At 35.0% G+C, this 57,671-nt stretch carries 49 protein-coding genes and 1 tRNA gene (1 of these 50 running past the window's edge); 10 read left to right on the top strand and 40 right to left on the bottom strand.

Going from position 1 to position 57,671, the window contains the following annotated elements; all coding sequences use genetic code 11:
* The 3 genes from Q5O86_RS04680 to Q5O86_RS04670 form a co-directional block, all read right to left on the bottom strand.
* Positions 1-4,340, bottom strand: partial view of a glycosyl hydrolase gene (locus Q5O86_RS04680; protein ID WP_302625989.1) — the 5' portion only. It extends 106 nt beyond the left edge of the window; only the first 4,340 of its 4,446 coding nucleotides appear in the window; the start codon lies at positions 4,338-4,340; its stop codon lies off the left edge, out of view.
* A gap of 279 nt (positions 4,341-4,619) precedes the next feature.
* Entirely contained in the window at positions 4,620-8,954 is a 4,335-nt protein-coding gene (locus Q5O86_RS04675; RefSeq protein WP_302625988.1) for a C1 family peptidase, read from the bottom strand.
* A gap of 117 nt (positions 8,955-9,071) precedes the next feature.
* Positions 9,072-11,036 carry a thioredoxin domain-containing protein gene (locus Q5O86_RS04670; RefSeq protein WP_302625987.1) on the bottom strand — a complete coding sequence of 655 codons (1,965 nt, stop codon included), beginning with the start codon at positions 11,034-11,036 and terminating at the stop codon, positions 9,072-9,074.
* A gap of 237 nt (positions 11,037-11,273) precedes the next feature.
* On the opposite strand from Q5O86_RS04670, the gene Q5O86_RS04665 reads away from it, so the two are divergent.
* Positions 11,274-12,581, top strand: a complete 1,308-nt coding sequence (locus Q5O86_RS04665) for an MATE family efflux transporter (RefSeq protein WP_302625986.1) — start codon at positions 11,274-11,276, stop codon at positions 12,579-12,581.
* A gap of 83 nt (positions 12,582-12,664) precedes the next feature.
* Here the strand turns inward: Q5O86_RS04665 and Q5O86_RS04660 are convergent, their stop codons facing one another.
* A complete protein-coding gene (locus Q5O86_RS04660; RefSeq protein ID WP_302625985.1) occupies positions 12,665-13,252 on the bottom strand; it encodes a sugar O-acetyltransferase in 588 nt (195 codons plus the stop codon).
* A gap of 16 nt (positions 13,253-13,268) precedes the next feature.
* Positions 13,269-17,171 (bottom strand): glycosyl hydrolase, encoded by a 3,903-nt coding sequence (locus Q5O86_RS04655; protein ID WP_302625984.1) that lies wholly within the window; start codon positions 17,169-17,171, stop codon positions 13,269-13,271.
* A gap of 325 nt (positions 17,172-17,496) precedes the next feature.
* Here Q5O86_RS04655 and Q5O86_RS04650 point away from each other — a divergent pair.
* Positions 17,497-17,567, top strand: a tRNA-Gly gene (locus Q5O86_RS04650).
* Positions 17,568-17,600: 33 nt separating this feature from the next.
* Here Q5O86_RS04650 and Q5O86_RS04645 read toward each other — a convergent pair.
* The 5 genes from Q5O86_RS04645 to Q5O86_RS04625 form a co-directional block, all read right to left on the bottom strand.
* Complete coding sequence (locus Q5O86_RS04645; protein WP_302625983.1) at positions 17,601-18,722, bottom strand: hypothetical protein; 1,122 nt, start codon at positions 18,720-18,722, stop codon at positions 17,601-17,603.
* 273 nt (positions 18,723-18,995) lie between these two features.
* On the bottom strand, positions 18,996-21,281 hold the full coding sequence (locus tag Q5O86_RS04640) for a leucine-rich repeat protein (protein WP_302625982.1): 2,286 nt from the start codon (positions 21,279-21,281) through the stop codon (positions 18,996-18,998).
* A gap of 298 nt (positions 21,282-21,579) precedes the next feature.
* Positions 21,580-21,702 carry a hypothetical protein gene (locus Q5O86_RS04635; RefSeq protein ID WP_302625981.1) on the bottom strand — a complete coding sequence of 41 codons (123 nt, stop codon included), beginning with the start codon at positions 21,700-21,702 and terminating at the stop codon, positions 21,580-21,582.
* Between the two features lie 172 nt (positions 21,703-21,874).
* Positions 21,875-22,078 carry a hypothetical protein gene (locus Q5O86_RS04630; RefSeq protein ID WP_302625980.1) on the bottom strand — a complete coding sequence of 68 codons (204 nt, stop codon included), beginning with the start codon at positions 22,076-22,078 and terminating at the stop codon, positions 21,875-21,877.
* Between the two features lie 623 nt (positions 22,079-22,701).
* A complete protein-coding gene (locus Q5O86_RS04625; RefSeq protein WP_302625979.1) occupies positions 22,702-22,884 on the bottom strand; it encodes a hypothetical protein in 183 nt (60 codons plus the stop codon).
* Positions 22,885-23,079: 195 nt separating this feature from the next.
* Here Q5O86_RS04625 and Q5O86_RS04620 point away from each other — a divergent pair, with 195 nt between their 5' ends.
* Positions 23,080-23,439 carry a DUF1413 domain-containing protein gene (locus tag Q5O86_RS04620; RefSeq protein WP_302625978.1) on the top strand — a complete coding sequence of 120 codons (360 nt, stop codon included), beginning with the start codon at positions 23,080-23,082 and terminating at the stop codon, positions 23,437-23,439.
* A gap of 588 nt (positions 23,440-24,027) precedes the next feature.
* On the opposite strand, the gene Q5O86_RS04615 is transcribed toward Q5O86_RS04620, so the two are convergent.
* From Q5O86_RS04615 to Q5O86_RS04540, 16 genes are all read right to left on the bottom strand, one after another.
* Complete coding sequence (locus tag Q5O86_RS04615; protein ID WP_302626011.1) at positions 24,028-24,165, bottom strand: winged helix-turn-helix domain-containing protein; 138 nt, start codon at positions 24,163-24,165, stop codon at positions 24,028-24,030.
* Positions 24,166-24,177: 12 nt separating this feature from the next.
* Positions 24,178-24,396: a hypothetical protein gene (locus tag Q5O86_RS04610; protein ID WP_302625977.1), complete on the bottom strand. Its 219-nt coding sequence runs from the start codon at positions 24,394-24,396 to the stop codon at positions 24,178-24,180.
* Between the two features lie 101 nt (positions 24,397-24,497).
* Positions 24,498-25,244 (bottom strand): ABC transporter permease, encoded by a 747-nt coding sequence (locus Q5O86_RS04605; RefSeq protein ID WP_302625976.1) that lies wholly within the window; start codon positions 25,242-25,244, stop codon positions 24,498-24,500.
* Positions 25,241-25,966 carry an ABC transporter ATP-binding protein gene (locus Q5O86_RS04600; protein ID WP_302625975.1) on the bottom strand — a complete coding sequence of 242 codons (726 nt, stop codon included), beginning with the start codon at positions 25,964-25,966 and terminating at the stop codon, positions 25,241-25,243. Before Q5O86_RS04600 ends, Q5O86_RS04605 begins: the two co-directional genes overlap by 4 nt.
* 152 nt (positions 25,967-26,118) lie before the next feature.
* A complete protein-coding gene (locus Q5O86_RS04595; RefSeq protein WP_302625974.1) occupies positions 26,119-26,862 on the bottom strand; it encodes a MerR family transcriptional regulator in 744 nt (247 codons plus the stop codon).
* A gap of 237 nt (positions 26,863-27,099) precedes the next feature.
* Entirely contained in the window at positions 27,100-27,498 is a 399-nt protein-coding gene (locus tag Q5O86_RS04590; protein ID WP_302625973.1) for an SRPBCC family protein, read from the bottom strand.
* 140 nt (positions 27,499-27,638) lie between these two features.
* The gene (locus tag Q5O86_RS04585) at positions 27,639-28,061 is read right to left on the bottom strand and encodes a VOC family protein (protein ID WP_302625972.1); all 423 of its coding nucleotides are present in this window, start codon (positions 28,059-28,061) and stop codon (positions 27,639-27,641) included.
* Positions 28,062-28,097: 36 nt separating this feature from the next.
* On the bottom strand, positions 28,098-28,547 hold the full coding sequence (locus Q5O86_RS04580) for a DUF3795 domain-containing protein (protein WP_302625971.1): 450 nt from the start codon (positions 28,545-28,547) through the stop codon (positions 28,098-28,100).
* Between the two features lie 13 nt (positions 28,548-28,560).
* Entirely contained in the window at positions 28,561-29,022 is a 462-nt protein-coding gene (locus Q5O86_RS04575; protein ID WP_302625970.1) for a GyrI-like domain-containing protein, read from the bottom strand.
* Positions 29,023-29,479: 457 nt separating this feature from the next.
* Positions 29,480-30,016 carry a TetR/AcrR family transcriptional regulator gene (locus Q5O86_RS04570; RefSeq protein ID WP_302625969.1) on the bottom strand — a complete coding sequence of 179 codons (537 nt, stop codon included), beginning with the start codon at positions 30,014-30,016 and terminating at the stop codon, positions 29,480-29,482.
* Between the two features lie 510 nt (positions 30,017-30,526).
* Positions 30,527-31,306 (bottom strand): macro domain-containing protein, encoded by a 780-nt coding sequence (locus Q5O86_RS04565; protein ID WP_302625968.1) that lies wholly within the window; start codon positions 31,304-31,306, stop codon positions 30,527-30,529.
* Position 31,307: 1 nt separating this feature from the next.
* A complete protein-coding gene (locus tag Q5O86_RS04560; RefSeq protein WP_302625967.1) occupies positions 31,308-31,826 on the bottom strand; it encodes a molecular chaperone Tir in 519 nt (172 codons plus the stop codon).
* A 222-nt stretch (positions 31,827-32,048) separates the two neighbouring features.
* Complete coding sequence (locus Q5O86_RS04555) at positions 32,049-32,645, bottom strand: hypothetical protein (protein WP_302625966.1); 597 nt, start codon at positions 32,643-32,645, stop codon at positions 32,049-32,051.
* Positions 32,646-32,744: 99 nt separating this feature from the next.
* On the bottom strand, positions 32,745-33,674 hold the full coding sequence (locus Q5O86_RS04550) for a recombinase family protein (RefSeq protein ID WP_302625965.1): 930 nt from the start codon (positions 33,672-33,674) through the stop codon (positions 32,745-32,747).
* A 523-nt stretch (positions 33,675-34,197) separates the two neighbouring features.
* Positions 34,198-34,401, bottom strand: coding sequence for a hypothetical protein (locus Q5O86_RS04545; RefSeq protein ID WP_302625964.1), 204 nt, complete (start codon positions 34,399-34,401; stop codon positions 34,198-34,200).
* 232 nt (positions 34,402-34,633) lie between these two features.
* Positions 34,634-34,822, bottom strand: a complete 189-nt coding sequence (locus tag Q5O86_RS04540) for a helix-turn-helix domain-containing protein (protein ID WP_302625963.1) — start codon at positions 34,820-34,822, stop codon at positions 34,634-34,636.
* A 154-nt stretch (positions 34,823-34,976) separates the two neighbouring features.
* Between Q5O86_RS04540 and Q5O86_RS04535 the strand changes: the two genes are divergently transcribed.
* Complete coding sequence (locus Q5O86_RS04535) at positions 34,977-35,735, top strand: hypothetical protein (protein WP_302625962.1); 759 nt, start codon at positions 34,977-34,979, stop codon at positions 35,733-35,735.
* A 627-nt stretch (positions 35,736-36,362) separates the two neighbouring features.
* Entirely contained in the window at positions 36,363-37,589 is a 1,227-nt protein-coding gene (locus tag Q5O86_RS04530) for a site-specific integrase (RefSeq protein WP_302625961.1), read from the top strand.
* Positions 37,590-37,673: 84 nt separating this feature from the next.
* Here Q5O86_RS04530 and rlmD read toward each other — a convergent pair whose 3' ends face one another.
* The 3 genes from rlmD to Q5O86_RS04515 all read right to left on the bottom strand — a co-directional run bounded on the left by rlmD (position 37,674) and on the right by Q5O86_RS04515 (position 41,895).
* On the bottom strand, positions 37,674-39,044 hold the full coding sequence (gene rlmD / locus Q5O86_RS04525) for a 23S rRNA (uracil(1939)-C(5))-methyltransferase RlmD (RefSeq protein WP_302625960.1): 1,371 nt from the start codon (positions 39,042-39,044) through the stop codon (positions 37,674-37,676).
* A 201-nt stretch (positions 39,045-39,245) separates the two neighbouring features.
* Entirely contained in the window at positions 39,246-39,476 is a 231-nt protein-coding gene (locus Q5O86_RS04520) for a hypothetical protein (protein WP_302625959.1), read from the bottom strand.
* Positions 39,477-39,573: 97 nt separating this feature from the next.
* Entirely contained in the window at positions 39,574-41,895 is a 2,322-nt protein-coding gene (locus tag Q5O86_RS04515) for an ATP-dependent helicase (RefSeq protein ID WP_302625958.1), read from the bottom strand.
* Between the two features lie 299 nt (positions 41,896-42,194).
* On the opposite strand from Q5O86_RS04515, the gene Q5O86_RS04510 reads away from it, so the two are divergent.
* Positions 42,195-42,782 (top strand): DUF1836 domain-containing protein, encoded by a 588-nt coding sequence (locus tag Q5O86_RS04510; RefSeq protein ID WP_302625957.1) that lies wholly within the window; start codon positions 42,195-42,197, stop codon positions 42,780-42,782.
* 86 nt (positions 42,783-42,868) lie between these two features.
* On the opposite strand, the gene Q5O86_RS04505 is transcribed toward Q5O86_RS04510, so the two are convergent.
* The 5 genes from Q5O86_RS04505 to Q5O86_RS04485 all read right to left on the bottom strand — a co-directional run bounded on the left by Q5O86_RS04505 (position 42,869) and on the right by Q5O86_RS04485 (position 47,127).
* Positions 42,869-43,159 (bottom strand): YerC/YecD family TrpR-related protein, encoded by a 291-nt coding sequence (locus tag Q5O86_RS04505; protein WP_302625956.1) that lies wholly within the window; start codon positions 43,157-43,159, stop codon positions 42,869-42,871.
* Positions 43,160-43,237: 78 nt separating this feature from the next.
* On the bottom strand, positions 43,238-44,059 hold the full coding sequence (locus tag Q5O86_RS04500; protein ID WP_302625955.1) for a hypothetical protein: 822 nt from the start codon (positions 44,057-44,059) through the stop codon (positions 43,238-43,240).
* Between the two features lie 10 nt (positions 44,060-44,069).
* Entirely contained in the window at positions 44,070-45,395 is a 1,326-nt protein-coding gene (locus Q5O86_RS04495) for a class D sortase (protein WP_302625954.1), read from the bottom strand.
* Positions 45,396-45,425: 30 nt separating this feature from the next.
* A complete protein-coding gene (hslO, locus tag Q5O86_RS04490; protein WP_302625953.1) occupies positions 45,426-46,301 on the bottom strand; it encodes an Hsp33 family molecular chaperone HslO in 876 nt (291 codons plus the stop codon).
* Between the two features lie 19 nt (positions 46,302-46,320).
* Positions 46,321-47,127: a class I SAM-dependent methyltransferase gene (locus tag Q5O86_RS04485; protein WP_368074740.1), complete on the bottom strand. Its 807-nt coding sequence runs from the start codon at positions 47,125-47,127 to the stop codon at positions 46,321-46,323.
* 223 nt (positions 47,128-47,350) lie between these two features.
* On the opposite strand from Q5O86_RS04485, the gene Q5O86_RS04480 reads away from it, so the two are divergent.
* On the top strand, positions 47,351-48,187 hold the full coding sequence (locus Q5O86_RS04480; protein WP_302625952.1) for a hypothetical protein: 837 nt from the start codon (positions 47,351-47,353) through the stop codon (positions 48,185-48,187).
* Positions 48,188-48,215: 28 nt separating this feature from the next.
* On the opposite strand, the gene Q5O86_RS04475 is transcribed toward Q5O86_RS04480, so the two are convergent.
* Positions 48,216-48,431: a hypothetical protein gene (locus Q5O86_RS04475; RefSeq protein ID WP_302625951.1), complete on the bottom strand. Its 216-nt coding sequence runs from the start codon at positions 48,429-48,431 to the stop codon at positions 48,216-48,218.
* Between the two features lie 164 nt (positions 48,432-48,595).
* Between Q5O86_RS04475 and Q5O86_RS04470 the strand changes: the two genes are divergently transcribed.
* The gene (locus tag Q5O86_RS04470) at positions 48,596-49,108 is read left to right on the top strand and encodes an SEC-C metal-binding domain-containing protein (RefSeq protein ID WP_302625950.1); all 513 of its coding nucleotides are present in this window, start codon (positions 48,596-48,598) and stop codon (positions 49,106-49,108) included.
* Between the two features lie 170 nt (positions 49,109-49,278).
* Here Q5O86_RS04470 and Q5O86_RS04465 read toward each other — a convergent pair whose 3' ends face one another.
* Positions 49,279-50,553: an adenylosuccinate synthase gene (locus Q5O86_RS04465; protein ID WP_302625949.1), complete on the bottom strand. Its 1,275-nt coding sequence runs from the start codon at positions 50,551-50,553 to the stop codon at positions 49,279-49,281.
* A 198-nt stretch (positions 50,554-50,751) separates the two neighbouring features.
* Between Q5O86_RS04465 and Q5O86_RS04460 the strand changes: the two genes are divergently transcribed.
* The gene (locus Q5O86_RS04460) at positions 50,752-51,147 is read left to right on the top strand and encodes a hypothetical protein (RefSeq protein ID WP_302625948.1); all 396 of its coding nucleotides are present in this window, start codon (positions 50,752-50,754) and stop codon (positions 51,145-51,147) included.
* A 452-nt stretch (positions 51,148-51,599) separates the two neighbouring features.
* Here the strand turns inward: Q5O86_RS04460 and Q5O86_RS04455 are convergent, their stop codons facing one another.
* From Q5O86_RS04455 to Q5O86_RS04445, 3 genes are all read right to left on the bottom strand, one after another.
* The gene (locus tag Q5O86_RS04455) at positions 51,600-51,731 is read right to left on the bottom strand and encodes a cysteine-rich KTR domain-containing protein (RefSeq protein WP_302626009.1); all 132 of its coding nucleotides are present in this window, start codon (positions 51,729-51,731) and stop codon (positions 51,600-51,602) included.
* Positions 51,732-51,793: 62 nt separating this feature from the next.
* On the bottom strand, positions 51,794-52,639 hold the full coding sequence (locus Q5O86_RS04450; protein WP_302625947.1) for an AraC family transcriptional regulator: 846 nt from the start codon (positions 52,637-52,639) through the stop codon (positions 51,794-51,796).
* A gap of 55 nt (positions 52,640-52,694) precedes the next feature.
* Positions 52,695-52,853 (bottom strand): hypothetical protein, encoded by a 159-nt coding sequence (locus Q5O86_RS04445; RefSeq protein WP_302625946.1) that lies wholly within the window; start codon positions 52,851-52,853, stop codon positions 52,695-52,697.
* Positions 52,854-53,250: 397 nt separating this feature from the next.
* Between Q5O86_RS04445 and Q5O86_RS04440 the strand changes: the two genes are divergently transcribed.
* The gene (locus Q5O86_RS04440; RefSeq protein ID WP_302625945.1) at positions 53,251-53,406 is read left to right on the top strand and encodes a rubredoxin; all 156 of its coding nucleotides are present in this window, start codon (positions 53,251-53,253) and stop codon (positions 53,404-53,406) included.
* A gap of 80 nt (positions 53,407-53,486) precedes the next feature.
* On the opposite strand, the gene Q5O86_RS04435 is transcribed toward Q5O86_RS04440, so the two are convergent.
* Positions 53,487-57,671, bottom strand: a 4,185-nt coding sequence (locus Q5O86_RS04435; RefSeq protein WP_302625944.1) for a GH92 family glycosyl hydrolase, incomplete at its 5' end; no start/stop codon positions are given.

Here is a 57,671-nt window from a genome sequence, read left to right as displayed (position 1 = left end):
ATTTTTCCACTATTATAAACATATTCCGCCACTTTATAAATGGAGCAGCACTTAACATCACTATAAGCATATGTACCGTCACTTAATTTTGCATATGCGCGCACCATCCATTCTGCGTTAAACTCTAATTTCGTTCCTGCAACAAATTTCATTGTCATTACATAAGTTGAAGCCGTGTCTGATTCTGAAACCTTTTCATTAAACTTTCCAATTTCAGCACGAAATGCTTTTACAAAAGCTGAATCTGATAAAATACTCATATCGTCTTTATCCGCATATTCTGACAGACCATATAATAGTCCCACTTCTGTGACTTCCTTATCATTTATGGTCGGCTCTATGGAATACACGGTTCTGAGTCCACCACATGTTGCACTTACCTGAAATCCGTTTATTTCAATATCCGGCGTTGTTTTTATAGTCGTTTCTTCTTCCGTGGTTTCCTCCTGTGTCTCTTTTTCTGTTGTTTCTTCCGGTGTCTCTTTTTCTGTTGTCTCCTCCGGTGTTTCTTTTTCTGTTGTCTCTTCCGGTGTTTCTTCTTCTGTTGTCTCTTCCGGTGTTTCTTCTTCTGTTGTCTCAATTTCTCCACCGGTAACTACGACATCCGCACTCACACCTTTTGACTCAATACCATTCAACACTGCAGTTATTCTAACATTATGTGTCCCTGCACTGGCCGGAATATTGCGTCCAATGCATCCAACAGATTCCAATCTCTTACCATGAGTATCAACTGCAATTTCACCATCAATATATATATTATATCTCTGACCTAAATTAATCTGTTCATTACTCTGTCCCCATACAACCCAGATAAGTCCCGGTTCTTTAGATGTAATTACCTGACCAAATACTTCCAAAGGAATATCTTCTGCGTTTGTTTGCTCCTCCGTAGATATTTCCGGTGTCTGCGATTCATCTGATGTATTCTTTTCGTCCGTTGGATTCTCCGCTGTTGTTATCGGTTCTGTACTTGTCGGCTCGTCACCGGCATAACCTGCACCAATTTTTCCATATCCGTAACTTGTTTTATATCCACCTTTACTATCATATCTGATAAAGTAAAATACAATATATTTCCCACTATTTGACTTAAATTTCTCTGTCCTTGTCCAACCGCTGGAATTTCTGTCAAGTCCCCATGAAACAAATCCATTTTCTGCTTTTTTCTCTGCCAGTTCTGCTGCTTCACTTTCTGTCTGTACTATTTTATAAAGAACATTCACAGCACTATATCCCGAATCTCCAATAATAGTAAATGTTCCTTTGGTGTCAGCATCAAATGTAAGATATACATCTTCGTTAATAAGAATTGTTCCCTTTGGAATCCACTTTGCATACAATGTCAGATTTCCATTTGTTTTTTCAGTAATCGATGGAATTTTTGTATCATAAACCTCATCAGCATACCAACCATAAAAATCGTATCCATTGCGGGTAGGCGAATCTAATGTATAAGTCTCACCGTAGATATAAGATTCCGGATATAGTGTAGCATTCGTTTTTTGTCCGCCATTTAATTCATAAGAAATATTATATGTATTTCTAGTATAATAAACTTTTAATACCAGAGAATTATCACTATTTACATTTCCTGACAATTGATTATTCACATTTGCTGTGTCAAAAGAATATCCTACAAACTCTTTTTTCTTTGCTGTCAACAAAGCTCCGGCATCAGCATATTGAATCGCCGAATCTATCATATGATAATCGTCTGAATTTAAATCTTTTACATAATACTCTATGGTATAAGAAGGTTTTCCAATATTCTTAGAGTTGAATAATGTCATTCCATTTGGTGTTGCTTTAACCTGAATAGCTTTTCCTGTACTGTCTCTAAACGTTACATTTTTTGTTGTATTATCCGGATTATATACTGCATAAGTATACTCACCATTCTTTTTAAATACACTTGAAAACGTACTATCACTCGTAAAGGATATATCCGGTGTTCCATAATCTATAAGAGATTGAATATAATGATATGTATGCGCTTTGGATTCGCCATCATTTACAACCTTTTTCGTCCAGACATCATTCATCGCTGCTTCCGGGTCTGCAAGCGCATAATAAGACGCCCACATATCATTCCACCCTCCGGTACTTCCTATTTCACCACTCTGTGGATTCTTTGCCAGTTCTGATGTCTTGTCATAATTATAAAATTTCTTAACATAATCTGCTCCACCATCTAATAAGTAGAACGACCACGACTGCATCGGACAAATCTGTATTCCCTGAGTACAATTTTGTCCAAACCATGTAGAATAATCAACCTTTCCACCCCACACCATAGATGCCATAAGTGGCTGATATTTTGACTGTTCTATTTTATATATATCCTGGTCAATGTCAAACCAGTAATTGTCTGCTGCTGCCACTTCTGTGGTATACAGATAAATTCCCATGTCTCTGATTCTGGTATCCCCAGTCAATTCACCATAAAGAATTATTCCTGCCCATGCATTAATTGCTTCAGAAGTAGATTCCTGATTATTTCCTGTACGCTCATCCTCATAACCGGAAGCCCATGAATGTCCCTCGTAAGGTGAAAAACTTCTAAGATACGGATATGCATTTCCACAATCTGCAACACTATCTGCATTATCTCTGTATGGACATGCAATATCATATATCAACTGCTTTACTACATCTTTATATTGATTCAGCCATTCCTTATCCCATAGACCAACACAAGCGGCTGACTGAATGAAATATCCATAATGGAAATGATGGTCGTTAAACTGATCTACCGCATTAAATGATGTAGGAAATCCGAGAAGGACACCAACACCCTCTCCAAGATAAGTAAAATAGTTTCCATCCTTTGGTCCTGAATAAGTAAACCATTCTTCCAGATTCGCCTTAAGCCCGTCTAATACCTTATCAGCACTTTTTTCATCTCCCAGCGTCTTCGCTGCCGCAACGACCTGCGCTGCCCTATTAAGTTTCTTTCCATGATAATATGTCTCATTTCCCTGGTCATTTGCAAGCGTCCAATCACCGGAACCAGACATATGTTGATTCATAAACTCATCCACATAACTCTGAAGCTGTTTTCTTCCTGCTGAGTTATCTTCTAACAAAGATGGCATATATGGAAGAATACCTTTGTATTTCATTTTTGTTGTATAAGAGGAACCCTTCATAAATTTCATTCTTCCCCTTACAGTAACTGCGTCATTTGTCATATAGGAATAACCGCTCATATTTTTATACTGATGTGGCAAAATCCCCATAATGGTTCCATCTGCTGTACTCTCCGCCTTTCTCTCAACAGTATACTTATATGTTGTAGAAATTTCTCCCTGCTTTTCATTATATGAATAATCAGCCCTCGTATCTGTTATAAAATTAAACGCATACGGTCTGTATTCCTTTGCAAGATTCACTGCCGCATCATCATTATGGGATGCGCTTTCATCAATCCAGGCAAATGAAAGATATGTTTTATCGGATGGGAGTGTAATCTTGAGTTTTCCAATCCTGTCATTATGTGTTTTATCCTCTGTTCCTAAATGTTCTATATTAGCTCCTTCCGGTAAAAATAACGCATAATATTGATATGTAAGCCCCGGATAACCATTTACTGAACTGGTAATGTCATTTGTTCTAAAAACTACCATCTTGCTTCCATTGTAAACACCTTCAAAAATAGTATCACTTGGAAACGTTACTCTGAGTTTTTCTATATACATAATATTTGTGTTTTTAAGCTCTAAATATGTAAAAGGACTTCCCTGAGTCATTATTGTCTTCATCTGCTGTGAACTATTTGATGGATTTTTTGTAATTGCCTCATAGGACCAGTCTGTAATTTCATCAATATTTGTCTCATTACTTTTCCAATCCGGAGCAAATTTAAAATCACACAATGTATCATTATCCTTGATATTATATGCACTAATGTTCGTTGCACTGGAAGTCATTGATGGTTTTGTTATTCTAAGCCCATCTTTTTTCATAAGATAAGACAGAGGAAATGCGTAAGCCGTACCTGTCAATGCCTCTGTCGCATCTGTAGCCTTATCCCCTTCAAGGTCCCACAACCAGTTACTTGCCCAGTCATTCGTGTCTAATGCCTGATGTTTTTTGTTATAATCTTCTGTAGTAAATCGGTATGTTCCCTGAGTGTTTGCCCTTGGAAGCTTTGCCGCTTCAGAAGATGTCGTTCCTGTTCCAATACTACCTGCTCCAAGCTTTGTAATCGGCAAATTGTCTGCATTTACCGTTTTCATAAACATATTACTGTTTATGTTTGGTAAAGTTAAAGTGGCTAGCATTGCCACACTTAATGTAACCGATGCAATTTTTGCAAAAATACTCTTTTTTATCATTTGTTCCTCCTTTTAGAAATACTTTTTTCACATCTCTTTTCTTCTATTCTCTTTTACATTTTTCACAAAAAAACCGCACGAAAACTTTGTTTTCTTGGTTATATTACAACAAAAACATTTTTATTTCAATACACTTTTTGTATGTTTTTTATAAATCAACTTAACCTTATTAAGTTTAACTTACACATTTTACACTAATAAACATAAATTTTATTTAAAAAAACAAGGAGCTGCACACTATATTATTTAGTGATACAACTCCTTTTATAACCCTAATTTCTAACTTTCACGAGATTTTACAACTACACGAATAAAACCTGTATCGACCTCCTCACTGGTATGCGGGTCTACAATTGTTGCCTGAACATAATATGTTCCTTCCTGCTGAAATTGATAATTGACCTCGGTTCCCATAAAATAACTTCCATGATATATCATTCCATTCAATCCATAAACATGTAATTTTATCATCGCACTGCTTACATTAGAAACATCTGCACTAAATTCCACCATACCTCCTTTAAAAATTTCATCTGTAGATGCATCAAAACTACCCAATTGAATACGCTTTTCCGGCTCAGCGACATTCACTGTAATTGTTTTTTTATTATTCTTTGCCTTATTACCACATATCTCATCCGGAAAAGCATTATCATCATTGACACTTACCGTAAATGTATAGGTTCCACTCTCCGTTAAAGTAATAATGCCATCATCATTTACTCCGCCTTTATTAGAATTAAGCCGAGTGCTTTGCCCTGCTGCCAGACCTGTACGGTTTTTAAACTGGTCATTATAGAGTATTACCGGATTTTTGCCTGCAATCTGATACGTTATTTTCATCAATGTATTATCCCTTGCTTTTGCATTTCCCACATTTTTAATCATTGCCTGTAATCTGATACGGTCTCCCGGTTTCAAATTTCCTCCATTGTATGCTGTATCCACATTAACATATCTAATATCGGTCACTGCTAAATCATATCCATCTGTCTGTGTAACAATAATCCTAATTTTTTCTGTCCTCTTAATCTCACCGGTCGTTAAATCTTCTATCACTGCCTGCACATCATATGTGCCAGGGTCTTCAAATATAAGTTTTCTTGACAAACTATAATCAATTCCCTTTTTTTCATACAAAGTTCCATCTTCATTGTAGATTTCGTATCTGTTATGAGACATATGTAAAAGCTCGCAATCAATTGTAAATGTTACACTATCACCCTGACTGATTTCCTTCCCGTTTGCAGTAAATTTATTAATTGTAATGCTACTTGGTTCTACAACCTTAATTGTCATACTATTTTTATTATTTTTTGCTGTATTGCCGCAAATTTCGTCAGGAAACCTATTGTCATCATTTACGCTGACCGTCAAAGTATAGGTTCCCGCCTTGCTAAATATGTAACTTCCGTCGTTATTTTCTCCACCTTTATTACTCTGAAAAGCGCCAACATATCCAGCCTGTAGATATGTCATCAAAGTATTATTGTCATAGCTCAATGTAACATCCGTATCTTTTCCCTGAATACGGAAGTTTACAATTAAACCTCCATTTTCATTTACTGTCTGCGTTCCCACATTCTTTATCACAGAATAGAATTTAAACGGTTCTCCGACAACGACTTGTCCATTAATCTCATTTGTGTCTTGATTCTGATAACCAATTGTTCCCACTGCCAAATCATATCCATTTGCTGCGTCTACTGTCACTGCAATTCTTGAAGTGATACCTTTTTCTCCATCAAATGTCTCAACAATTGTTGCCTGCACATAAAAAGTCCCAACCTCTTCAAAACAATAATCTCTATCCATTCCATACTGGTACCCAATACTATCATACAAATCACCACTTTCCGTATAAATATCTAATTTCGTTCTTAATGCAGAAATTACAGGATATGAAATTATAGCAAAATTTACTATCTCTCCCTGCAATACACTTGTTTTATCCGCTTCAAACTCTTCCACCGTATTCATACTCTCCTTAGGGTAAACCTGGAAAGTTATCGTCTGTTTATTATTATTCGCTGTATAACCACCCAGCTCTCCTGATATCTCATTCGTATCATTTACCCACGCAGTAAGTGTATAAGTTCCCGGTTCTGTAAATGTATAACTTCCATCTCCATTCTGTCCTCCGGCTTTTGCACTTAAAATTTTACTTTCACCAGCCTTAATACCTATTTTTCCTGAATACTCATCATTCCACATTTTATTTATTATGTCGTTTTCAATCTGAAAACTAATTCTCAATTTTTCATTATCCGGTGCATTTATCTCTCCTACATTTTTTACCCTTGCTCTTGGATAAATAGAATCTCCCACATAAACTTTTCCTTTAGTACCCGAATCACTCAAATTATAAGATAAAGAGTTTACCTCAAAGTCATAGCCCGTCTCTTTATCCTTAACATAAATCCGAACATATTGAGTTGTTTTCACTTCTTCTCCGGTATTCACATCTTTTATTGTGGCAAAAACATAATAAAGACCTGTTGTATTAAACTGGTAAGACATCTGTGTGCCATCCATATAATCACTGCGATACAAATACATTCCTTTTGAATTGCTAATATCAAATTTAGTCTGTACAGTATTACCATATTTCAGAGTTATATTAAATGTTACGGTATCACCGTATTGTATTTCTTCATCGGATGCCGTAAATGATGTCACCTTAATTCCACCTTCTTGTGGCAATACCTGTATTGTAATTGTTTTCTTATTGTTCTCTGCCGCATTTCCTCCATATTCTTCCGTCAATATATTATTATAATTTGCCCACGCTGTAACACTGTAGGTTCCTGTCTCAGAAAACGTAATAACTCCTGCTTCTTCTCCGCTCACTGCCGGAACCGATAACCAGTCAGCCACACCAAGCTCCGATTGAATAAATTTACCACTATTCCAAACTGTCTTTTCGTCACTGGTAAATAAAACACTAAATTTTTGATTTTCTTTTATTTTCGTATCGCCAACATTTTTGATTTTAGATTCAAACCGAATCCTATCCCCTGGCTCAATCCTGCCATTTTCCTCTCCTGTTTCGAGATTAACATAAGAGATATCTGTCACCTGTAAATCATACCCCTGCGCATTTGAATTACACTCAAGTTCTATCTTATTCCCATTAATGGTCTGAGGATATGATGCATCAAATTGATACTCTTTTTCTATATTGTAATCTACAATTTTTACATCTTTCACTACTGTTCTATAGGAATTATCCGTTGTTTCTGAAAATTCGACATTCCATACATAATTACCAAATGTGTCTGAAGTCAGTCCCGGAACTACCGTATCCAAATCCATTGTCATTGTTCCGTCTGCCATACCTTCTGTCCCATCAAAAGATAAATTTCTCGAATCAGAATTACCATCTTCAATATAATATGGAGTTGCTTCATTGGTATATATCTGACCCGACTCAATATCTGTTGCCATAACACTTATTTTTAATTCCTTTCTGGAATTTGTATTTAATGTATATTCCAGTTTGATATCTGAGTCACTATTATAATCTGTAACGGTAATGACTGAAAAATCATATAATCCGCAGCTATATGTCCATGTCGGAGAAGCCATATGGGTTTCCCCTGTAACCTGAGACTTAATATTGATTGCGTCGTATGCAAACCAACAAAATCCATCGTTCCCCCAATTATCTCCCCATGAATTTGCAATTTTAAATGCTCCTTTTTCTGCCTCCTGTACCTGACCGTCACCATTAATATCAACCCAAATATTGTCATCATATCCCACAATTGTCATTCTATGACATCCTTGTTGCCCTAAGATATCTGTTATAATCATTTCTCCGGCATGTGGGCTGTTTTGTCCAAGAGTTTCTTCCTTTCTACTACTTATATATGTAGTTATACAAACCACTTGCCCCATGTTTAGCATACTTTTTATAATATTTAATTTAGAATCTTTTGGTGAACTTATCTCGTTACCGCTATTTCCAAGATTTTTACCAAAAAAATAATACTTTTTTAACCGATAATTATCTGCCTTATTCCAGTTTTCTTTTGTAGGAAACCATGTCTTTGGATTTCTACTATACTCTGTGCCCGACCATGGAATTGTTCCCTTATGCTGTAATAACGAATAAAGCCTCGCCGGATTAGCACCACTATTTCCATTATTATTTGCAATAAGGTTATATGGATATATCGGTGATAATGTACTTTCCGTTGTCGCTGCACGATTCATTTTCCGATTCATTTCATATGTAAACTGATAATAGGTCTGTGCAAAAGACGTACATGCACCCAATCCCCCTTGGTTGGTTATCTCCGGAAAATATTCACTGGTACTCAAATCAATAGAACCATACAGTTCTTCCTCTAATCCTGCTCCCGGAACCGGAGGCTCGTCCAATTCTCCCTCTTTCTCCAGAATATCATAATACTCTTCCAGCGAATTGATTTTCATATCGTCACTAATCTTTGACAGGTCTTCCGGAATTGCTCCTGTTGCATACACTTCTTCCGGGGGAGCATCTCCCGAATCCTCATTTGCTCTTACAGGCTGATATGTTATCGTCCCTAAAACCATTGTAATTGACAACATCATTGCCATCCATCTCTTTGTTGATTTTCTCATCATACTACCTCCTTCATAAAAATTTTTCCCTCCAAAAAGATATAAAAATTATACCATTTTTTGGAAGGAAATTATCTAACCTGCGACAAACAACCAAATTTTACGACAAACAACATATTCTTATAAAATTTTGGTATTTTTTATGGAAACATGATTCAATTCATTTACCGGTGGAAGACAGGAATGTCCCCTGCATATATAAAATGTGGTCTTATCATTCTTTAATGGATATTCCTTTGTTGGACTTTGAAAAACATATACAATAGAATTTAGAGAAACCCTGCAAGGTAATTTTTCTAACTCTTTATTCTCCTTTGCCACTACAATTATTTTTTCCGGAGGGTTAACATAATCTGACAATGCCATAAGAAACATGGGATATCCCATTGGATAATGCTGAGCTTCTCCACTCATAAATTTTAATTGATTTTTTGCAAACTTTTCAAACACTTTATCCCCTGTAAGGAAGTATAATTGTACAAGATTATATGCCATAACTGAATTTCCACTAAAAATGGCACCGTCATAAGTCTCCTTTGGATGTAAAATCAACTGTTCATTATTCTTTCCATATAGAAAAAATCCTCCCTGCTCCCTATCCCAAAATTCCTGAATCACTTTATCACAAAATTTTCGGGCCTGCTCCAGATAATTTATCCGGAAAGTAGCCTGATACAAAGCAAGTAATGCAAATATTTCATTTGCATAATCATCCAACAATCCCTTTCCATTTGACTGATTATTTCGATAACTTATCTTTAATATATCTTTTTCACAAAGTTTACTTTGAATAAATTCCTGCGCTTTTACTGCTGCGTTCAGATAAGTTTTATTTTCTGTAACACGATAAAGATGACACATTGCTGTAATCATAAGTGCATTCCACGACGTTAATATTTTATCATCTAAATGTAATGAATATCGTTTTTTGCGATAAGCATATACTTCCGGCAGATAAACATTAAAACTTTCACTTACTGCCTTGCTTTTTAAAAGATTTGGTATATTCTTTCCCTCAAAATTTCCTTCTCTTGTAATATCAAAAAATTTATTAAATTCCTTGCCCGCCGCCTGTCCAAGAATGCTAATAATTTCGTCCGGCTCTAACAAATAGTATTTTCCCTCTACTCCTTCACTGTCCGCATCCTGCGCACTATAGAATCCGTTTTCCTGAGAAGTCATCTCCCGCAGAACATACATAGCGGTTTTTTCCGCAATTTCACAATAGATTTTCTTTTTTGTTATTTCATATGCCTTACAATAGGCAAGAATCAACAGAGCATTATCATACAGCATCTTTTCAAAATGTGGCACCAGGAAATATTTATCTGTAGAATATCTGCTAAATCCTCCTCCAATATGGTCAAACATTCCACCATAATACATTTGGAGCAATGATTTTTCTACCATTCTCATAGCTTTCTCATCTCCGCTCTTTTCAAAATACTGCATTAAAAATAACAAATTATGAGGAGCCGGAAACTTTGGCGCCTTTCCAAAGCCACCGTACATCTCATCAAATGTATGCTTATAAAGCTCAAAGGCAGCATCTATTAAATTTTTCTCCAGATTCCCCTGGACTCTATTTTTTTGACTTAAAAAAGTTATAATTTCATCCGCCGCTTCCAACAGGTTCTCTCTATCGGTCGTCCATCTGTCATGTACAGCTAAAAGTAATTCTTTTAATCCTATCTGACCATATCTTGCAGTTTTCGGAAAATAAGTCCCAGCCAGAAAAGGTTTCTGCTCCGGAGTTAAAAAAATAGTAGTAGGCCATCCCCCACTTCCTGTTAATGCCTGACATACCGACATATAAATACTGTCAATATCCGGTCGCTCTTCTTTATCCACTTTGATTGCTATAAAATACTGATTCATAATTTCAGCAATATGGGCATCCTCAAAACTCTCATGTGCCATTACATGACACCAGTGGCAGGTACTATACCCAATACTCAAAAATATCGGCTTATCTTCTGCTTTTGCACGTTCAAATGCCTCATCACACCAAGGATACCAGTTTACCGGATTATCTGTATGCTGAAGCAAATAAGGACTTGTCTGATTTTTTAAATGATTATTCATACTTACACCCAACCCCATCTTTTTTATAACTTATTATGTAATCTTTTACTAAAAATATGACAAAACAACTCTCTATTGATTTCTTTCTACATTATGATATAATAAGAAAACGTATTTATTGTTTTGTAGTTAATAATATAATAAATTATGTTCGCCGCCGGGTGAACTTTTAGCGTTGGATTTCGTATCGTTAGGCCTTAGAAGATACGAAGTTCAGCGCTTTTTTTAGGAGGAAAAATGAGAAACAGCACACTTTATACCTTTTTGAAATATGTATCTTTAAATATATTAGGACAGCTTGCATATTCCTGCTATACTTTAGCGGATACTTTCTTTGTATCTGCCAATTTAGGTACCAACGGTCTGGCAGCGCTCAATCTTGCCTTTCCGGTCTTCTGCTTCATCAACGGTACGGGATTAATGCTCGGTATGGGCGGTGGTACAAAGTATTCCATACAAAGAAGTCGTGGGGAACACGAAAAAGCCAACAGGACATTTACCAATTCAGTTTGTCTCACCGGCTGCTTAGGAACAATCTTCGTTTTATTCGGTTTATTTTTATCCGGTCCAATTGTAAAACTGTTGGGAGCAAATGCTGCTATTTTCCCAATGACAAATACTTATTTACAGGTTATGTTATTATTCGCGCCTGCCTTTTTGTCCAATAATCTCTTACAGTGCTTTGTGCGAAATGATGGGAATCCCTCACTTTCTATGGCAGCTATGATTACAGGCTGTTTTTCTAACATTGTTCTTGATTACATTTTTATATTTCCATTAGAAATGGGAATATTTGGAGCGATACTTGCAACAGGTATGTCACCGGTTATCAGCATTATTGTTTTGTCGCCCTATATTATCCGAAAGAAAAATAAATTTCATCTGGCAAAAGATAAACTAAACATGAAAAGAATCTTTGGTATCTTATCGACCGGAGTACCTTCTTTTATAACGGAGGCCTCCTCAGGTATTGTTATGATTATATTTAATTTTATCATTCTTCGATTAGCAGGAAATGTAGGTGTCGCTGCATATGGTGTTGTCGCTGCAATCTCCCTTGTTGTCGTTGCAATATATACAGGTTTATCACAGGGAATCCAGCCAATTATCAGCCTGAACTATGGTATGAGAAAAGTGTCTGATATGAAAGCAATTTTTAGATACTCCCTTGTTACTATATTCATTTTATTTGTCGCAATTTATTTAGTTATCTTCTTTGGTGCTTCCAACATTGCTTCTGTTTTTAATAGCGAACATAATAAAACCTTACAGGAAATAGCAGAAACCGGATTGCGGCTATACTTTATTGCCTGTCCATTCGTAGGTTTCAATATTGTACTTTCCACATATTTTGCTTCGACAGAACGTCCAAAACCGGCTCAGATGATTTCATTGTTGAGAGGCTTTTTTGTTATTATACCAATAGCATTTTTATTCTCTACTCTTTTTCAAATGCTTGGCGTATGGTTTGCCTTTCCTGCTACCGAACTACTTGTGACCGTTTTGGGATTATATGCGATTATCAAAAACGATTACAAGAACTAATTCCCTTCCCATTGCTTACGCGAAAAACAGAGGCAGATAAAGTTCATATGCTTTATCTGCCTCTGTCGAATAATTATAATAATTTATTCATTAATTTTTCGTATCACGCGACAAGGATTTCCGGCAGCCAGGCTATTGGCAGGAATATCTCTGGTCACTACACTACCTGCACCAATTACACAATTGTCACCGACGGTTACCCCCGCACATACAACAACATTACTAGCAAACCAGCAATCATTTCCAATGGTTATGGGTTTCCCATATTCAAAATCATATAATGTACCGTCCTCACGGACTTTAATTCTACGCTCCACAGGATTAAAAGGATGTAGTGGCGTAGCTATTGTACAATTCGGTCCAAAGAAGACATTGTCACCAATTGTCACCGGACAGGTATCAAGAACTATAAAGTTAAAATTTGCATAGAAATTATCACCGATAGATGTAAATACACCATAATCAAACTGAACCGGCCCCTGCAGTGAACAGTTTACTCCCTTATTAGGTAGTAGTTCATCCATAATCTCTTTTCTTTTTGTTTCCTGTGTTTCAAAAGTTTCATTATAAAGCTGAGAAAGCCTATGTGCCTTTTGACGAAGCTCCACTAGCTCCTTATCCCCAGAGTCATAATATTCGCCATTTAGCATTTTTTCACGTTCTGTAGGCATACTGTCAGCATCCTCCTTATTTCTTTATTTTTACTTTCTTAATCTTAGACCATTTTCCATAAACTTTCTTGCCCTTAGTATTTAACACATAAGCACGAGCCTTAATATACAACTTCTTTTTATTTTTAAGTTTCTTTGATTTTATCGTCACTTTGCGTTTCTTGACAAATCTCCTGATAAGTGCTTTTTTACTCTTTTTAGCACTTTTCTTTGTTTTGTAAACGGCTATCTGATAACCCTTTGCACGCTTTATTTTTTTGAGAGAAAGTTTAATCTTTTTTGCTGCCTTTTTCTTAGCCTTGACTTTTCTAATCTTTGCCCTCGCAGGTTTTTTAATCTTTGTCGCAGGAGCAACTGTTGTGGAATGCTTTCCAGCTGTTGTAGTCTCGACTATCGGCGGATTCTTTCCATCTGTTGTAGGCTCAACTGTCGGTCGATTGTCTCCATCCGTTGTAGGCTCAACTGTTGGTGGATTTTCTCCACCTGTTGTAGTCTCTTCATATTTTTGTCCTGAAACTTTTATTGTAGCGGTTACACCTTTTGACTCCACATTTGACAGCAAGGCCGTCACTCTAACCGTACATGTACCTGCTGAAACTTCATTGATTACATGAGTTCCCGCATCTATTCCTGCCAATACTTTTTTATTATTTACATACACATTGTAAGTCTGCCCCTTTTCTTTTTGTATCTGGCTTTCTCTAAATGTTACTATGACAGAATTGTTTGCTGTAGTCCCCAATACCAATGAAAGAATATCTGTAGGCAAGTTCGCCGGTTGTGTAGGCACTTCAATTTCAGAATCCTCTATATTTAATTCGCCTGTAGGATTACCATATTTGATAATCATCGTCACAAGCTTTCCATCGTTCCCTTTAATCTTTAATGTATTATAAGAATCCACTACTAAAGTCTTTGTCTGGAACTTATAAACACCTGTGTAGATATTTTGAGGTGTTTCTACATTATTTAAATAACCTGATGTATTTGCATTTGTATAAGTTCCATTATATGAAATATAAAAAGTTTCATTTGCATCTAACAACTCTATATTGATTCCAATATCGTCACGAATCAGATAATAGAAAATATCCACTCCGTTATAACTTCCTATTTTCTTATAGAGTGACGGGTCGGTACCTATCGGAGTCTCTTTTAATTCAGTTATTTTATAATATAATTTTAATACTAAATTTCCATCCTCTGTAACAACTCCGTTTTTATTTGCACCAGCTACAGTCTCGTCAAGAATATATCCTTTATAATCTTTTTCTTTTGCCGTAACCTCACTTCCAACCTTAGCAGTTTTGTTTTCTTTTAAATTTAGAATATATGTTCCATCTTCCTGCTGTATATAATGTTCTACCGTATAAGCAGCTCTTCCCACTACATCCGCACCGGAAATAGTATTCATCTGTCCGGCTTTTGCCTCAATGGTTGTTCCGTCTGAGAATGTAACGGTCTTATCCTCACCGCCCGCATTATAGACAACATATGTTTTATCTCCATCTGCATTTGTAAATACGCTGCTCAATGGAGCATTACTCGTCACTGTTAAATCCGGTGTTCCGGCTTTATCAAACGCCATAATTGTATGGTAAGCATGTGCCTTCGAATCACCCGCTTCCGGCTCACAATCTTCGTTAAAATATTCTATTGCCTTTGCCGGGTCCGCCATAGCCAGATACACGCTCCAAATTTCATTCCACCGGTTTATATCTTTGTCATTTCCGGTATATGCTGCTTCATTTCTCTGTGCCGTCTCAAAGTTGTCCAAAATGTATTGCTTATTTCTTGACGCATAAAAAGATGCAGCTGTCATAGGAAGAATATTAATTCCTTGAATCTGTAATGGTTCTGCTGTCCACCATGTCTCATATCCATATTTTCCACCCCATACCATAGATGCCTGTATATATTTTGGTAACGATGAGGTCTGCTGTTTGAAATTCGAGTCAATCACATCACCATCAATATCAAACCAATAGCAGTTTACTGCGGATACCATTGTAGTATATAAGTAAATACCTGTTTCTGTAAGTTTTTCATTACCGGTTGCCTGACCATATAAAATCAAACCTGCCCATGCATTCAGTTCTTCTGAACTTGATTCCTCATTATTTCCATCCGCAAAATTTGCATGACCTGATGCCCAGGAATGTCCTTCATACTGTGAGAAATATCGAAGCTGCGGATATCTTGAATTTGGATTATTTTCTTCTGTCGTTGCAAAATCCGCAATTAATTCATCAATAATATTTCCATACTGTTGTACAAAAGAAGAATCTCTTAATGCAACCTGTGCAGCTGCATTTATGAAATATCCATAATGGAAATGATGGTCCTGTATACCATCTACCGAATAATATGACTGTGGAAATCCGAACAGACTTCCTACCTCTTCATCATAATAGAAGTATTTGTCGTTTTCTTCCCCTGTGGCAGTGAACCAATCCGCCAGTTCAGCTTTAATTCCATTTAATAGCTTTTCTGCATTCTCTGTGTCGCCACATTCTTCCGCAGCAGCCATTACCTGAACGGCTCTATTTAATTTTTTTCCTGAATCATATGTATTTGCAGAATACTTTTCTTTTGTCACTGCTGTGTCCGTAGGTCCATACTTCTCCATAAAATCATTTACATATCCCTGTAATGTAGCATGTTCTGTTTCATAAATAGGCATCATTGAAGGTAAAATTCCTGTATACTTAAGATTTGTCTCATAGGAACTTCCTGTTAAAAATTTCATGTTACCTCTGATTGTTCTTGCTGTGTTATTGAGATATGTATATCCACTCATATTTTTATATTGATGTGGAAGTATTCCCATAATAGTGCCATCTTCTGCGTCTGCTACTTTTTTATCAATTGTATATTGATACTTTGTTGTTACAGTCGCTGTCTCACTGTCATATGTATATGATGCCTTTGTCCCTGTAATAAAGTTGTATGCATATTTCTCGTATTCTTTTGCAATACTTTCTGCTTCTGCATCTGATGGTCCCTTTGACTCGCATAACCATGCAAACGACATATATGATTTTTCCGCACTTGGGAAATTTGCTGTCAATGTTCCGATTCCATCATCTGCGTAACCCGTTCCCGCTGACTTTGTCCATGTTGTACCTTCCGGAACATAAATTGCATAATAATCATAATTACTATACCCTGTAGAATCATCCTGATTATCAAACACTTTCAATACAAGCATAGTAGAATTTTCCACAGTTGTGCCATTGTAATATGAAATAGAAGAAGGTAATGAGCGCATTCGCATTATCTTCATTTGTTGTGTCCCTGTTGCCTGATAGTAGCTAAACGGACTTCCCTGTACAATCGTTGATTTCACCTGTATTGATGGGTCTTGACTATTTTCAAAAACAACATCATATGTCCAATCTGTAACTTTATCTACTTTTTTACTACCTGCCGTAAATGCGGGTCCAATAACAAAGTCTGTTAAACTTCCATTCTCCGGCTGCTCCATTAAAAGCGCTGTTTCTATTCTCACCGTCGAAGGCTTTACAACATAAAAACCTTGCGCAGTAGCCTTATAAGACATAGGAATCGCATATGTAGAATTTCCCCAGTTATCCTGACATGAATAATTCCACATAAGTGAGGTTCCCCATCCTCCCATGTCAATAGCCCCGGTACTATTGTCATAGTTTTCTGTCGTCCATCTTGTAATACCCTGATTTTTCCTTGTTGGAAGCTTATCCAAAAGCATTGCATTTGTCTGAACAACGTCTTTGTCTCCATCCCAATAGGACCATGTTCCTGTTACTTTGTCTGATAAACTGCCGATCTGTTCTGCCTGGACTTCTTTATTACTAAAAAAATGTCCATCCAAAACAGGGGTTACTGTTAATATGAATGCTAAAGCGGCAGCTACAGTTCTTTTTGTAAATTTTTTCATTCCCTAACTCCTTTCATTTTTATTTTATATTTTCAAGGCACTCTCGCCTTTATTTTTTTAATTTTCATTTTCAACTTTATTGCTTTGATTGGCATACTTTCTTTATAATTTTAACATTATGTAATATATAGGTCAATTTCTTTTATTTCACATTTTTTTCCATCTGACTTACACTGCCATCATACAAAAATAGCAATAAAATATATCTTTTTATTTATCATTTGTGTGTATCAAGGCAAACAACAGTGTGGCATTACGCTAAGCTATGCATCCTTTTCTCTATCCTACTTAACTTTTTATAATATTTATGCTATAATCTTTTTGTGCAGATATGGTTCATCGGTAGAACGCTAGCTTCCCAAGCTGGAAAGGCGGGTTCGATTCCCGTTATCTGCTTTTTTCATAAAAAACAGCAAAGATTTCTCTTCGCTATGTTATTGTAACAATTTGCATTTCTCCGGAATCCGGTAAATATTTTAGTGCAACTATTGTCTTTCTTAAATGCCCATTTATTGTTTGCAATTCAACACACACATCAAAGATTAAATCTCCATACTGGTTTTCTGTTAAATTATATAAATAGTTAGAACAGATTTTTTTATATATTTCTCTAATAAATTTTTCTTTATCCTCTATTTTGTATCCTAACTTTTCAAGAATGATTCCTTTCCCCTTTTCCTTATCAGTGAGATATTTATCCCATTTTTCATCTTTTATACTCAATCTCACCTTTTCAAATGAATTAAATTTAGGAAATAACGCATTAAAAGAAAAACCAATATCCTCGGTATCCGGAACTTCTGTTTCTATCTTGTAGCTTAAAAAGGAGTCAAAACTATTATCATTTATGCTTACAAGAGAAAACTTATTTTCTTCAAATGGATAACCATAGACATTAACATTCTCGTCGTCAGAACAATCCTCCGGATGTGATACAATTATTTTATTTTTACACTTTATGCAAAATTTGCACAGGATATTTGATATATATGTTTTAAATAATGAATTGTGACTTAAATCTGCAAATCCTGTAAACCAGGGATATTCTAACAATTCCTTTACAATCATCCAACGTTGATTTCCTGTTAACCGATTAAAATAAATTAAATAATATTGTCCACTATATTGATATCTCGAACAATTGCAGCGATATATTACTTCATTTAAGGCTTGTCTTAACCGCAATTGAGATTCATATTTACCATGTAAAATATCTATATAGTCGCCACATAAAATACTATATGTACTCTCTTTATCAAGCAAAGGCAAAAGTTTTTCAAAAACATACTGACCATAATTATCATTTTCTATTTGACTTGAATCAATAATCAGGCATGTCTCAAATTTATCTTTATCCTGATTCGGTATCAGTGCACCTTTCAATTTTTCATACTGTATTTTCTTTATGGACAACTGTTTCTGTAGCAATTCAAACGCATCCGAAATCATATGAAATACTTCTTTATCAGACAAATTAAAACCTAATTTCATAACCGAATATCGCACAGAATCACTTGTGTTAAATGTATATATTTTCTTTGAATTATTCAATTTATTATCTCCTAACATTATTCATTATGGAACATGATTGTTAAGGCAACGCAACACTTTTTTATATATTCATTCAAAAATTTTTCCTCTCTGAACCACGATAATTGAAAGGACTTTTTTATTTTACATAATGCTATTGCCCATCAATTTCTATAACAATTCGCTGCATCGGGCTAATAATCATCATAAAATCTTAATAACAATATCCGATTTGTATTTTGTAGCAAAAATAATATTTTTTGTTTTTGCATATACGCTTTTAGATGTTCCTCCTCAACCATTCCAAAATGCATATTTTTCTACTTTTGTCTTCTTTGAAAATTTCTTTTTCTTGACATCTGTATTTGAGAATGCATATTCTTCAATCCTTTTAAGTTTCTTATTCCATTTTACCTTCTTTAAAAATATGCAGCACTCAAAGGCACTTTTCCCAATATATTTTAAATTCTTATTTAATGTTACTTTTTTTATATTTGTACCACAAAATGCTAGCTGACCAATTCGTTTTACATACTTTGGAATTTTTACACTACTTGCTTTTCCGGTATATCTAAGCAACACTCCGTCCTTTGTAATAACCATCTTTCCTTTTTGTTTGATTTTGGCATTCTTTAACTTATAAAATTCTGTCTCATTTTTCGTTATCATCAAAGCACAGAGCGTTTCAATACTTCTTCCACTAAGCTTGTTAGTTTTCAGTTTCCACTTTACCCTTTTACTAAATGTTACACTAAAAGATTTCAAATCATCCTTCACAGTTTTGACCGTTTTGGGAATTGTAATTGATGTAGGGTTTAAATAAGTAAACTCTTCACCATCCCCTGTAAGACGAAAATAACCAATAGAAGATGCCAAAATAGTTGTACAACCCTTTCTTATTACAACGTTCTTTTCCAATGCCGGAACCTGAACCAAAGTTTTTCCATTCTTAGTGTAAACATATCCGTTTATGCTCTTATACTTTTTATCAGTTGGCGATGTATGAATGTTCTTTGCATAAAAAACATTCTTTAACTTTGGATTATACTCAGTATTTAAATATAGTTCTTTTGCACTTTTGTACAATACTGGTGCATCTTCTTCCTCAAAAGACAAGTAATCTACTTCTACTGTGGCAGGCATAGTAACCTTATCATAATCATTATCACCTAAAGCTCTTTCACCAATTTTTTTTACACTTTTGGGAATCGTAACTTCCTTCATATAGTTAGCACATATAGCCCGATTACCAATTTCCGTTACGCTTTCCGGAATTTCAATAGATGAAACGTTATAGCATCCCTGCAAGCATCGGTCTGCTAAGCCTACAATTCCATCCTTAACAACTACCTTTTTAATATCCGTCGCCTGATATTTATTAACAAAAGAGTTATCCAAAACACCTGTTCCTGAAACTGTCAAAATACCGTTTTCAAAGCTATACGCTACCTGATTGTTGTATATTCTATTTTCAAACATTGTCGGATAATATTTAGTTGTTTCTTCCTTACTAAATGTTTGAATCCCATTTATTCTTATTATTTCAGTTCTGTTTGTAAGTCCAATTAATTCAACATTCTTATCACATACAACTTTCTTCATCTCCATAATTCCGGTAAAGTCAAGTAAAGAAATATTATTATTCTGGCAATATAATGCTTCTGACCAATCATCACATATCTTAACAATATCTAAATTAGTTAGTTGATTATGGTCACATTTGAGCCATGTTAAACTATTACGATTTGCTTTCAATTCTTTTATATTATTATAAGAACAATTTAACCAATCTGCATCATAAGTCTCTAATGATTCAAGTTTATTATGGGAGCAATTTAATCTTATAACATTCAGATTTGAAAAATCCAAATACTTCAATTTATTGTGTTCACAATATATGAAAATAGCTCCAAGATTTTTTAAAACCAGCTTTTTCATATTATTATGACTGCAATCCAAATGCTCCAACACCTCTAAGCCATCAATATGTATCGAAGATATCTTATTGTATGAGCAATCTAGTTCAAATAACTCTTGCATACTTTTATCAAATTTCAATTTTTTCAAACGATTATGTGAACAATCTAATTCCTCTAATTTTTTATGCTTTATCACATTCAACTTTTCAAGTTTATTGTTCGAACAATTTAACGCCCACAATGCTTTATTTCGTTTAACATTTATTTTTTTTAACTTATTTTTTGTACATTTTAACACTTCAAGCTTCTTAAGTTTGTCTACATATATTTTTGTTACCTTATTTTTAGAAATATAAATGCTTTTTAATCCATTAAGTTTATTAAAACTAATTTTCCCTTTTAACTTCTTTTTATGCCAGTTTATACCTTGCAGCCTGCCTGTTTTCTTGTTCCATTGATACTGCTTCTTATTATTCAAATTTGTGCTGACTTTTGCACCTCTTTTCTTCTGCACTGATATTATTTTTTCAAGTTCTTTTACATCATTACCATTTTTTGTTTTTGCATATACACTTTTAGACGTTCCTACAAATATGCAAGATAATATTACTAGCAAAAGCGCAATTATTACGCATACATTCTTTTGTCTTCTATTTTTCATAATTCGATTCTCCTTAAAAATTAATATTTTAACTTCTACCTTTTTACCTTTTTATTTCCAAAATACTTTAAATATTTAACAGATGCTTTAACTTCCTTTTTATATTTTGGATTACTCTCCCTGCATCATCCTCTTTTCCTCTATCTTATTTCCTCTATTTCCATTATTATAAACGTATTTGTACTCTGTTTTATTGCATTTGTTCCTACAAACGTAACTTTAATTAATTTATTATTCTCATACTGATATTCATAACTATATGATTTATCACTGTCAGGAGCTGCTGTAATTTTACTAATTAACCGTTTTCATTATATAAATATTTAGCTTCATGTCCCTTTGATGTATTAACACAATTTATCTTTCCATTTTTATCGTTGTTTTGTATGTAAGCAAAAGTACCATTACTTTCTTCCATCAAAACCAAACGTCCACAATCATCAAATCGATAGATGTTTTCCTCTTTATCTGAAACTTTATAATATACATCTATGATAAATTTGTATTTTCACCTTTACATCCATATGTTGCAATTACATTTTTTTCTTTTTCACTTTCATTGTATATGTTTGTTACTGTCTGTGAATCTAATCTTACTTTTCCAGTGCCTTCTGATAGCATGTTATCAACTTCTTCTTTTTCTGAATTACCATTCTTAACACTGCTATCCTCTGGTGCAAAAGATAATACATAATCATCTTTTTCATCCTTATCGACTGTGTCTTATTACGACTTCCTCCTAAAATAGAACCACTGTGCGCTAGTGCATCGAACCCCTCATCAGGCTCATCAGTCATGTTCACCCAACCTTCATACCAAACAAGAAACGAACTGCCTCCAGAGCATTTACAGCAAAGAATGGATAACTCTTATAAAGCAGCACTTTCACTTTTACGTACTGTGCAGCAACAGTGATTGCCTCAACTGGGAACGTAACATGATATCTTGGCGCAGAAGAATGAGTGCCTTTTTCTAACATGTAATGGTGGCTAGGCACCAAACAGTAATTGATATCCGGAAAACGCTCGTCCATCTTTGATTCTGTAATAAACTCTGCTGGATCATCTGTATGGTCGTTGTCGATATCCATGGCTTTGACATTAGATTAGATGAAATGAAATTGTCATTGCTTCTGCGTTTATCCTTATAGTAAGCACAGATATGAGCTTTTTTGACTGCTTCCTGCTTAAATCCCTGTGTTCGTTTCTCTGCGCTCTTTGTCAAAATATCTGATTGTCTTATGGTACTTCTTTGCCTTAGCAATCTCAGCCTTCATTCCCGGCTCTGCTTCATCACCCAATACCCAGAACTAATCCACCTTGCCTAGGAAAACCATATCCATAAACATCGCTAAGCCGCGCTCTGTTTCTTCCTTCATATAAAGCGGAAGCAACAGATGTTGTGCTAGCGGAATGGCACCCTAGTTCACTGCATATCTGCTGTAGTGCTTTACTGCTTCCATATTGGCGACAGTGTCACCTAAATACTTTGAACAGATATAAACCAAAGGACGATACTTCTTTTCTGCCTTAGTTGCTGCAGCGACAGCCTTCGTTGCAGTTGGATCAGGATATCCTTCTTGATTCAAACTGTAAGCGTTCATCCGACCTTCTCCTTTCGTTAAAAGATAGAAGTTTTACCTTCCTCAACTTCCTGAGGGGAATTCCCAAGTTGGATTCAGGAGTATTATAAAAAATTATTTAAAAAAGATATTTACATTCAACGCTCTGTATGTTATCTTATAATCACATTAAGAGCATTGAATGTAATTCAGTGAGATAATAAGGAGGAATGACTAATGCCAACTGTTAGATTTGCTTTAAACGATGAATACTACACTAAACTTGAAAATGCAGCCCAGGATGCTCACATGAACATCCAAGATTACATTCGCAGCAAATTATTTGATGATACCACCATCTTTACTGTTGATGAAGCTGTAAGAAGAATTAAAGAAGGTAACTTCGAAGATACAGAATTTACTCTTCCAGATGTTTATGGCGATGACTGGACCATGAGCAGAGAAGATGGTGCTGGTGCTCTTGGAAAATACTTCTACAATTTTATTACTGAACATCCGGAACTCGGTATTCGTTTTATACCAGATCATACAATTAAACGCCGCGCAGTATATACCTATAAGAGGATTAATCAATGAATTATCAGATCAGACGAGCCATTGAAAACTACATTAAGATGTATGGAAAACAAGATACACGTATAATAATTTCGATATTTGCTAAACGCTTTAATACTACTAAGCAGCGAATTTCTGGAAATATTAGTTGTATGAAACGTTTAGAACAAAGTATCAATATTATCCCAAACAAGCCTCATAGCATCATGTACTTATAAAACTACGGTCAGCAGGATTAACTGCTAATCTTTTTTGTGCCAGACCAAATCGCTTCCTTTTCATATAGTGAAAACGGTCTGGCATTTTTATTTGCAAAAATCTGGAATTACACCTCTGATTTTCCCTTAGGTATTTAAAAAGCACAGAGCCAATCGGAAAGCGAGGTTAGGAAGATCACTAACATAAGAGATTCTGCCAGTCCTATTGATACCGCTGATGAAGAGTTATTTGATACTCTTATAGCAATCAACATCGTAGCAAAAAGACTGGCAGCCAAACTAGCGAAAGTGTAGGCACGGAGTAAGAACGGTGTAGGAAAACGCAAGTTTCGACACATAAAAAACAAAAAAATACAGCGGCAGATTTCTCAAACCGCTGTTTATATTGACATTATTCAGAATTCACTTCAAAACAGTACCCAACTTCACGGACACATTTTATTACGAATGGTGCTTTGGGCATAACTGCATCCAGTTTGTCACGAATATTACGGATATGACATTTTACAGCATTCTTTTCATTGCCGATGGTATCCTCATTCTACACTTTATGATATATCTGGTCATATGCAAGAACCCGTCCTTTGTTTATCACCAGCAGATAAAAAATGTCAAATTCCTTTGTTGTAAGATTAATCTCATTGCTGTTGCGATATACCTTTCGGCGACCAGGGTAAATATCAAGTCCTGGAAGCGACAGCAACGGCATATTTTTAAGCTGAAGTTGTTCAAAATTTGAATGCTGATTTAAAACCTGCATTACTTCATCAAATGCTGAACCATCTCGCTCCGTAAACTCTACAATCAGTGTCCGTCCGATGCTATCACCTCCACTCCTCTCATTATTCTGATATTCTTATCTTACTCCCATTTGAAATAACGAATCGAAATTCCAAAGCATAATATAGTAATAACACACATTATCAAAATAGGCGTTACGGCTTCGGAACTCACCGGTAACCCAAGAAAAGTTGCTTTCATAAGCTGTATACCTTGTGTTAATGGAAAGGCACTTACAATTTTCTGCATAATTTCGGGCATTACCTCAAAAGGAAGTGTAGCTCCTGAAAAAATCAACATTGGAAAATAGAGGATACAAGCAATCATACTTGCTGTTTTTGTGTTTTTGGCTATACCACCCACCATCATACCAATACTTAAAGTTGATATAAGCGTAAGAAACCAGCTACCCAAAAACGCCAACAAATTACCATGTAACCTTACTTTCCAAAACGCCACTGCTGCCAAAAACAAGATAAGCATAGAAGCAATTGAATATAAAACATAAATCGTAAATTCCACTGCTAATAATTTTGTTGGGCTTACAGGCGTAGCACAAAAACGTTTCAGAATTTTCCGTTCACGATATTCGGATACAACAAGCGGAAGCCCCATCAATCCCCCTGCGCAAATTGAAATTGTACAGAGAGCGCCAAAAGATTGCTCAAGAAAAGTGTAATCCATTCCTACCGCAGCTGGTTTGGATCCATAAATGAACCCCAGGACAATCAAAACAATAACGGGAATTATGATTGCAAAAATAACCATATTCATATTTCTAATATTCAGTTTCAGTTCGTTTTTTAAAAGCGTTTTAAAAGAATTCATTCAACCTCTGCCTCCTCACCAGAAAAATAAAGATATGCGTCTTCAAAATTAGTACAACCACTTTGCTCTTTGGCCTGGTCTACTGTTCCATAAAACACAGCCTTACCTTTCTTTAAAATACATATTTCATCGCAAAGAACCTCTACTTCATCCATAAAATGCGATGTTAGAAAAATTGTTAATCCTTCGTCTTTCAATTTGGACAACATTTTCCATACTTCTCTGCGAGCTTTTGTATCAAGTCCTGTTGTTAACTCATCCAAAAATACCAGTTCTGGATTCGGAATGAGTGCAAGAACAATAAATAGTTTCTGACGCTGACCGCCTGAGAGATTCTTTACTTCGGATTTCAGCTTGTCTCCAATTCCAAATTCCCTACATAGCTTTTGCCAATCAGCGGGATTCTTATAGAGGCACGATGTTTCTTCACACAGCTCTCCAACTTTAATTTCCGCTTGATAACTGCTTTCCTGAAATTGTACACCCACTTTCTGAAATAAATGAGTCCTATCTTTTTTAGGATCATGTTCAAGAATAGAAACTGTACCGGTATCTGCTTTCTTTATTCCCAATACACATTCGATAGTTGTACTTTTACCAGCCCCATTTGCCCCAAGCAGACCGTAAACTGTACCGGATTTGACTGATAGATTAAGATTATCTATCACTTTCAAATTTCCATAAGATTTTGATAAATGCTCAACTTTAATCGCTTCCTGCATAGCAATTACCTCCTTTACAAATAAAAGTTTACCACCAATCTTAACATTGGTGGTAAAGTGGAGGGTTTATAAAGACGAACTTTCATAATATGAACACAAATTCATCACAATTCATTTTAAAAAGCAACAATTCAACACTGATTTTTATCAGATCAAACTATTTCTTTGCTCATTTCATATAACATATCCAAAATAGTCTTTGCATTTTTCTTTGCCTTTGAAAGAGAAAGGATAAGTCTATCGCAAGCTGAAATAATATCGTCTGTTTGCTTGGGAATGTTCAATGCATAACGAATATCTGTATTAGGGTTTTGTGATAATTGCCGAAGCATATGCAAAATAGCTTCAAGGGAGTAATTTGCACACCTCAAAGAACGAATAATTTTCAGACGTTTTATATCATCATCTGTGTAAATTCGATAACCATTTTCTTTGCGTTTTACCGTTAATAGACCATTCATTTCCCAATTCCGTAAGGCATCCATCGATATACCCAAGTATTCTGAAACCTCTTTTCGTTTCATAGAAACAGTATTAATAGTTTCTTCACCATGCAAAATGTTCTGCACTATTTTAATTGCATCTTCCGCATTAAAGCACTCTTTATCAATCATATTTATATATTCGTTTGTTAAACGAATTGCCTCTATGTAATCACCGATTGCAACAGTCTTTACCGTTTCGACTATTTTCTTTCTCAATCCATTTTGCAAGAGTTCAATCTGAAAGGCTATACGAGCCAACTGCATTTGACGGATATGAAGATCTGTAAATATACGATAACCATTTTCGAGGCGTTCCGGTTTGGATATTAACCCCCATTCTTCATACAAGCGGACAGTATTTGGGTGTACTCCCATAATACTTGCAACCTCTGAAGTCTTATATATTGTCATCAGCATTCCTCTATTCTTTAATTATTCACGGAACAAACTATATTGTTATAGCAGATAGTTTTATTATGCCGTACTACAAATGCAATATCAACTAAGTTAATTTTATGGAAACTCAGAAATTCTACTTCCCAGATTTATGCGTTTTTTATCGAAACCTCCGTTATTACTTTAGGTTTCACTTATTAAAAAATTTCTGCGATCTATCTGCAAACTGTCCGTATACAACCCATCACAAGCTTATAATTTTCCTATCACTTCTCTGAGATCAGTAATGTACTTAGCCTGTTGCTTTTTCAGATATCCCTTTACAAACAGATTCATAATAGGGTTCTTCACCTGGACTTCTTCTGTAAAAGTAATCTGCGTACCACCATCGCAGCTCTCAAATATGCCGCTCCAATGCCCTCTCATGTTTTGATTTTCCATATCAAAGCGGTATTCTCGGTATGGCTCTTTTGCGGTAATCCGAAAATGTGTTACAAACCCATCCCTTGTATACTCATCAAAGCAACTATTATCAATGATTTCAATTTTGGACAAGTCACTCCGCCATTCAAAATTCTCATTATCTGTAACAATGTCCCAGACCGTTTTACAGTCGCAGGGAAATTGTGCTGTTAATGTTGAGCTTTTCACTTGACGTCCCTCCATTCTTTTATTTTTTCGCCAGAAGATTCCTTTTGCTGCATTCTGGTATTCTAGCAAACTATCAGTAAAAAACAAATAACCTCCAATTCCGATTTTACGCTCTCTACAACTTTCCGATAAATGGAAATTTATCGCTCTGTCTGCTCGGTCATAATTCCCCAACGAATTCCAAATTTATCAACAAAAACAACCCGGCAAGAACTGTAGGGCGTTGCTTCTATTTGATATATTGTCTTACTTCCTTCTTTCATGATTTCATATGCTCTTTGCACTTCTTCTTTTGTATCATACATAATAGTGATAAAATTGGAATAGCACGTTTCAAATTCAATATCCATATGATCACTCATGATGATTCTTTGATTGCCCAATACAAGTTCCGAATGGTATATATATTCTTTTTGATATTCTTGAAGCAAGGGAACATATGTCGGGTCATTCGCTTCTCCGTATGTAATCATACAACTAATCTTTCCATCGAATGCCTTTTCATACATTCGAATTGCTTCCCGACAATTCCCTCCAAAATTTAGCGTAGGTACAATTTTCAAGTCTGTTCTCCTTTCAATAACTCCTGTTTTTGCTGTTCAGTTCCATCGTTTGAACACAATAATTTCCGCATCAGCTCCATAGTCGCTGTACTCAGACACCATGAGATATTTTTCATCAGCAATGATCCCATAACACCTGTCACTGTCCTTTTTATGTAGCTGGTTCCCCAGATAAATCCTGTTGTCATCCCAAAACTTTACAACCTGACCGTTGGGAAAGGCATATTCGATGTTGGCAAAGGAACCTTTCAGCGCATTCAGCTCTGTTACTTCTTCCATATCTGGAATGTGCAACGCATTGAATGCCGCTATCAGCTTCTTTTTCAATGTGTCTAACACCGTCTCTCCTCTTTTACAACATTGTACAACAAGGCATTCCGCTCCAAAGGGCTGACCTCCTGTTGCTGCACACCCGCTGCAAGCGCCGCTTAATTCACAGTTCGTACAATCAATTCCGCAGATAGATTTCATTCTGTTTTCCTCCATAAATTCTCTTTTTTTACAACTTCCTTATCGGGAAAAACATATATCCTTTCCCGGTCTGAGGGCACGTAAAATCATGGACGGCTCCGACTAATGCAATGTCATGCTCCTGCAGATATTGTATTACTTCCGGAAAAACGCCGTCATTTTCACGTTCCACATAGATATACTCATAGCCGGGAATTATCCATTTTGTCCAGCCATCGGGGGCTTCCGCGTTCTCATTGCACTCTACTCCCGCAAGATAAAGCCCATTACGGAAGTCTTCCCAAGGCTGGAAGGAACGGGAAAAATCGGACATAGCACCCCAGATTCCAACGAGGTTTTCGTTTTCATCCTTTTTCGCCAGATTCTGAATTTCTCCGAAATGGGCATTAGCATCATTCCACAGATTTTGAATAAAGCCCTCTCCGTCCGACGTTGAACTTTCTTTTCCAATTACGACAAAGGATTCTTTTTTGCACTTTTCAATTATCATAATCTATACCTCCAAAGTATAATAAAAACCGTGTTTTGTCCCATCAAATCCAATAATGACTTCTTCCGATAACCCGAACCCGTACTTTTTTCAAAGCCGAAATGCGGCTTTCCGCGGCAGGTATCGCTTTTGTGGCAATCCAATCGCACTCGAACAGCTCTTTCTTTTTCGGCACAATAATGTCAAGAATAGCCGCAATATGTTTTTCGGTCTTGTAATCACTCCTCAGATTAAGTCTGAGCAGTCCGCAATTATTAAAATTTTCATCTAAGAATACGACCAGCTTTGTATCGTTTTCATATCATCGATGACCTAGAAGCGAAATTTGCTTTGCAGCTTCTTTAATGTATCTGTGTTTCTGCACCACACGATTATTTTATCTACGTCCGACATTTGCGAATACAACTCCGTATGGTATACCCCGAAGCCCGTTCCCAGAACTGCTACATTTATTTTTTTATCCATCTTGGTTATCATCAATTTCTTCAAATATTTTTGTCCCGGCAATCAAAGCCTGTAATGAGATATTAAAGCTTTCCTCGATTGATACGGGATTTCCAAACGCTTTGTTATTGACCAGCAATGCGAAACCTTCCAAAAAACTTCGGAACGTTCTTATCAGATGGTCGCAGTTTTCCTTTGAGATATTCAACGTCGTGAAGGTTTTGTATATCATCGAAAACATCTTTTCGGTAGCTCCGTGCGTTTCATCGTTTTGGAATTTATTGTACCAAAGCATAGTGTTAAAAACGCCGGGATTTTCGGCAGCGTACTTATAAAATGCGCGGCATATCGCTTCCAACGCTTGATATCCGCTGACACACACCGCTGCCTTAAGCATTTCCGCCTCCACCTGTTTCCAACCAAAAAGCTTGATCTCCCTTTGCAAATCGTCGATACCCTTGATGTGATTGTAAAGCGACGGCGGCTGAACGTTCAGATTTTCCTCAAGCAATTTCAGCGTGATTGTTTCAAAACCTATTTCATTTGCCAATTCTACCGCTTTTCTTATAACAATTGCAACAAACAAAAATAATAAAGGCTTTCGGTCACCCCCAATGTATCAAAAGCCTTTCTTTCTGCATTTTATCCGCTATTCTATTTATATCCCTTGTATCAAATTAGCATTTTTCTTTTCTATTCATCAATCTTGTCAACCACGATAATCCTGTCTACACAACCCACCCCTAAAGTCATTCTGTTAACTCAACTATCCCATTCTATATGTTCCCTAAGCCTTGATTTTACGGCATTTGACAGGATTGAAAACGTCGTAAAATCCCGCTTAAATGCCACAAATTCCTAGAAACCAAAGCCTTTTCACATACTTGACTTTAGACCCGTGACATCAACACGACACACTCAACGTGTAATAATTAGGCTATTCGCAAACATATCAATAAATTATGAAAGTCTTATTTCGTGGGATTTCGACAGCTTTTTTATCTTATCAATTTTCAACTTTTGATTAGGCTATTTTAAAATTCCCAACCTGTATATAATTTTATTTAGTATAGGTTGATACTATATCTATTAGTTCCGAACGTTCTTTTGACAATGCAACAATTTTCAACTTCAATTCCGAACGTTGATTAACTATTTCAAAATTATTTATCATAGCCATCAAACTTATAAATGACATCACATTATCTGAAAAACCAGAGTCGCTAAGATTGTTATTACCTCCTAATAATGGAATACATATTGTTTTGCCATGGTTTTCATTTACAATTCTATTAAAGAAACCTTGAACAGCTTGTATGTAAAAATCCTTAGGTTGATTATTTTTATTTCTGTCAGTAAAAACTAAAAAATATACTATTTTTCCTCTTATTTCTTTTTTGATGTACTCACCATACTGAGCAGGTATTATATTATTTTCTGCATCTCTTCTTAATTGTGCTTTAAGCGATTCTTCCAACTCGGTAATATGGTTACTACAGAATTTTTGTACATACATTCCCAGTAAAGAGTCTTCAGATATATATTGACCTGTGGGATTTATATCATAATATCTATTGGTTGTTATAACTATATAATCTTCATTAAACAAATCACCAAACTCAAAACTTACCTTTGATTTCCCAATTGTCTTAATAGTAAATTTTTGTTTGCGATAAGAAGCAATGAATGGAATAATAAAAGGCAAAGCAAAGCATAATATAACTGCAAATATTGCTATACAGTTGCAAATTGGTACAACCGCAACAATTCCTATTACAGTAGCAAATACACTAAGCCAAAATGAGTATCTTGAAATTGCATATTTTATATGATTCATCATACTAATCCCCTAATTTATCAAATGCTGCTTTAACACTTTGATAATCCCAATAATATTTGCCATCCGTCCCTCGCTTAACCATTCTCGCATGAGCTTTAGCAATATTAACAACTGAATCAATGCATTTACTTTTATCTATCATTGTTGAATTATAAAGAACAATAACCGGTAAACTATTTCTTATTGCATAATCACACTCAAACTCAACATAAGATTTATTTGTTTTATATGTATATTCACACTCATTGTAGTTTTTACAATACATACAGTAACCTGCACGAAGCTCTTTTGTATTTTCTCCAATAATAAGTACAAAATGTTTTGAATGTTCAAGATTCTGAGAGCAATTTTTCTTAATGTTACAATTATTAGTACTATCACTTTTACATTGACTTAGTTCATGTGCATCTCCAAATGAAAGTCCCCAATGTTTGTTGTTATTCCAATATTTTAATTGTTCAACAGCATCTTTATCTGATGTCCAATCAGCAGCAATATATGTTCTTGTTCTATAAACCATAATTATTCTCCTTAATAAATATAATTTTCTATATGACTATTTACAGTCCATTTGAGGGTGTAATTAGTTTTGTGTCTTTGAAATTATATTACCTTTAATTTCCAGCATTGGTTATTGCCAAAATTTCCAGTATTTACAAGGCTTCGTGGGCGCTGCCCACACCCGGCCTAAGGAATAAGGAAAGGAAGGATAGACACAAAATTAAGAACACTACCGTCCATTTTATTGTAAATAACTTTTGATATCTTGATAACAATCCTGCGTGTGACTATTATCTTTCCAAAAAGCCACACGGCACAATTCTTTTACATTGCAATTTCTTAACAAACTTTTATACCAACCTGGTATCCAACTTTCTTGCCTATAAACTGAATTATACACCAAAACTATGCTTTTTCCTGCTAATACTGCAGTTGTTATTTCATACTGTAGATAAGACATTTCCCTGCCTCCTGAAAATGGATTGGCAAAACTTTTATTATAAAAATATTTACAATATGATTTTTGTTGACCACTATAAGCTGGAGAACATGATATACTATCGCAAGCCCCAGCTTTTTTGCTCGCAGTATTATCTCCCACAACAAAAATAACAACACTACTTGATTTAATATACCTTCCACATTCTTCCTTTATATCGCAACGGCGACAGTCTGAATTTTCAGTAACACTTTTATGTACATCATCAGTACAAATCAAATCCACACCATAACGGCTATCATATTTCCATTTTCTTATTCTATCTACCACCTCTTTATCCCAACTATGTGAATCAAATGGCTCTTTCCAATCTGCTGAAACAAATACTCTTTTACTCATTAATATTCTCCTTTTTCAATTTAAGCTTCTTGTTTATATCTTTTACATTAAAATTGCTTTCATCTCTTTAATTTATATTTTACTAACACATCCATTCTTCTATTCTTTACGCTTTGAACTATACTTCTCACTTTTCCGCTTTCTTTCATTCCCATCCTTTATCACATTACTCCTCTGTCCTTTCTCCATCTGCACAGCCTCGAAAACTTCTTTTGATATTATAGCAGGATTATTTCCCGATGCCAAATAATGAACCTCGCTCTTACCAGATTTCAAAAATTTGACATCACCAGTATACTTCTCATTACTCAGCATAACATCAATATTTCTTTTGCACCACTTCGCCTTTCCTGTGGGTGATAAAATTTTCCGTTTTTCAATCTCCTTAATGATACCAACAACACTTTGCCCACGGAGATACAAATCAAATATCAGTTTAACGTTTTTAGCTGTTTCTTCGTCAATAACTAAATGACCATCCTCATCATGTTTGTAACCGTAACATTTTCTATCATAAAGTTTTGAAGTTCCCTGTGCTGCCCGTTGCTTAATACCCCATCTTATATTTTCGCTTCTGGACTCATTTTCAACTTGTGCAATGGACTCAATTACAGCCACCATCAAATCGCTACTTGTATTTGCGGTATCTAAGCTATTTCCCTCAAATATCACACGAACGCCTAACGCTTTTAATTGGTTAAAGGCCTCTAAACCTTCGACGGTATCTCTTCCAAACCTGCTGACATCTTTTGTTATTACTATCTCCAGCTTATGTGATTTGCAATCTTCCAGCATTCGGCTAAACTCTTTTCGTGATGAACCTGTCTTACTTGTCGCAACATCCATATAAACATCTGACAAAAGCCATTGTAATACAGTGGCTATTAATCTTGTCAAATGTGATATCTGGGCAATCAGGCTTTGGAGATATTCCATACTGTTTGTACTCACACGGCAGTAAATCCCGACTCGCTTTTCTCGCTTCAGTGGGGTTGCAGGAATGTAATGAACCTTTGGATTATTTGCCATATTTTCTCACCTATCCGTTCTCGACTAATTATCATTAATTAGTTTTCCCCAGATGGTGATTAGTCTATGCATCAATCCTGTCAACTACAACAATGTTGTCTACACAACCCACCCCTAAAGTCATTCTGTCAACTTAATTATGCCATTTGATATGTTCCCAAAGCCTTGATTTTAAGGCATTTGGCAGGATTATTAACATTGAAAAACTGTCCTTCAAATGCCACAAATCCCTTGAAATCAGAGCCCTTCTACACACCTACTTTTCAACACGTGACATCAATACGACACACTCCACATGCACCGTATATAAATATTTTTGATTTTATCATTATTCCACTTTGCTCATTTTTACCCATTATACACTATTTGCAGTGAATTTGAGGAAACTTTTTTCTTACACATATTATTATTTTACATCTTTTTACCGTGTTTTACTTTGTTTTCGTGGACAAATCGTGGACATTGCCCACAATTATGAAAAGGCTCTAGGATATCTCTCCTTGAGCCTTAACATGTAATAAAATTACATTACTAAACTTATTAAAAATTTTTCAACTCTGTCGCTTACTTTATGAGCATTTAAGTATTCTACAATACTACTACAACGTTCATCGAAGGATAGTTCTTCTATAACATCACAAAATTCTATTTTTACACTATTTAAATGAGTAACCATACTCATATACTTATCATCTGTTTCTTTCTTTTCTACTCTTTTGCACTCCACTATTCTTCATCTCCATTTATTTTACTATTAACGCTTATTTTTACGCAAAATAAAAACAATTACTGCATAATCCTAAAACCACGCTAATAATTGTCTAAAAAATATCTATATAAAACATTCACTCTATACATACTTTATCCCCTCCGTTTTTTACTCTGTAATAATTATAAGTACGCTGGATAAAATTGTAAATATTTTGACACAAAATGTCTCCCATATGGGACAAAACCAATTAATTTTTAAATAAATCCTTAACAGAACACTCTAAAGCACTTGCTATTTTCTCTAATGCTAATATGCTTGGTGGAAAATTATTATTTTCTAATATATTAATTGTTGATTTGCTTACTCCACTCAATTCTTCTAATTCTCTTATTGACAAATTTTTACTTCTTCTTAGTTCCCATATTCTTAGTTCCATTTATTTCTCCTCTTAACTAATTTATTATAATTATGTTTAAGTTTTGAAAAAATAATCTGGAACTTCTTAGTATTTTCTTGACGAATATTATCAATTAACTGTATATTATATTTATTCATTTATTTTTATTATTTAATTTACAGGAGGAAAAATTATGAATAAAAAAATAACATTTTTAATTTTATTATCTATATTACTTTCAATAAATGTAACTGTAAATGCAAAAGTTACTACAATTAAAGTTAACCAAAAAGGAAATTATTCTATTACATTATATGAAGGCCAAAAATGTAAACTTCCTAAAAAGGCTTTGAAAATCATAAAAAAATCATTTAAAAGAGATGCTTCAAATAAGACATGGATTAATCATTGTTTGAAACAATATAAAAACCGAGTTTTTAAAGCTAAAAAAATTGCTTACAGTTGTTCGAGTAACCTTACTTATAAAAAAAGGCATGTTAGGGTAACAATAATAACAAAAAAAGATATAAGGTCAGATATAATGCGCCTTCATGAAAGATTAATTAGTATCTATAATAATTTAAAATCATTTTCAATTTTATCCGACATTAACTTTTATAAAGACAAAAGTTATAATAACTATAGCGATTTTTACTCTTTTTTAACAGATTATACTGTAAAGCAAGAATATACTAAAATCCTTTCAAAAATATCGTTAGTATCTAACATAAATTACAATAATTTTTCTGTAAAAAACAAAAAAATTAACAAAATAATAAAACGATATAACAAAGCATCTGCTGAAATAAAAAATATTCAACAGTCTTTATCCAAATGGTGCGATTATAACTGTATTTGGAATAATAAATATGTTCCATTTTCTGAATACTATAAATTACCAAACTTATATAGTAGTATACTTGATTTTGAAAATTTAAAGAATATTATTTAATTATTTGGATTACAGTTGTTAGGCAAACAAAAGAGACCAGTCCAACAACCAGTCTCTTAATCTATTCACCGTTTTACATTACGACCAAACGGTTTTTGAACTCATTTAACCCCATCCAAGACTATAACATTATTAGTAGGATGGGGCAATGATTTTTTATTGACTTATTTCGACATTCAAGTACAATGATAACTGTATAATGAACTTACCAGGGGAACCGAAGGGGCGACATGGCTAACCGTCTACGCTCACAGAGAAAGGCGGTGATAATATGAGTACATATGAGGAATTATCTTTAATTATTTCAGCTGTTGGATTAGTTATTGCTATTCTAATGTACCACGACAATAAAAAATAGTCGTCCTTGTTCTTTGGCATGAGTAGGACGACTATTTTTTAGTTTCCAAAAGACCGAGACGGCTAGCCTTGACCTAGCTTTCGGTTCTCTTGTTAAGTTCATTATATACTATTCGTTCAGAAATTACAACAGAAAAAGAGACTAGCCACTAACGACCAGCCCCAATTGATAAAATTTTTCTGAACAAAAATATTTTATCATCTTTTGGGCATCTGGTCAAATGCTAGGTGTTATTTTTATACAAAAAATTAAGAAAGGATGATGAAATTATGGCACAATTAAGTACAAGAAAAAGGGGAAAAACATGGGAGTGGCGATTTGAAAAAGCGCCAATTAACGGACAGAGACAACAGGCTTCCAAAGGCGGTTACAAAACAAAAGCTGATGCAGTTCGTGAAGGAACCAAAGCACTGAACGAATATAATAACACCGGTCGGGCATTTAACAGTAATGAAATATCTGTTGCTGATTATCTCGACTATTGGCTTGAAAACGCAATCAAAAAAAACATTGGACATGAATATACACACAATACATATTTAGATTATGAATCTAAAATAAGGATTCACTTAAAGCCAGCATTTGGACTCTATAAGTTAAGTGCTTTCCAGTATTCACCTGATATCGTTCAAAAATGGATAGATAAAATGAAATCTAAGGGCTTTTCTAGAAGTATGGTTAAAAATACGCTTGCCTGTCTGTCCGGTGCAATGAATTATGCAATTCTTCCTTTACAGTATATACAATCAAATCCATGCATACCTGTAAAAGTTGGGAAAATGCCTGTAGATCAAAAAGCAAAGGAAAAAACAGAATATATATGTCCTAAAGAGGAATTTAAACACATACTAAAACGTTTTCCGGAAAACTCGAATTTTTACTTATCTCTTGTTGTTCCTTACAACCTAGGTACACGCTTAAGTGAAACTTTTGGCATTGATTTAAACAGCGATATTGACTTTGATAATCATACAATCTCAATACGACAGCAACTGACTAAAGAAAATGGTATATGGTTCTACAGACCACCAAAATATGACAGTTACCGTACTATCAAAATGGGGAAAACTATTGAATCTATTTTAAGAAAATCCATATTAGAAAGAAGAAAAATAATGCTAATGTATGGGAAATATTATACTCGCACATATGTAACAGATGAAAATATGATTGTGCAGATGAACTCAGATATAAAGGTCCCATATCGAGAAATAATGCCTTTATGTGTAAAAGAAAACGGCGAATTATTAACACCTGACAGTTTTAAGTATTGTGCAAGAGTTATCCACTATGAGCTTGGTAATCCCCTATTTCATTCTCATTGTCTTCGACATACTCATGGTACGGTTCTTGCTGAAAATGGCGTTAATCCCAAAACCGTCATGGAGCGACTTGGTCATAAAGATATCAAAACTACATTACAAACATATACATTTAATACTGATTTAATGGCAAGTGCCGCAACTGAAGTATTTGAACGTGCAATTAATGAGTAATTTTGTCCACGAATAAAAAAAGCGTGGACGAGAGGTGGACAAATCAACTATTCCCACCTCTTAACCACCTCATGTTTCCTTTATTTATCGGCTAAGCAAGACAACCGTCTCCACATGCACCGTATTCGCAAACATATCCACCGCACATCCCTTTTCCACTCTATACCCCTGTTCCTGTAACATTTCCAAATCCCTTGCCAGGCTCGTCGGCTTACAACTTATGTAAACTAATCTCTCTACCCCAAAATCAATTATCTTTTGCAATGCCTTTGGATTAATTCCATCTCTTGGCGGATCCAAAATTATCATATCCGGCTTATCCTTTATTTCATCAATTACCTTCAATACATCCCCTGCAATAAAGCTGCAATTTTCAAGACCATTCAAACTTGCATTGGCTTTCGCCGCTTCAACTGCTTCCTCCACAATTTCCACACCAATTACTTTTTTCGCTACCGGTGCGATAATCTGTGCAATCGTTCCTGTTCCACTATACAAATCAAATACCGTCATATCTTTAGTATCCCCTATATACTCTCTTGCTTTTGAATAAAGAATCTCTGCACCTAGTGAATTTGTCTGAAAAAAAGAAAAAACCGAAATTTTAAATTTTAATCCTAATAACTCTTCATATATATATTCCTGCCCAAATAAAACTCTCGTCTCATCGCTCTTGACTACATCTGCCAAACCATCATTAATTATGTGGAGTACACCGCAAAGCTCAGCACTCAACTCCAACTGCTGCAACTTCTCTGACAGCACATTCCATTGTGCCTTTTTTTCACACTCAATATCCGAAGTAGTAACAACCGCAACTAACATCTGCTTTGTTTTTGTCGTTCTTCTGACAAGTAAATGACGCAGGTACCCCTCATGTTTCAATTTTTTATAAAAAGGCAGCTGTCTTTCCTCACAATACTCCAAAACACAATCAATTACTTTACGATAATCCTCATCCACAATCTGACACTTATTAACCGTCACGATATCATGAAAACTATTTCTCTTATGCATACCAAGTGCCAAGGGTCCATCCTTACACTCATCCCCAAAAGAAAACTCCATTTTATTTCTGTATTCCCATTGAAGCGGACTTTTTAATATCCCCTCAAACGTATATTCTCCATGTACAGAGTTGTCTAAAATATCCTTTACCATTTTCTCTTTTAATAATGTCTGATTTTCATAACTCATCGTCTGATAAGAACAACCTCCACAAAATTCAAAGTGGGGGCACTTTGGCTCGACATCTTCCATTTTTGATTTTTCAATAATTTCTTTTAGTCTTCCAACGGACTTTCCCGCTCTTTTTTTCGAGACAACAAACTTTACCCGTTGTCCGGGTATCGTACCCTTTACAGTGGCAATCCCATCATCTCCACAATCTACTTCTCCTTTATTCGGAAAACCAACTCTCGTAACTGTACCAATATATTCAACACCCTTTTTCATAAAAATCTCCATTCGCTTTTGTTTTGCTACCAATAACTAATCTTAAAATATATTATCTTTAATACACAAAAAAAGCAACTGCAAAGAGCCTCATTGTGAAACTCTCTATCGTTGCTTTTCATTATTGCGGTAATTTGTAATCTGCTCCGCAGATACCCCGCAAGCAGGCAATCAAACTATTTCATAATTTGATTACAAAAACTAATCTTCAAAGTCATCGTCATCATCTTCATCAAAAAGGTCATCAAAATCATCTTCAAAATCATCATAATAATCTTTATTGACCCATCTGTAAATACCGTATGCAACACCTGCTACCGCTGCCACTGCTGCAATCACACCAAATACAATCGCAACAACCTTACATGTTTCTTTCTTCTCGTCTTTTCCTAAAAGTTTCCCTATTTTTACACCTTTCATGATTTCGTCCATATCGTCACCTCTTATTTTTTTCATTCATATTGTTATTAGTATATCATTTATACTTTGGTTTTACTACAAAAAATTATATTTTATCGGAAATAACAAATTATAATTTTTTTAATTTTGCAAAAGATGCCATCATTACCTTCTGTCCGGCAGTATCAAAATTAACGGTCACCTGATAGTCTCTTGCACCATCCTCAACACCTAACACAACACCTTCTCCAAACTTTACATGTTTTACTCTGTCACCAACACCATAATCGATATCTGCCTTCGTTACCGTAAACTCCTTCCCGAATGCGGGTTTTGAGGATGCTCCATATGCAGGTTTTGCCGCCATTGCCTTATATGCGTTTTTTCTGGCACTTGCAGCATATGTCCTGGAACCTCCAAATCTCTCACCAGCCCCCATATACTCTGAACTCCTATGATTTAATGAACCCTCATAACCTCCAAATTTATTAAATGGAGATTTTTCTACTTTGTCCACAACATTTTTACTATTCACAATAAGAGGAGGAATTTCCTTTACAAAACGCGATACAACATTATACTGCATTTCTCCTCTCACCATACGTTTCTTCGCATAGCTCACTGTCAATTTTTTCATGGCTCTGGTAATTGCCACATAACAGAGACGTCTCTCCTCCTCAAGTTCTTCCTTATCGTCTGCCATAATACTCATATATCCTGGAAAAAGACCGTCCTCCATACCACACAAAAATACATTTGGAAATTCCAAACCTTTTGCGCTATGAACTGTCATTAGGACAACATAACTACTGTCCTGATTCAAATTGTCGATTTCGGACACCAATGCCACTTCTTCTAAAAACTCTTGAAGTGTGGGATTCTCTGCCTCAGCTTCATATTCGGCAATTTTACTAATCAATTCTTCGATATTTTCTATTCTTCCATTTGCCTCATCAGTATTTTCTGCCTCTAAATCCCTCTTATAACATGTCTTAATAAAGATATACTCTGCCAGCTCCTTTAATGAACTGTGTTCTCTCTTTTCTCTAAAAGCCTCTATCTGATATGTAAAATATTTTATTTTATTAATCGACTTAGATAACTCTGGTATATTTTCTACTTCTAAAAGAGCATCATACAAATCTATTCCCATTCTCTCTGCGAAATCTTTCGCTCTCCCAAGAGTTGTAACACCGATTCCTCTTTTAGGGACATTAATAATTCTCTCTACCGCCAGGTCATCTGTAGTATTGCAGACAATCTTCAAATACGCCAACATATCTTTAATTTCTTTTCTCTGGTAAAAATTTTGTCCACCAATAATTTTATATGGAATATTCTTCATCAAAAGTTTTTCTTCCAACACACGGGATTGTGCATTTGTTCTATATAAAATGGCAAAGTCATTATAATCTGCTCTTCCCTGGTCAACTTCCTCCTTAATGGTGGCAGCAACCATTTTTGCTTCATCATATCCGTCGTCTGCCTGATACAAATCAATTTTTTCCCCCGTGTCATTATCACTCCAAAGCGTTTTATCTTTTCTGCCGGTATTATTATGTATCACAGCATTTGCCGCTTCTAATATATTTTTTGTAGAACGATAATTCTGCTCTAATTTCACAACTCTTGCGTTGGAAAAATATTTCTCAAATTGAAGAATATTAGAAATATCAGCGCCACGAAATTTATAAATCGACTGGTCATCATCTCCCACAACACATATATTCTTGTGCTTATCTGCCAATAGCCTTACAAAAGCAAACTGTGCCGCATTCGTATCCTGATATTCATCTACCATAATATACTGTAATCTCTCCTGATAGCTTTCCAAAACCTCAGGAACCTGCTGAAATAATTGTACTGTGACCATGATTAAATCATCAAAATCAAGAGCATTGTTTTTTCTCATAGTCTCCTGATATTCACTATATATCCTTGATATATTCAATTGTTTAAAATCTTTCTGTGCCATTGCGGCCACATCGCCTGTAGTCACTAATTTATTTTTAAAATCAGAAATCCTGTTTAATACTGCACTTTCTTTATACATTTTCGGGTCAAGATTAAGCCCTTTAATAATATCCTTAAGCAATCTTTTCTGATCCTCTGTATCATATATAGAAAAATCATTACTATATCCTATTCTGTCTATATATCTGCGTAATATTCTAACGCATGCAGAATGAAAAGTACTTACCCACACCTGCTCAGCACCAAAACCTACAATTTTATTGACACGGTTTCTCATCTCTGATGCTGCCTTGTTCGTAAATGTAATTGCCATAATATTATATGGACTCACATTTTTTTCCTCTATAAGATATGCGATTCTATGAGTCAATACTCTGGTTTTACCACTACCCGCACCTGCTAATATAAGTAAGGGGCCGTCCGTATGGTAACAGGCAAGCTGCTGCATATCATTTAGTGTTTCGTATATACTGTTCATTTTAAATACCGTTTCCTTTCCATTGGTTTTTTCTCACTCGTTTTTTACATCCCCAATTTAACTAATGTTACTATTTTAACACAGTTTAAAAAAAATTAAAATTTTTATTTTTTATTATATTATCTATGTATAAACTCATGCATTTTTATCTTGTAGTTTCTATTACTACATATTATAATGAAATAACATGAACATATTATAATGACATTCTATAAGCAGATAGATAAACTATTTCATGACAAGTTATCAATATATAATGTGATTTTAATATCACAAATATCTATTTGGAGGTATGCTATATGAATTCAGAGGAAATTATAAAACAGATTTTAAATGAAATACAGAATTTCAATATAAATGATTTGCCAAACATTGACCTTTATATGGACCAGGTTACCACTTACTTAAATAATAAATTTAGTGCTACAAAAAGATATGAGGAAGATAAATTATTAACGAAAACTATGATTAATAACTATGCCAAAAGCCGACTTCTTCCACCACCCGAAAAGAAAAAATATTCCAAAGACCACATCATAGTTCTTATCATGATATATTTTTTCAAAAATGTCATTTCTATCAATGACGTTACCAAAATACTCACTCCAATGCTGGACAATTATTTTCACAATGAAAATATGCCTCTAGAAAATATCATCAATAAATTTTTAGAATATATTCATGGGCAAAATCTTTCTGAACCTATATTAAATGAAATTCTAAATTCCGACCAAATCTTTGATAACATAAAAGTAAATGACGAAGATAAAGATTACCTTCAAACACTCGGTATCATAACACTTCTTAGTTATGATATGTTTTTACGAAAAATAATGATAGAAAAATTAATCGATTCCTTGCCGGATAAGGAGGAAGACAAAAAGTAGATAAAAAATGTCATATCTAATATGGATTGCCATATAATAAAGTGCCAAAGCAAAAACTTCTTTTGGCACTTTATTTATTTTATATTTTATTTTTCTCTGACTCTCTCAAGTACCATATCATATCCGTCATTTCCATAATTGAGAGAACGGTTTACTCTGCTAATCGTAGCTGTAGAGGCGCCCGTTGCATTAGAAATTTCAAGATATGTCTTTCCCTCTCTCAACATCTTTGCAACCTCGTAGCGTTGCGAAATAGACAACAATTCATTTACTGTACATACGTCCTCAAAAAATGTATAACATTCCTCTTTATTTTTCAAACTCAAAATAGCATCAAATAAATGGTCTACCTCTGTTGTTCTTATTTTTTTACTCATATCTGTACCTCCAGACAAAACTTAAATGTACCCTATATTTTCACATTTTAACACTCTAAAGTCTGAAAGTCCAGTAATTTATTGATTATATTTCTTTCGTTTAATCATATAAATCATAATACAACCCAGAATTAAAAATCCTATCCCGGTAAACACCTGCATTAAAAATTCATGCCCGATATAATAAGTATAAAATCGTCTCATAAAAACATCTGAAATATTAAACCTATATATAAACCCATCAGAAATAAAAGCAGCAAATACTGTTAATAGCGTTATACCTGCACCTAGAACAGCGTAAGTAATATATCTCATTCCACGATATACCTGACTTCTGGTCGAAATCAGGTAAAACATGCATAAAATTGCAAGCAGCACGCATATAGGAACCACAATGAGTAACAGTTTTGTCGCTATATTAATCATTTTAGCAATGTTCTCCAAACCGGGAATAACCATTTTTTTCTGATACATTTTTTCGACTTCAACAATATATTTATTCAGTGACTCTTCCTGTTTCTGAGTCAATTTTCCTATCTGCCTAGTCACATTTGATTTAATATCACTTCTTAAAAAATCAGTCTTTATAACCGTCGTTTCCCCTTCAAGTTCAGCCGACAAAGTATCCATTAAATCCCTCATAATATATTTTCTCTGAAAAACATCCTTCAGACATTTCTTTTCGACACCGTATGGTATCCCAAGCTGATATGCTTCAATTTGTAATTCAGAACTAAGACCATCAAAAAATCCTACTCGCTCATATGCACGGAACACACCGTGCTTGCTAAACATACTATACTTACCTACAACAATCATAGAAGAACACATTATGCATAACATTAATACAAACGTCACAATATAACTTATAATTTTTCTCTTTGTTCTTTTTTTACTCATAACGCACCTCCTAATATCGTATATCCGGTCCACTTATTTTGTCCAGATATACAAACATTCTCTGTGTCTTAGCGCCATTTAATTTACCAAAAGGATAACATGTATATAAAATGAGTTTTTCCTTTTTCGCACCTAAGTCATATGCCTTATGATAATCTTCCTCATCATATATCTTAATATCTGATACTTTATAGTCATAAATTCCATATTCTGTATAAAACTCGAATTTATGTCCCTTTTTCACCTTTTCCAAATTTTTAAAATACGTCGTATCATGTGCACCAATGAGAATTGTACCGCCTTCTCCCGGCAGAAAACTTCCATTGTACTGGCCTGCACCCTTTTGCAAAATATTTCCTCTGTCACCAAAGAATATTGGGGCAGAAATTTTTAATTCTTTACATGACAATCCGCCATACTGTTCTCCATATTTCGGTGTTACGATATCAGAAAGGGAAATTTTCTTTTTCTGTTTTTCTTTTTTTATGTCAGGCACATGAAATTCCTTAATATTTTCTACAAATATCGATTGTGTATTAATAAAATTACTCTTTACACTTGTCGTAATGTCACTAAAATATTTCATAGGTATCATTCCTATACAAAGAACTATCAGCCCCATTACAATCGGTACAAAACAATATCTTAAAATCTGCTTAACATTTTTATAGGAAAATGTCTGCCATCTTGCCTTCCTTGTTCGTCTGTTGGCAACTTCTAACTCATCCTCGTCTTCGTCCTCATCTTCATACCGCTCTTTATTCTTTTGTTTTAATTTTTTACTCCAACGTCCTAAATTTAATACCAGCCCCAAAATACATAAAGCTACAACAAATGTAAAAACAGCCTCTGTCGGGATACTGAATTTGCCTCTCTCACTGTCATCTCCCTTATCTGTTTTCTTAATTATATCTTGAAAATCAAAAACGATATAACCTGATTCATCAATAAAATAAAAATCATTTGTAGCACTATCATATGACAATAACAGCCCCAAAACAGAACCTGCCTTCTCAAAACCAATATATGTTTCAGATTTTCCTTTTAAAGTATTACTTTTCTCTAAATCCTTTTTAGACTGCAATGCCGCTTTAAAATATTTAAGGAAATCCTCAGCCTCAGCCTTACTGAGACGCACCTCATCCTGACAAAAATAATTTTTAAACTGATTTATATATCGTTGTTCAATTTTTACCGGAAACTTTTCACTGGAGATACTCTCCAAAATAAATTTTTCATTTTTGTCAAACTCACCCGCATTTACACTGATACATGTAAACTGAAAAGCCAATACACAGCATATTATAAATGATAATATTGATATCTTCTTTTTCAAAACGTTCCTCCAAAATATTATTTTTCCGTGTTACCTATATTGTTTTCGTAAAGTCTTCAATTCTTCTACGCTAAATTTATAAGCAGTATTACAAAAATCACACTTAACTTCTATTTCTTTTCCATCATTAATTATCTCATCTAAATCCTTTTTACTAATTCCTGATAACACTTTTACAATTTTTTCCCGATTACAATTACACTGAAATCCGGTCTCAATTTTATCTGTAAATTCCACTTCCATATCGCCCATTACTTCTTTCAAAATATCCTCAGGCGTCATTCCTTTTTCTAGCATGTCTGTAACACTTGTAATATTGCTAATTCTTTTCTCCAGCTTGTCCACAACGTCATCCTCAGCGAAAGGCATCAACTGTACAATAAAACCTCCTGCCTGTCTGACAGTATTGTCTTTTGACATCAGCACTCCCAGTCCTACCGCGGAGGGAACCTGTTCAGATGTTGCAAAATAATAAGTTAAATCTTCGGCAACCTCACTTGTTCCTAATGGAACCTGACTTGAGTAAGGCTCTTTCAAACCCATATCCTTAATTACCGTAAGAGTCCCATATCCAATCGCAGCTCCAACATCCAATTTTCCGGCATAATTTGCCGGAATCAGAACATTTGGATTTCCAACATATCCCTTAACATTTCCTTTAGAATCAGCAGTAACTGTGACACCCTGAATCGGGCCGTCCCCTTTCATCATCAGTGTCAGCATATCATTCTCGCCTTTCATCATTACCCCCATCATAGCTCCGCCTGTCAAAAGCCTTCCAAGCGCCGCTGTTGCAACCGGACTTGTGTTATGGTGTTTTCTTGCCGTTTCTACCATATTTCTTGATGTGATGGCAAACGCTCTAATCTGACGATTTGCTGCTGTTGCTCTAACTATATAATCCATCTTTCTTTTACTTTTTCTCCTATTCATTATTTTTAAGTATAATATAAATTCTATCACTTTCCTCGGATATGCTCTCCTTTGTAAATGCATCATATATCGCTTCTATTACCAACTCCGATTCCCGTGCTGCTTCTTTTATTTCCTTCAATAAGTATGCTCTCTGATAATGTTCTTCAACGAACTTACGATATTTTCCATCTTCCTCTTGAACAAACAATGATAATCTATATTCATTTACATTACTGCCGGCATCAAAAAAATTATCCCAGATAAAACTACACTGTTCCCTATCCTCTGCAATAACACTTTCCCCAATATCACTAAAATATTTTCTTGTTTTTAAATCAAAGATAAATACTCCACCCGGATTCAGATATTTTTTTACATTTTTTAAGACGCGAAGAAAATCATTATAATCAACAATATAATTCATAGAATCACATATACTCACCATTCCATTGACCTTATATGGCAATTGCAGATTACAAATATCCTGGCACACATATATTACACTTCCCTGCTGTTTAGAAGATGCTGACTCCCCTGGACTATCTCTATATAATTTATCCGTTGCAACTCCAAGCATCTCCCGAGATAAATCAATCCCAATTACATCATATCCGTTCTGAGCTAAAATTTGTGTGGCATTTCCTGTTCCACAGCCTAACTCAGCAATGATTCCATCCTTTATATTATATTCATATAATAACCGTATTAAATAGTCACACCATGCCTCGTAATCGATATCATCCATAAACTCATCATATACTGAGGCAAATCCCGTATATGCTTCCAAAACCTTCTCCTTTTCAACAGACTCCAACACTGATTTTACCAATAATCAACCATAAACGCAACCTTGATTAAAGACATATAGTCATTTATACTGTATTACAAGAAAATAAGAACAGGTGATGACTATGATTGACATTATTTATAACATAAAAAACATATGTAAAAGAAAACTATTTCCCCCTTTGATAATCTCGGTATTCATGATTACAATATTGATTTTATGCCCCTTTTATCAGATTCTCCACCCTAAGAGTGTGAATAACATAAGCGATATTTCACCCAAAGAAACGTATGTAAATGTTCACGCAAAAACACTCTACTATACCGGATACAATCTGATGAAAACCTTTGGCAGGGAATATGGATATTATTACTATTTAGAAAGTGATAAATGCGTTTTTGCATTAATTCCGATAGAAGGAAGTCCTTCCAAAGAAATCCATAATTATGATTTTAAAGCAAAAGTAATAAGGAACAATAACTCCTCCAATAAAATGCTAACGGCTTTCTCCAGTGATTTAAATTGGAATCCAAAAGATTTATCGGATTTTTCGGCGAATTTTATTGTAAGCAGCGCAGATTATCATCCCATAAGATACATGATTTTTCTGTGGATGACCTTATTCATTTTACTTGTATCATTAAAAAAACTTCTATCAGCCATAATAGGAATTGCTAACCCATATCTTTATCCGGTCTGTACTTTTCTTGGCAAAAAAGAACAAAAATATCTTATCGACAATGCTCAGAATGAATTACAGACAGACAACTATTTGCAAATCAATTCCATGTATATCACAGAAAATTATTTTATTGATTTGGGGAATACATATGTTTCCATTATCCCTTTGAAGGAAATTATCTGGTGCTACAGAGTAGGCTCACTCAGTTTTTTCCCATATCATTCTTCACCGGACTATTCTCTCTGTTTCACAATACAGAGTGGAGCTGTCATTACTGCTAAGCACAAGACAAGTGATGAGGCATTAGAACTGCTAAATGCCATTCGTGCTACAGAATACGATATCATTATCGGTCACTCAGAATCAAAACAAAGAGAATCCAAAGAACGACTGAAACAAAAGCTATGACATAACTGTCACAGCTTTTCTTATCTCGCTACTTATTTCCTCTTCCTTCTAACATCCTGTAGATAAGTAACATTCCATAAATAAATACAGGAACAACTACCATACACCATGCACTTGCCTGCCATGCCTTTGTAAAATCACCCGCACCAAAATTTGTCAGCAATGCAAATATTAATGTTAAAATCGCACACACTGCCATTATAACTACTGCAGCCATAGCAAGGATTTTTTTAATTTTATCCATTATGTTCTCCTTTTTCTTTCTTACTTTCCTTATTATATCCAAAACATTAATCTATTGCAATTATTGAATACAATTTGTATAATATTATAGTTATTGTACCATATATCTTTTTTATATTTATGCAATAACAAAATCTTCACTAAATTACATTTTGGAGGATAACGATGGAGAAGAAATATCTATTAGAAACATGGAGAGAAATCGCCTACAATCAGGAACAGACACAGCAGCAATATGACCAGTTCTGGGGAGCATATTTTGCACAGGAAAAAGAAGTATATAAGGACATTTTGAAAAATCATGGGACAGTTGTTTCCGGTACAGTAGAAGAACTTGCACAAAAATACAACATGGAAGTTCTCACGATGGTTGGTTTCCTTGACGGAATAAACGACAGCTTAAAAACCGAAAACCCTATCAATGAACTAACTGAGACTACAAAGGTAAGTTTAGATTATGACGATGAACTTCTCTACAAAAACATGGTAGAGGCAAAAGCTGACTGGCTTTATGGTTTAGAAGAATGGAACAACATTCTTGATGAAGATAAGAGAAAGAAATTATACAAAGAACAAAAATTATCCGGAACCATCTTTAAAGAAAAAAAAGTTGGAAGAAACGACCCATGTCCTTGCGGAAGTGGAAAAAAATATAAACACTGCTGCGGAAGAAACTAACCTGTAAAAAATAACAGCATGTGAAAATAAGTTTAAAACCCATATATCTATTATGTAAAAACATACAATCTTTCAATAATTCTTAAAATCGAACTTCCTTAAATGATTGAGTTTTTATAATTGATATATGGGTTTTAATTATGTTCTTTCTTACGAACAAATATTCTTTACTATCTGTTAATAATCTCGTGTCTTCCAGGTCCGTTACTTACCATTGTAATTGGAACACCAAGCTCTTTTTCAATAAATTCAATATATTTGCGGCAATTTTCGGGAAGTTTATCGTATTCTGTAATTCCACGAATCTCCTCTTTCCATCCCGGAAGAACTTCATAAACCGGCTTTGCCTTCTTTAATTTCGCCGTTACCGGGAAGTCTTTTGTCACTTCTCCATCTATCTCATATCCAACACATACCGGAATTTCATCCAAATAGCCCAAAACATCAAGAACTGTCAGTGCAACTTCTGTTGCCCCCTGCATTCTTACACCATAGCGTGAAGCAACACAGTCAAACCAGCCCATTCTACGAGGACGGCCTGTTGTAGCGCCAAACTCTCCTCCATCACCACCACGGCGTCTTAACTCGTCAGCCTCATCTCCAAAGATTTCGCTGACAAACTCTCCGGCACCGACAGCACTGGAATAAGCCTTTACAACTGTAATAATATCTTTGATTTCATATGGTGGAATACCTGCGCCAATTGCTCCATATGCAGCTAGTGTTGATGATGATGTGACCATCGGATAAATACCAAAATCAGGGTCTTTCAATGTACCAAGCTGTCCCTCTAAGAGAACTGTCTTACCTTCTTTTAAAGCATTATCTAAATATAAAGAAACATCGCACACATATGGCTCAACCATATCTCTATAACTATGTAATGTTTCAAGCAACTCCTCCTGCTGAATCAAAGGCTTATGATACATATGCTCTAACATAATATTTTTCTGTTCCGTAACCCTTGCCACTTTTTCTTTCAATGTTTCCTCGTCAAATAACTCAGAAACCTGAAAACCAATCTTAGCATATTTATCTGAATAAAAAGGAGCAATACCTGACTTAGTTGAGCCAAATGCCTTTCCGCCAAGTCTTTCTTCTTCGTATGCATCAAAATCTATATGATAAGGCATAAGAATCTGTGCTCTATCTGAAACAAGAATATTTGGTTTTGGCACTCCCTTCGAAACGATATCGTCTATTTCTTTTTGAAGGTAAGGGATATTCAGTGCAACACCATTACCAATAATACATGTCGTATGCTGATAAAATACTCCTGATGGAAGTAAATGTAATGCAAACTTACCATAATCATTGATAATCGTATGACCTGCATTACTTCCTCCCTGGAATCTTACAATAATATCCGACTTCTCGCCAAGCATATCTGTAATTTTCCCTTTTCCTTCATCACCCCAGTTAGCACCAACTATTGCTCTAACCATTTGGTTTCCTCCTAACATTTATAAAATTTGTTGTTTTTGCCGACTTCCTTAAAATGGCATAACAAACCACTAAGCATTATACTATTTTATGAAAGAAAATTCCAGTATAAAATAATTTATATACATAATATCCTATGTGAATATAATTGAACAAATACTTAATGTCTGTTACAATATTCTTATGAAGAGGAGGTCATTATGAAGTTGTTCAAGAAAAATACTATCTTAATAAATTTTATATTGACTATCTCTATCTTTTTTTCTGTACTGTTTATCGGTATCGTAAATGGTAACTCTATATTATCTCCAACCGATACAGACAATACATACTTCAATACCTGTTTTTCAGATATCGTTACCTCTTCTACATTAAATACAAGAAGAATGACTCAAGGTTCCTCTTTATTACCCAAATATAAAACCAACAATTACGCTTTTAATGGTTTTGGAGGGTTAATTGCCCTTATCACCTCTTTTTACAATCACAGATTCTACTCTGTATTTTCCGCAGTAGCATCTGCGAATATCTTTGGTGTGCTTCACAGCCACACGATAATTCTTGATTATATTCACCACCAGGACGGGAAAAAATAATATAGTGTATTCATCATTTTTTTCACACCTATAATTCATAGGTTTATTTCGTATATAAAAATATTAGGAGGTACATTATATTATGGAACAAACAATTACAGTTATTGTGATTGCTATTATTTTCATTGCTGCGGGAATATGGGCTTGGAGCCTGTCAAGAGGTGATGACAATGATACATCTGAAAATGACAAAAAATAGTAAACAATAAATTACATATTGCTTAATCAGACTCATAGGCTGGTTAGAAATTCTCAATATTCTAATTAGCTTATGAGTCTTTTTATAATATAAAAAATTACGCTTCCATGCCTTTTTATATTCCTCTGGCATATGCGGAGAATAGGGTGTATTAGATGCCTATAAAATCTTCCGTAATTTTTTTCCGTAAAGAGACTTTACCTCAAGCACTTTGTAAATAAAAACAGAGCCAATGAACTGCAATAATCTTACTTTACAAATTCATCGACTCTGTGTCTGGCTCTTTGATAACTGTTATCTGTAAATTTGTTGCTTCAATCAATGTTTCGTGCTTGCACTTTGGACAGAATAGTGGAAAATTCTTTAATTTTATATCTTCCCTGATTCTGGTTCAGCTTTTATTTACACAAATAGGGCAGTATATCCATTCTGTTTTAGTATCCATAACTATTTTTTTACCACTGGTATCCATACTTCATATTGTGCATTTTGTGGGTCTGGATTTAGATAAACTTCGACATCGGGAGCATTGCCATATTCGTATCCCGAAGTCGGCAGCCATTCTGTTACGATGCGTCGTTCCAATTCCTGGATAGACTGATTAGTACCCTCTCCAGAAAATATTGCCCATGTAGCCGCTGGCACGATATATTCTTCAAGGTCATTCTTTGCCTGTGAAGTAGATACCGCAATATAATACCTCCATGGTTCCGTATCATTACAAGTGCTGACACCAAGCACTCCCATAGGCGGCGTGTCCATCATACTGATTAATCTCTGCAAGGTTCCATTCATGGATATTTCCTGCCACTTTGGGGGAATGACTGTAAAATTCTTTTCAATATCCTTGTGCAGCGGTACAGATACACCTACAATACGGAATGCGTCTTTTGTTTCAATTCGATAATTCATTTCTTCCACTCCTTTGACTGTAATTTTAAATAAGATAGGTGGGAAGGATTTTACGGATACCCCCTCATTTTTTACAGCAGATGGGGCGATTCCATGAACAGACTGAAACGCTCTGTTAAATGCGGTGGGGGAATTATATCCATATTTTCCTGCCACATCAATGATTTTCATGTTTTTGCCCTGTAAATCTACCGCAGCAAGCGACATTTTTCTCCTACGGATATATTCAGATAAAGGAATCCCCGCCATATAGGTGAACATTCTCTGGAAATGATAAGAAGAACAACAGGCAATCAGCCCAAGCTGTTCATAATCAATTTCATCTGTCAAATGTTCCTCAATATAACCGATTGCATCATTTAATCTTTGAATCCATTCCATAACAAAAATCCTCCTAACAGCTTTTAGTATATATTACGACTCTGTTTTTTTCCTCTCAATCTCTGCACGAAAAAGAGAGATTACATTTTCTAGGCTCCCCATGGTCTGATTTTCCCAAGCCATCCCCGCTCAGCCCAATACTTTCGGGATTCATCTTTTTAGTAAGTTCGGAACGCTTCTTTTGGGCAAGTTTTTCCCAGATAATATCTCCCATAAGTTTCCCTGTAAACACCGTGATTTTGGAAATTGTTCGCCCTTTTCATTGATGAGGTCTATCGTGGCTTGAATGATTATTTCTTTATTGTCCATAATGCCCCTTGAACAATGTTCAATCCATATTATACTGAACATCGTTCAAAAAGTTAATAGGTTCATACAAATGTTTACAAAAGGGGATAGTTTTTTTCAAACATTCCCAAATGGGTTCAATATATTTCTTGTCTGAAATATCATGGGACGTAAAAAAAGTCTTTGGAACTTAACTTCTTTATGAAATGTCATCCTTATGTCACCCTTTTTATTATCCTCGTATAATTTTAAAATATTTTTCCATAATAAAGTTAAAACAATCCTAGCTATAAATAATAAATATATTGTTGGAGGTACCCTCAATGAAATATGTATGTGATGTCTGCGGATGGATATATGACGAAGAAGAAGGATATCCGGAAGGAGGAATTGCTCCCGGAACAAAGTGGGAAGATGTCCCTGATGACTTTGTCTGTCCTCTCTGCTATGTGGGAAAAGATTTATTTTCAGAAGTATAACAAAACTACCCCTGATAAATCAGATTTTATTTCTGACTTATCGGGGGTAGTCTAATTTAATTTATTTTATTAAAAATATCTTACTTCACTACTATGCTGCTCCAATTATAATCTACTACCTTATAATTACTGTCTACTACCTTTAAAATATTATTATATAAATATTCATGTCCGGCATTTGTATTCATTTTGCAGTCATTATAGAGTACAGCAGCCACATTATATATTGAATATCTGCATACTTTACTATACACATAACTTCCATCAGCCAACTTCGCATATGCGCGAATCATATATTTCTGTGTGAGCGCCTCACTCGTCGTTCCGTTATCGGTCATTGTCATTACATAATTTGTAGCTGTCTCTGAATCAGAGAATTTTTCATCAATAATTCCCTTCTCCGTAGCTTTGATTGATGCAACATATTTATTTGTACTGTCAACAACCATGTCACTCTTTGTAATTCCATCCACTGCTACCGCATATACATTACCAAATTCAACCACTTTCTGACCATTAATTTCAGCTTCCACTTCTGAAACTGTTCTCAGACCGCCTAACACATTGCTAATCTGGAAACCTAATATATTTAAGTCCTCACAATCTGTCTCAGATAATGGTTCTACATCAAATGCTACCCAGTCTACATTGGCGACATAAGTATGTGACTTATCATTCTTAAATACAAGATATACATTATGAAGTCCTGTCACCTTTTCGTCTAAAGCTGTCTTAACAGATACATAATTACTCCAGTTTTCGCCTGTTGTAGGTAAATCTACTGTCGCAACCGGTGTTCCAACTCTGCTGTCAAGATATACTTCAACGTATCCACCTGCATCCTTTTTCTGTCCTGCATAATTAATTTCAATATTCTTAGCTGTTCCATTAAAGAGTACATTTTCATATTTTACCCATGTATTTCTCTTTACACCGCCGATATTATTGCCATCATTTACAATAGCAGCTGCCTTGTCATCATACTTTTCTGCCTCAATTTTTGAAGGGTCAGTCAACTTAATCTGATTATTCTTTATATCCACAACTTCTGTAAGTTTCTGATATGCTGACTTAACTTCATCATCCGAAGACATATTGTTGTTGTAAACGCTCTGTGCATTTTCAATTGCCAAATTCATTTTTGTAGTTACAGCCTTGTATGTGCTTGTACTTACAAGATTTCTTGCTGTATTCAAAGCATTATTTAAATCGCTCTTTAACACACCTCCATTACTGTAGCCCAAAAGCTCTACTTCTGCCAAGCTTGCATTCGTTCCTGTGAGAACAACCTTATAACGTGTATATTTTCCTATTTTAGAAGCATCAATTGCAAATGGACGTGTATATTTCCCCCACACCTTAAAGTGCAATTGAGCGCCATCATTATATTCTCCTAAAAGTTGCCAATTATTATCACCATTATCTGCATATATCTGCGCCTTATCCGGAGTTCTTCCCGATGCAGAAGATGTAAGTGTTATCATTCTTACAGCTTTCTTATCCGTAAAAGTATACATCAATGTTGTTGTATTTTCCAAAGATGTCTCTGTATCCGAACTATTATCATGTAGATTTGCAATTGTTGCAACTCCGCTTGTACCGGATAAATCTGCATCAGATGTAAAATCTTTATAAACCTGTGGTGCATTATCACCATCTGTTGTAGTTTTACCAAAGGTACCGTTCTCTAAACCTCTTGTCTTATTCGGTGTAGATGACATGTTAAATTCTATTGTACCGCCATTAATTAAATCTTTATATTTGATAGATGTCTTATCGTATTTTTCACCATTTAAGTACATACTATCAACATAAACATTTTCTTTACTGTTATTATTTGCCTTAACAACGAGCTTTTTATTATTTTCTAAGTTAACAGTCACCTCTTTGAAAAGCGGAGAGCCAATAGCAAATTCATCGCTTCCCATGACTAATGGATAAATTCCAAGAGAAGATAAAACATACCATGCCGACATTTCTCCATTGTCTTCGTCTCCAATATATCCCTGACCAAAAGATGCACCTACATAACATCTGTCTAAAACATCTCTTACATATTTTTGTGTCATCCACGGTCTTGAAGAATACAAATACATATATGGAATATGATGTGATGGCTGATTGCTATGACCATACTGTCCCAATTTTACTTCCCGGGCTTCTTTCTGCTCATGAATACCACCGACACCATTTACTGCATTGTAACCATTATAAATTCCCTCCGTGGTAAATATTGTGTCAAGCTTATCAGCTAACATTTCTCTGCCACCATAGAGATTGGCAACTCCGATACCATCCTGCGGCACGGATACAGCCATATTATATGCATTGGTCTCTGTATAATCGCTGCCCCAGAAGAATGGGTCAAAAGCACCATTTGTATAGTTTCCTGTTGTAAAGTTCCCGTTACTCTCTCTACCTTTCAACCACTTTGTATCTGCATCCATTCCTGAATTATCAAACATCAGTGAATAATTCTTTGACCGGTTCAGGAAATAATTATACTCAGAAAGATAGTTTGCTTTCTTTGTGGCATCCGATGTCTTTTCTGCAAGTATCTTTGCCATCTGAGCAATACCAAAGTCATTAATATATCCCTCCATAGACCATGAGAAACTCTCGCCGCCTCCCGGAGAATAACCAATAAAGTTTGATACAGAAAGATTCTTCCTTCCTCCATTTGTCAAATTACTGGAAACAGTTGCAGCATTTCTGAGCGCTGAATTATAAGCATCTTCGTAATCAAAATTAATTCCCTTTGCCAGCGCGTCTGCAAAGATAACATCACTGCTGGTACCAACCATACTATTTGTTCCGCCCGGAGCAATCCATCTTGGTACCCATCCCTGGTCTTTATAATGCTGTACCAAACCATTCAATAGTTCTGTCTCCTTAGATGGTGTGAACAAACCATATGCTGACCATGCAGTACGATATGTATCCCAGAATCCATTGTTAATATAAATTTTTCCTTCAACAGCCTCTGCATTGCTATCCTTATATGGACTCTTATATTTCCATACCGGATTACTATTTGTACCTGTATTTTCAGACATTAAATTTGGATATGCATACATACGATAAATACATGAATACAGCGTGACAAGCTGTTCGTATGTCGCACCTTTTACATCTGTGATAATACCAAGCTGATTATCCCATGCGGTCTGTGCCTGATTGTAAATCGTATCAAAACTACTACTTCCAATCTCTAATTCCATATTTTTCTTTGCCTGCTCATAACTAATGTATGATGTAGCTAATTTCATTGTAACTGTATTGGAATTAAATGTAGCAATACCATTTTTTCCATTATTCTTTGCGTTTACCGGATTCTCACTAAATTCTCCATAAATATACATACGTTTTGAACCATTACTTGTATGGTCACTATATGCTTTAAATGTTTTACCACTGTATTCCAGTCCTCCGTCTGCATGGACACAGTCAAAAATAACACTCTTATTCGCTGCATTATTATATGTAAACCTTACAACTGCTCCATGTTGCGTTGGTGTCAATTCCATCTGTGAATTTGCAGCATCTCCACCATCTGAGCCAAATGCTACCTTGTAATAATGTGCCTTTGCCACTTCATTCTCATGTGAAAATGTACCTTGCAGATTTCCTGTTCCGAAATTCGTGGAATTTCCTGCATTCTGACTTGTATTAACCATAAACTGCCATGTTCCTCTGTCACCAACCCAATATGATGGTTCATGGCTGATTGTCATGTATTTAAATCTTGTACTCTGATACTTATATAATTCACTGGAACGATATTCTGTACAAGGTGCAAAGAAATTAAATCCCTGCGGAGTGAGAACAACCGGTGCTGTAAGTCCTCTTGAAAATCCCGGAGAATTATTCGTACCTCTTAATATGCTCACATAATCTGATAAATGAGAATATGTCGGTGTATCCTGATTATAGATTTCAATATCATCAAAATATGTCTGGAAGTTTGCCATATCTTCATTTTCATGACTCTCCATATCATATACAACTAAAACCTTATCAATAACCTTTCCGTTGGCAACATCACCAATTTTACTATATATTTCATTCCACTGGTTTGTGGTCAATGTCCTACTTTGACCCTGCTCGCTGGCTTTCATACCATTTCCATTCTGGTCCACAGCGCCCAAATCACTTAAGTATGTACCATCCTTAAACTTTAAATCAACAGCCCCATTCGTATTATTATAATTTTCTGTTGTAAATCTAATGGTTCCACTGTTATCTTTTGTCGGAAGATTTTGGGC

It is taken from the genome of uncultured Eubacterium sp. (assembly GCF_937958975.1).
Taxonomy (GTDB): Bacteria; Bacillota; Clostridia; order Lachnospirales; family Lachnospiraceae; genus Eubacterium_G.
The sequence above is the reverse complement of the archived record's forward strand: the minus strand, read 5'-3'. Positions and strand labels throughout refer to the sequence as shown.

Coding starts and splice junctions, on each gene's coding strand:
- Q5O86_RS04530 (WP_302625961.1), top strand. CDS start 36,363: ATGGCACAATTAAGTACAAGAAAAAGGGGAAAAACATGGGAGTGGCGA.
- Q5O86_RS04605 (WP_302625976.1), bottom strand. CDS start 25,244: ATGAATTCTTTTAAAACGCTTTTAAAAAACGAACTGAAACTGAATATT.
- Q5O86_RS04465 (WP_302625949.1), bottom strand. CDS start 50,553: ATGGTTAGAGCAATAGTTGGTGCTAACTGGGGTGATGAAGGAAAAGGG.
- Q5O86_RS04475 (WP_302625951.1), bottom strand. CDS start 48,431: ATGGATAAAATTAAAAAAATCCTTGCTATGGCTGCAGTAGTTATAATG.
- Q5O86_RS04665 (WP_302625986.1), top strand. CDS start 11,274: ATGAGAAACAGCACACTTTATACCTTTTTGAAATATGTATCTTTAAAT.
- Q5O86_RS04505 (WP_302625956.1), bottom strand. CDS start 43,159: ATGAGTAAAAAAATAAGAACAACAGAGGTAGACCATTTATTTGATGCT.
- Q5O86_RS04560 (WP_302625967.1), bottom strand. CDS start 31,826: ATGGTTTATAGAACAAGAACATATATTGCTGCTGATTGGACATCAGAT.
- Q5O86_RS04500 (WP_302625955.1), bottom strand. CDS start 44,059: ATGAGTAAAAAAAGAACAAAGAGAAAAATTATAAGTTATATTGTGACG.
- Q5O86_RS04575 (WP_302625970.1), bottom strand. CDS start 29,022: ATGATAATTGAAAAGTGCAAAAAAGAATCCTTTGTCGTAATTGGAAAA.
- Q5O86_RS04670 (WP_302625987.1), bottom strand. CDS start 11,036: ATGAATAATCATTTAAAAAATCAGACAAGTCCTTATTTGCTTCAGCAT.
- Q5O86_RS04625 (WP_302625979.1), bottom strand. CDS start 22,884: ATGAACGCTTACAGTTTGAATCAAGAAGGATATCCTGATCCAACTGCA.
- Q5O86_RS04630 (WP_302625980.1), bottom strand. CDS start 22,078: ATGACTGATGAGCCTGATGAGGGGTTCGATGCACTAGCGCACAGTGGT.
- Q5O86_RS04440 (WP_302625945.1), top strand. CDS start 53,251: ATGAAATATGTATGTGATGTCTGCGGATGGATATATGACGAAGAAGAA.
- Q5O86_RS04555 (WP_302625966.1), bottom strand. CDS start 32,645: ATGAGTAAAAGAGTATTTGTTTCAGCAGATTGGAAAGAGCCATTTGAT.
- Q5O86_RS04445 (WP_302625946.1), bottom strand. CDS start 52,853: ATGGGAGATATTATCTGGGAAAAACTTGCCCAAAAGAAGCGTTCCGAA.
- Q5O86_RS04640 (WP_302625982.1), bottom strand. CDS start 21,281: ATGAAAAATAGAAGACAAAAGAATGTATGCGTAATAATTGCGCTTTTG.
- Q5O86_RS04470 (WP_302625950.1), top strand. CDS start 48,596: ATGGAGAAGAAATATCTATTAGAAACATGGAGAGAAATCGCCTACAAT.
- Q5O86_RS04540 (WP_302625963.1), bottom strand. CDS start 34,822: ATGGAACTAAGAATATGGGAACTAAGAAGAAGTAAAAATTTGTCAATA.
- Q5O86_RS04620 (WP_302625978.1), top strand. CDS start 23,080: ATGCCAACTGTTAGATTTGCTTTAAACGATGAATACTACACTAAACTT.
- Q5O86_RS04600 (WP_302625975.1), bottom strand. CDS start 25,966: ATGCAGGAAGCGATTAAAGTTGAGCATTTATCAAAATCTTATGGAAAT.
- Q5O86_RS04510 (WP_302625957.1), top strand. CDS start 42,195: ATGAATTCAGAGGAAATTATAAAACAGATTTTAAATGAAATACAGAAT.
- Q5O86_RS04610 (WP_302625977.1), bottom strand. CDS start 24,396: ATGCAGGTTTTAAATCAGCATTCAAATTTTGAACAACTTCAGCTTAAA.
- Q5O86_RS04450 (WP_302625947.1), bottom strand. CDS start 52,639: ATGGAATGGATTCAAAGATTAAATGATGCAATCGGTTATATTGAGGAA.
- Q5O86_RS04460 (WP_302625948.1), top strand. CDS start 50,752: ATGAAGTTGTTCAAGAAAAATACTATCTTAATAAATTTTATATTGACT.
- Q5O86_RS04595 (WP_302625974.1), bottom strand. CDS start 26,862: ATGACAATATATAAGACTTCAGAGGTTGCAAGTATTATGGGAGTACAC.
- Q5O86_RS04515 (WP_302625958.1), bottom strand. CDS start 41,895: ATGAACAGTATATACGAAACACTAAATGATATGCAGCAGCTTGCCTGT.
- Q5O86_RS04535 (WP_302625962.1), top strand. CDS start 34,977: ATGAATAAAAAAATAACATTTTTAATTTTATTATCTATATTACTTTCA.
- Q5O86_RS04520 (WP_302625959.1), bottom strand. CDS start 39,476: ATGGACGAAATCATGAAAGGTGTAAAAATAGGGAAACTTTTAGGAAAA.
- Q5O86_RS04660 (WP_302625985.1), bottom strand. CDS start 13,252: ATGCCTACAGAACGTGAAAAAATGCTAAATGGCGAATATTATGACTCT.
- rlmD (WP_302625960.1), bottom strand. CDS start 39,044: ATGAAAAAGGGTGTTGAATATATTGGTACAGTTACGAGAGTTGGTTTT.
- hslO (WP_302625953.1), bottom strand. CDS start 46,301: ATGGATTATATAGTTAGAGCAACAGCAGCAAATCGTCAGATTAGAGCG.
- Q5O86_RS04580 (WP_302625971.1), bottom strand. CDS start 28,547: ATGGAGGAAAACAGAATGAAATCTATCTGCGGAATTGATTGTACGAAC.
- Q5O86_RS04565 (WP_302625968.1), bottom strand. CDS start 31,306: ATGATGAATCATATAAAATATGCAATTTCAAGATACTCATTTTGGCTT.
- Q5O86_RS04655 (WP_302625984.1), bottom strand. CDS start 17,171: ATGAAAAAATTTACAAAAAGAACTGTAGCTGCCGCTTTAGCATTCATA.
- Q5O86_RS04550 (WP_302625965.1), bottom strand. CDS start 33,674: ATGGCAAATAATCCAAAGGTTCATTACATTCCTGCAACCCCACTGAAG.
- Q5O86_RS04675 (WP_302625988.1), bottom strand. CDS start 8,954: ATGATGAGAAAATCAACAAAGAGATGGATGGCAATGATGTTGTCAATT.